The 57,051-nt window shown below is 40.3% G+C and carries 61 protein-coding genes and 1 riboswitch (2 of these 62 only partly in view); of the genes, 52 read left to right on the forward strand and 9 right to left on the reverse strand.

Annotated elements, in window-relative coordinates; all coding sequences use genetic code 11:
- On the forward strand, positions 1-233 hold the 3' portion of the coding sequence (locus tag AC0MXB_RS05060) for a 2-hydroxymuconate tautomerase (RefSeq protein ID WP_474038744.1). The gene continues 16 nt to the left of window position 1, outside the view; the window shows 233 of its 249 coding nt (coding positions 17-249); its start codon lies off the left edge, out of view; the stop codon is at positions 231-233.
- 62 nt (positions 234-295) lie between these two features.
- On the opposite strand, the gene AC0MXB_RS05065 is transcribed toward AC0MXB_RS05060, so the two are convergent.
- Positions 296-1,201, reverse strand: coding sequence for a chemotaxis protein (locus AC0MXB_RS05065; protein ID WP_474038519.1), 906 nt, complete (start codon positions 1,199-1,201; stop codon positions 296-298).
- Between the two features lie 261 nt (positions 1,202-1,462).
- Here AC0MXB_RS05065 and guaB point away from each other — a divergent pair, with 261 nt between their 5' ends.
- Positions 1,463-2,914 carry an IMP dehydrogenase gene (gene guaB / locus AC0MXB_RS05070; protein WP_474038520.1) on the forward strand — a complete coding sequence of 484 codons (1,452 nt, stop codon included), beginning with the start codon at positions 1,463-1,465 and terminating at the stop codon, positions 2,912-2,914.
- Between the two features lie 88 nt (positions 2,915-3,002).
- Here guaB and AC0MXB_RS05075 read toward each other — a convergent pair whose 3' ends face one another.
- Positions 3,003-3,908 carry a polysaccharide deacetylase family protein gene (locus AC0MXB_RS05075; protein ID WP_474038521.1) on the reverse strand — a complete coding sequence of 302 codons (906 nt, stop codon included), beginning with the start codon at positions 3,906-3,908 and terminating at the stop codon, positions 3,003-3,005.
- 122 nt (positions 3,909-4,030) lie between these two features.
- Between AC0MXB_RS05075 and AC0MXB_RS05080 the strand changes: the two genes are divergently transcribed.
- From AC0MXB_RS05080 to AC0MXB_RS05190, 23 genes are all read left to right on the forward strand, one after another.
- Positions 4,031-6,052, forward strand: a complete 2,022-nt coding sequence (locus tag AC0MXB_RS05080) for a transglycosylase domain-containing protein (protein WP_474038522.1) — start codon at positions 4,031-4,033, stop codon at positions 6,050-6,052.
- Positions 6,053-6,109: 57 nt separating this feature from the next.
- Positions 6,110-6,853: a WecB/TagA/CpsF family glycosyltransferase gene (locus AC0MXB_RS05085; protein ID WP_474038523.1), complete on the forward strand. Its 744-nt coding sequence runs from the start codon at positions 6,110-6,112 to the stop codon at positions 6,851-6,853.
- 137 nt (positions 6,854-6,990) lie between these two features.
- Positions 6,991-7,629 carry a phosphatidylserine decarboxylase family protein gene (locus AC0MXB_RS05090; protein ID WP_474038524.1) on the forward strand — a complete coding sequence of 213 codons (639 nt, stop codon included), beginning with the start codon at positions 6,991-6,993 and terminating at the stop codon, positions 7,627-7,629.
- Positions 7,626-8,306 (forward strand): CDP-diacylglycerol--serine O-phosphatidyltransferase, encoded by a 681-nt coding sequence (gene pssA, locus AC0MXB_RS05095; RefSeq protein WP_474038525.1) that lies wholly within the window; start codon positions 7,626-7,628, stop codon positions 8,304-8,306. The genes AC0MXB_RS05090 and pssA overlap by 4 nt, the downstream gene beginning before the upstream one ends.
- Positions 8,307-8,391: 85 nt before the next feature.
- The gene (locus AC0MXB_RS05100; protein WP_474038526.1) at positions 8,392-9,675 is read left to right on the forward strand and encodes a glycosyltransferase family 2 protein; all 1,284 of its coding nucleotides are present in this window, start codon (positions 8,392-8,394) and stop codon (positions 9,673-9,675) included.
- 85 nt (positions 9,676-9,760) lie between these two features.
- On the forward strand, positions 9,761-10,144 hold the full coding sequence (gene queD / locus AC0MXB_RS05105) for a 6-carboxytetrahydropterin synthase QueD (RefSeq protein ID WP_474038527.1): 384 nt from the start codon (positions 9,761-9,763) through the stop codon (positions 10,142-10,144).
- The gene (locus tag AC0MXB_RS05110; RefSeq protein ID WP_474038528.1) at positions 10,137-10,865 is read left to right on the forward strand and encodes a 7-carboxy-7-deazaguanine synthase QueE; all 729 of its coding nucleotides are present in this window, start codon (positions 10,137-10,139) and stop codon (positions 10,863-10,865) included. Before queD ends, AC0MXB_RS05110 begins: the two co-directional genes overlap by 8 nt.
- A gap of 21 nt (positions 10,866-10,886) precedes the next feature.
- Positions 10,887-11,648, forward strand: coding sequence for a 5'/3'-nucleotidase SurE (gene surE / locus AC0MXB_RS05115; protein ID WP_474038529.1), 762 nt, complete (start codon positions 10,887-10,889; stop codon positions 11,646-11,648).
- Between the two features lie 88 nt (positions 11,649-11,736).
- Positions 11,737-12,156, forward strand: a complete 420-nt coding sequence (locus AC0MXB_RS05120) for a TIGR04086 family membrane protein (protein WP_474038530.1) — start codon at positions 11,737-11,739, stop codon at positions 12,154-12,156.
- Positions 12,157-12,273: 117 nt separating this feature from the next.
- Positions 12,274-13,074 (forward strand): S-methyl-5'-thioadenosine phosphorylase, encoded by an 801-nt coding sequence (mtnP, locus tag AC0MXB_RS05125; RefSeq protein WP_474038531.1) that lies wholly within the window; start codon positions 12,274-12,276, stop codon positions 13,072-13,074.
- A 6-nt stretch (positions 13,075-13,080) separates the two neighbouring features.
- Complete coding sequence (mtnA, locus tag AC0MXB_RS05130) at positions 13,081-14,133, forward strand: S-methyl-5-thioribose-1-phosphate isomerase (RefSeq protein WP_474038532.1); 1,053 nt, start codon at positions 13,081-13,083, stop codon at positions 14,131-14,133.
- Positions 14,130-15,377, forward strand: a complete 1,248-nt coding sequence (locus AC0MXB_RS05135; protein ID WP_474038533.1) for an adenosylhomocysteinase — start codon at positions 14,130-14,132, stop codon at positions 15,375-15,377. The genes mtnA and AC0MXB_RS05135 overlap by 4 nt, the downstream gene beginning before the upstream one ends.
- Positions 15,378-15,391: 14 nt before the next feature.
- A complete protein-coding gene (locus tag AC0MXB_RS05140) occupies positions 15,392-16,060 on the forward strand; it encodes a class II aldolase/adducin family protein (protein WP_474038534.1) in 669 nt (222 codons plus the stop codon).
- The gene (locus tag AC0MXB_RS05145; protein ID WP_474038535.1) at positions 16,053-17,333 is read left to right on the forward strand and encodes an amidohydrolase; all 1,281 of its coding nucleotides are present in this window, start codon (positions 16,053-16,055) and stop codon (positions 17,331-17,333) included. Before AC0MXB_RS05140 ends, AC0MXB_RS05145 begins: the two co-directional genes overlap by 8 nt.
- A 59-nt stretch (positions 17,334-17,392) precedes the next feature.
- Positions 17,393-17,740, forward strand: a complete 348-nt coding sequence (locus AC0MXB_RS05150; RefSeq protein WP_474038536.1) for an ASCH domain-containing protein — start codon at positions 17,393-17,395, stop codon at positions 17,738-17,740.
- Positions 17,741-17,790: 50 nt separating this feature from the next.
- On the forward strand, positions 17,791-18,363 hold the full coding sequence (pduL, locus tag AC0MXB_RS05155) for a phosphate propanoyltransferase (protein WP_474038537.1): 573 nt from the start codon (positions 17,791-17,793) through the stop codon (positions 18,361-18,363).
- A gap of 202 nt (positions 18,364-18,565) precedes the next feature.
- Complete coding sequence (locus AC0MXB_RS05160; RefSeq protein ID WP_474038538.1) at positions 18,566-18,769, forward strand: 4Fe-4S binding protein; 204 nt, start codon at positions 18,566-18,568, stop codon at positions 18,767-18,769.
- An 18-nt stretch (positions 18,770-18,787) separates the two neighbouring features.
- Positions 18,788-19,855, forward strand: a complete 1,068-nt coding sequence (locus tag AC0MXB_RS05165) for a 3-methyl-2-oxobutanoate dehydrogenase subunit VorB (protein WP_474038539.1) — start codon at positions 18,788-18,790, stop codon at positions 19,853-19,855.
- A gap of 1 nt (position 19,856) precedes the next feature.
- Positions 19,857-20,600 carry a thiamine pyrophosphate-dependent enzyme gene (locus tag AC0MXB_RS05170; protein ID WP_474038540.1) on the forward strand — a complete coding sequence of 248 codons (744 nt, stop codon included), beginning with the start codon at positions 19,857-19,859 and terminating at the stop codon, positions 20,598-20,600.
- Positions 20,597-21,145 (forward strand): 2-oxoacid:acceptor oxidoreductase family protein, encoded by a 549-nt coding sequence (locus AC0MXB_RS05175; protein WP_474038541.1) that lies wholly within the window; start codon positions 20,597-20,599, stop codon positions 21,143-21,145. The genes AC0MXB_RS05170 and AC0MXB_RS05175 overlap by 4 nt, the downstream gene beginning before the upstream one ends.
- A 141-nt stretch (positions 21,146-21,286) precedes the next feature.
- Positions 21,287-22,759 carry a sensor domain-containing diguanylate cyclase gene (locus AC0MXB_RS05180; RefSeq protein WP_474038542.1) on the forward strand — a complete coding sequence of 491 codons (1,473 nt, stop codon included), beginning with the start codon at positions 21,287-21,289 and terminating at the stop codon, positions 22,757-22,759.
- An 18-nt stretch (positions 22,760-22,777) separates the two neighbouring features.
- The gene (locus AC0MXB_RS05185) at positions 22,778-23,503 is read left to right on the forward strand and encodes a class I SAM-dependent methyltransferase (RefSeq protein ID WP_474038543.1); all 726 of its coding nucleotides are present in this window, start codon (positions 22,778-22,780) and stop codon (positions 23,501-23,503) included.
- 121 nt (positions 23,504-23,624) lie between these two features.
- Positions 23,625-24,566, forward strand: a complete 942-nt coding sequence (locus AC0MXB_RS05190; RefSeq protein ID WP_474038544.1) for a patatin-like phospholipase family protein — start codon at positions 23,625-23,627, stop codon at positions 24,564-24,566.
- Here the strand turns inward: AC0MXB_RS05190 and AC0MXB_RS05195 are convergent.
- The gene (locus tag AC0MXB_RS05195; protein ID WP_474038545.1) at positions 24,563-25,210 is read right to left on the reverse strand and encodes a glucosaminidase domain-containing protein; all 648 of its coding nucleotides are present in this window, start codon (positions 25,208-25,210) and stop codon (positions 24,563-24,565) included. The genes AC0MXB_RS05190 and AC0MXB_RS05195 overlap by 4 nt on opposite strands.
- 117 nt (positions 25,211-25,327) lie before the next feature.
- On the opposite strand from AC0MXB_RS05195, the gene AC0MXB_RS05200 reads away from it, so the two are divergent.
- From AC0MXB_RS05200 to AC0MXB_RS05230, 7 genes are all read left to right on the forward strand, one after another.
- The gene (locus AC0MXB_RS05200) at positions 25,328-25,546 is read left to right on the forward strand and encodes a hypothetical protein (protein WP_474038546.1); all 219 of its coding nucleotides are present in this window, start codon (positions 25,328-25,330) and stop codon (positions 25,544-25,546) included.
- Positions 25,547-25,605: 59 nt separating this feature from the next.
- The gene (locus AC0MXB_RS05205) at positions 25,606-26,379 is read left to right on the forward strand and encodes an SDR family NAD(P)-dependent oxidoreductase (RefSeq protein ID WP_474038547.1); all 774 of its coding nucleotides are present in this window, start codon (positions 25,606-25,608) and stop codon (positions 26,377-26,379) included.
- 206 nt (positions 26,380-26,585) lie between these two features.
- Entirely contained in the window at positions 26,586-28,184 is a 1,599-nt protein-coding gene (locus AC0MXB_RS05210; RefSeq protein ID WP_474038548.1) for an ABC transporter substrate-binding protein, read from the forward strand.
- On the forward strand, positions 28,185-29,174 hold the full coding sequence (locus tag AC0MXB_RS05215; RefSeq protein WP_474038549.1) for an ABC transporter permease: 990 nt from the start codon (positions 28,185-28,187) through the stop codon (positions 29,172-29,174).
- The gene (locus tag AC0MXB_RS05220; RefSeq protein WP_474038550.1) at positions 29,167-30,078 is read left to right on the forward strand and encodes an ABC transporter permease; all 912 of its coding nucleotides are present in this window, start codon (positions 29,167-29,169) and stop codon (positions 30,076-30,078) included. Before AC0MXB_RS05215 ends, AC0MXB_RS05220 begins: the two co-directional genes overlap by 8 nt.
- On the forward strand, positions 30,050-30,886 hold the full coding sequence (locus AC0MXB_RS05225; RefSeq protein WP_474038551.1) for an ABC transporter ATP-binding protein: 837 nt from the start codon (positions 30,050-30,052) through the stop codon (positions 30,884-30,886). Before AC0MXB_RS05220 ends, AC0MXB_RS05225 begins: the two co-directional genes overlap by 29 nt.
- Positions 30,879-31,676, forward strand: a complete 798-nt coding sequence (locus AC0MXB_RS05230; RefSeq protein ID WP_474038552.1) for an ATP-binding cassette domain-containing protein — start codon at positions 30,879-30,881, stop codon at positions 31,674-31,676. The genes AC0MXB_RS05225 and AC0MXB_RS05230 overlap by 8 nt, the downstream gene beginning before the upstream one ends.
- Before the next feature lie 68 nt (positions 31,677-31,744).
- Positions 31,745-31,927: riboswitch (cobalamin riboswitch) on the forward strand.
- A 271-nt stretch (positions 31,928-32,198) separates the two neighbouring features.
- Here AC0MXB_RS05230 and AC0MXB_RS05235 read toward each other — a convergent pair.
- Positions 32,199-32,540 (reverse strand): zinc-ribbon domain-containing protein, encoded by a 342-nt coding sequence (locus AC0MXB_RS05235; protein ID WP_474038553.1) that lies wholly within the window; start codon positions 32,538-32,540, stop codon positions 32,199-32,201.
- A gap of 224 nt (positions 32,541-32,764) precedes the next feature.
- Between AC0MXB_RS05235 and AC0MXB_RS05240 the strand changes: the two genes are divergently transcribed.
- From AC0MXB_RS05240 to AC0MXB_RS05260, 5 genes are read left to right on the forward strand one after another with little or no spacing between them, the layout of a single operon-like run.
- On the forward strand, positions 32,765-33,772 hold the full coding sequence (locus AC0MXB_RS05240; RefSeq protein WP_474038554.1) for a TIM barrel protein: 1,008 nt from the start codon (positions 32,765-32,767) through the stop codon (positions 33,770-33,772).
- Between the two features lies 1 nt (position 33,773).
- Positions 33,774-34,313 carry a cob(I)yrinic acid a,c-diamide adenosyltransferase gene (gene cobO / locus AC0MXB_RS05245; protein WP_474038555.1) on the forward strand — a complete coding sequence of 180 codons (540 nt, stop codon included), beginning with the start codon at positions 33,774-33,776 and terminating at the stop codon, positions 34,311-34,313.
- Complete coding sequence (locus AC0MXB_RS05250; RefSeq protein WP_474038556.1) at positions 34,313-35,146, forward strand: sirohydrochlorin cobaltochelatase; 834 nt, start codon at positions 34,313-34,315, stop codon at positions 35,144-35,146. Before cobO ends, AC0MXB_RS05250 begins: the two co-directional genes overlap by 1 nt.
- A 13-nt stretch (positions 35,147-35,159) precedes the next feature.
- Positions 35,160-35,432, forward strand: coding sequence for a hypothetical protein (locus AC0MXB_RS05255; protein WP_474038557.1), 273 nt, complete (start codon positions 35,160-35,162; stop codon positions 35,430-35,432).
- A 12-nt stretch (positions 35,433-35,444) separates the two neighbouring features.
- Positions 35,445-36,380 (forward strand): adenosylcobinamide amidohydrolase, encoded by a 936-nt coding sequence (locus AC0MXB_RS05260; RefSeq protein ID WP_474038558.1) that lies wholly within the window; start codon positions 35,445-35,447, stop codon positions 36,378-36,380.
- A 65-nt stretch (positions 36,381-36,445) separates the two neighbouring features.
- Here AC0MXB_RS05260 and AC0MXB_RS05265 read toward each other — a convergent pair whose 3' ends face one another.
- The 4 genes from AC0MXB_RS05265 to AC0MXB_RS05280 all read right to left on the reverse strand — a co-directional run bounded on the left by AC0MXB_RS05265 (position 36,446) and on the right by AC0MXB_RS05280 (position 38,812).
- Complete coding sequence (locus tag AC0MXB_RS05265; protein WP_474038559.1) at positions 36,446-37,048, reverse strand: DsbA family oxidoreductase; 603 nt, start codon at positions 37,046-37,048, stop codon at positions 36,446-36,448.
- A gap of 21 nt (positions 37,049-37,069) precedes the next feature.
- Positions 37,070-38,038: a site-specific integrase gene (locus AC0MXB_RS05270; RefSeq protein ID WP_474038560.1), complete on the reverse strand. Its 969-nt coding sequence runs from the start codon at positions 38,036-38,038 to the stop codon at positions 37,070-37,072.
- Positions 38,039-38,107: 69 nt separating this feature from the next.
- Complete coding sequence (locus AC0MXB_RS05275) at positions 38,108-38,521, reverse strand: PIN domain-containing protein (protein WP_474038561.1); 414 nt, start codon at positions 38,519-38,521, stop codon at positions 38,108-38,110.
- A 15-nt stretch (positions 38,522-38,536) separates the two neighbouring features.
- Positions 38,537-38,812, reverse strand: a complete 276-nt coding sequence (locus tag AC0MXB_RS05280) for an AbrB/MazE/SpoVT family DNA-binding domain-containing protein (protein WP_474038562.1) — start codon at positions 38,810-38,812, stop codon at positions 38,537-38,539.
- Positions 38,813-39,178: 366 nt separating this feature from the next.
- Between AC0MXB_RS05280 and AC0MXB_RS05285 the strand changes: the two genes are divergently transcribed.
- The 15 genes from AC0MXB_RS05285 (at position 39,179) to AC0MXB_RS05355 (ending at position 55,948) form a co-directional block, all read left to right on the forward strand.
- A complete protein-coding gene (locus tag AC0MXB_RS05285) occupies positions 39,179-39,922 on the forward strand; it encodes a GDSL-type esterase/lipase family protein (RefSeq protein WP_474038563.1) in 744 nt (247 codons plus the stop codon).
- A gap of 205 nt (positions 39,923-40,127) precedes the next feature.
- A complete protein-coding gene (locus AC0MXB_RS05290) occupies positions 40,128-40,886 on the forward strand; it encodes an SDR family NAD(P)-dependent oxidoreductase (protein ID WP_474038564.1) in 759 nt (252 codons plus the stop codon).
- A gap of 177 nt (positions 40,887-41,063) precedes the next feature.
- Entirely contained in the window at positions 41,064-41,507 is a 444-nt protein-coding gene (locus AC0MXB_RS05295; RefSeq protein ID WP_474038565.1) for a MarR family winged helix-turn-helix transcriptional regulator, read from the forward strand.
- A 13-nt stretch (positions 41,508-41,520) separates the two neighbouring features.
- Complete coding sequence (locus tag AC0MXB_RS05300) at positions 41,521-42,468, forward strand: permease (RefSeq protein ID WP_474038566.1); 948 nt, start codon at positions 41,521-41,523, stop codon at positions 42,466-42,468.
- A 12-nt stretch (positions 42,469-42,480) separates the two neighbouring features.
- The gene (gene arsM, locus AC0MXB_RS05305) at positions 42,481-43,638 is read left to right on the forward strand and encodes an arsenite methyltransferase (protein WP_474038567.1); all 1,158 of its coding nucleotides are present in this window, start codon (positions 42,481-42,483) and stop codon (positions 43,636-43,638) included.
- A 31-nt stretch (positions 43,639-43,669) separates the two neighbouring features.
- The gene (locus tag AC0MXB_RS05310; RefSeq protein WP_474038568.1) at positions 43,670-44,371 is read left to right on the forward strand and encodes a 4Fe-4S binding protein; all 702 of its coding nucleotides are present in this window, start codon (positions 43,670-43,672) and stop codon (positions 44,369-44,371) included.
- A 109-nt stretch (positions 44,372-44,480) separates the two neighbouring features.
- Entirely contained in the window at positions 44,481-44,651 is a 171-nt protein-coding gene (locus tag AC0MXB_RS05315) for a hypothetical protein (protein ID WP_474038569.1), read from the forward strand.
- Positions 44,652-44,784: 133 nt separating this feature from the next.
- Positions 44,785-45,150 (forward strand): ArsR/SmtB family transcription factor, encoded by a 366-nt coding sequence (locus tag AC0MXB_RS05320; protein WP_474038570.1) that lies wholly within the window; start codon positions 44,785-44,787, stop codon positions 45,148-45,150.
- A 161-nt stretch (positions 45,151-45,311) separates the two neighbouring features.
- Positions 45,312-45,686 carry an arsenite efflux transporter metallochaperone ArsD gene (gene arsD / locus AC0MXB_RS05325; protein ID WP_474038571.1) on the forward strand — a complete coding sequence of 125 codons (375 nt, stop codon included), beginning with the start codon at positions 45,312-45,314 and terminating at the stop codon, positions 45,684-45,686.
- Positions 45,687-45,711: 25 nt separating this feature from the next.
- Positions 45,712-47,463: an arsenical pump-driving ATPase gene (arsA, locus tag AC0MXB_RS05330; RefSeq protein ID WP_474038572.1), complete on the forward strand. Its 1,752-nt coding sequence runs from the start codon at positions 45,712-45,714 to the stop codon at positions 47,461-47,463.
- 105 nt (positions 47,464-47,568) lie between these two features.
- Positions 47,569-47,805 carry a rhodanese-like domain-containing protein gene (locus AC0MXB_RS05335; protein WP_474038745.1) on the forward strand — a complete coding sequence of 79 codons (237 nt, stop codon included), beginning with the start codon at positions 47,569-47,571 and terminating at the stop codon, positions 47,803-47,805.
- Between the two features lie 708 nt (positions 47,806-48,513).
- Entirely contained in the window at positions 48,514-50,244 is a 1,731-nt protein-coding gene (locus AC0MXB_RS05340; protein ID WP_474038573.1) for a methyl-accepting chemotaxis protein, read from the forward strand.
- A 692-nt stretch (positions 50,245-50,936) separates the two neighbouring features.
- Positions 50,937-52,658, forward strand: a complete 1,722-nt coding sequence (locus AC0MXB_RS05345; protein ID WP_474038574.1) for a methyl-accepting chemotaxis protein — start codon at positions 50,937-50,939, stop codon at positions 52,656-52,658.
- Between the two features lie 152 nt (positions 52,659-52,810).
- Entirely contained in the window at positions 52,811-54,835 is a 2,025-nt protein-coding gene (locus AC0MXB_RS05350) for a PAS domain-containing sensor histidine kinase (protein WP_474038575.1), read from the forward strand.
- Positions 54,836-54,865: 30 nt separating this feature from the next.
- Positions 54,866-55,948 (forward strand): response regulator, encoded by a 1,083-nt coding sequence (locus tag AC0MXB_RS05355; protein WP_474038576.1) that lies wholly within the window; start codon positions 54,866-54,868, stop codon positions 55,946-55,948.
- A 334-nt stretch (positions 55,949-56,282) separates the two neighbouring features.
- Here AC0MXB_RS05355 and AC0MXB_RS05360 read toward each other — a convergent pair whose 3' ends face one another.
- Positions 56,283-57,051, reverse strand: partial view of a cation:proton antiporter gene (locus AC0MXB_RS05360; RefSeq protein ID WP_474038577.1) — the 3' portion only. 479 nt of this gene lie beyond the right edge of the window; only the last 769 of its 1,248 coding nucleotides appear in the window; its start codon lies beyond the right edge, outside the window — the gene reads right to left on this strand; its stop codon occupies positions 56,283-56,285.

Consider the following 57,051-nt stretch of genomic DNA (forward strand, 5'->3'; position numbering starts at 1 on the left):
TTTTTGAGCAGAATAGATACCTTATTCTATTAAGGGAGGCTATAAATATGCCGATTGTGCAAATTGATTTATTGGAAGGTCGCACCTTAGAACAAAAACGGGCATTAGCTAAAAAAGTGACGGAAGCGATTGTTGAAACAGCTGCTTGCCCGGCTGATGCGGTCAAGATTATTTTGCGTGAAATGCCAAAAGAACATTTGTCGGAAGGCGGCGTGCTTCGCTGCGATCGATAAATCAAAGACATAAAAAATCCGTGAGCGTAAAGCTTCACGGATTTTTTTATGTAACTTAAACTTTATAGAACATATTTGTCAACTAAATCAATTAGTTGTGCAATTTCAGGTTTTGATACTTGAGCAGTGGCACCGATGGTTTCACCTTTACGACGCATTTCTTCGTTGATGAGAGAAGAGAAGATAATAACAGGAAGCTTCTTTAACTTGTCATGCTGTTTAATTTTGTTCGTCAAATGATGGCCATCCATTTGCGGCATTTCAATATCGGTAATGACTAGATGGAGTTTTTCTTCGATCGGTTTATCATCTTTCGCCATGGCTTCTAACCGATTCCAAGCTTCTTGACCATTTTCGGTAAAGATAATATTTTCATAGCCAGACACATGTAGTGTTTCTACAAGCAGATCACGCAGCATCCGGGAATCTTCTGCGACCAAAATGGTTTTTTTGCGGCGTTTTGGTGCAATATCTGGAACAGCATCAGGCAGGGTCGTCATTTTTTCGTTGATTTCTGGATTGATTACGGAAATAATCCGTTCAAAGTCAAGAAGAATGACCATTTTTTCTGCCATTTTCACAATACCTACAACCATTTCTGATTCGGAGATATTCGGCGGCGGCTCCATTTCGGTCCAGGAAATACGATGAATCCGGGAAACCTCATCGACAAGAAAGCCCACAAAATAATTATTGAGTTCACTGACAATAATCTTAGGCGACGTAGATTGACCCTGAACGCCGAGAACGCGCGGCAGATTAACAAGAGGCATTACGCGGCCACGTAATGTGAAGACACCGTCCACATAGGGATGGGCATTAGGCATAATGGTAACAGGAACATGATTGATAACTTCACGGACCTTTGCAACATTAATGCCATAGTGAGTAGGGCCTACGGTAAACTCCACGATTTCAAATTCATTTGTACCGGTTTCTAATAAAATCCCTTTTTTATCATTAGCCATGTAATTCCCTTCCTTTTTCTTTAATAAATGCATTTGAAGACAATTCAACTGCTGAATTTACAAGCGACTATGTCTTATAAGAATATATTTTCCGTTGGCTGCCCTATTTCCTGCTAATCCTACATAATATTCGCTAATAATGAGTAGGAAATAAAAAGATTGTAAAATTTTATAGAATCGGTAAAAAAGGGTGGATTCCTTACTAGCATTTGTGGTATTATATTTGAAATACTTATACAGGAATCATGAGAGGAGTCGATTATGGATAATAAGTTTGCAAAAGAAGGACTAACATTTGATGATGTACTACTTGTTCCAGCTAAGTCAGAGGTTTTGCCGCGCGAAGTAAGTGTTGCAACAAATCTGACTAAAAATATTAAGCTCAATGTTCCGATTATGAGCGCCGGCATGGACACAGTTACGGAAGCTAGAATGGCGATTGCTATGGCGCGCGAGGGCGGCATTGGTGTTATTCACAAAAATATGTCTATTGAGCGTCAGGCAAATGAAATTGATAAAGTAAAGCGTTCCGAACATGGTATCATTGTAGATCCGATTTTTTTATCACCAGAAAACACACTGCAAGACGCCCAAAATTTGATGGAAAAATATCGGATTTCCGGGGTTCCTATTACCAGACAGGAAAAACTTGTCGGTATCCTGACAAACCGCGACTTGCGGTTTGAAACGAATCTTTCTTTAAAAATTTCTGAATGTATGACCCAGGAACATTTGATTACAGCTCCTGTAGGCACTTCGCCGGAAGAAGCAAAAGTGATCCTTGGTAAACATCGAATTGAAAAATTACCGCTTGTAGATGAACAGGGCAATTTAAAAGGACTTATTACAATTAAAGATATTGAAAAAGCGCAAAAATACCCTAACTCGGCAAAAGATGGCAAAGGCCGTCTGCTTGTTGCTGCTGCTGTCGGTGTTGGCGCTGATATGCTTGATCGTATCCAAGCAATTGTCGCTGCTAAAGTTGACGTAATTGTTGTTGATACGGCCCATGGTCATTCGTTGGGTGTATTAAAAGCTGTCGAAAAAATTAAATCATTGTATCCAGATCTTGATTTGATCGCTGGTAATGTCGCTACGGCAGAAGCAACGCGTGATTTGATTGCTGCTGGTGTTGACGCTGTAAAAGTGGGCATTGGACCAGGCTCAATCTGTACAACTCGTGTTATTGCTGGTATTGGTGTGCCGCAAATTACAGCTGTATATGATTGCGCTATGGCGGCGCAAGCTTCCGGCATTCCGATTATTGCTGACGGCGGTATTAAATACTCGGGCGATGTTGTAAAATCCTTAGCAGCTGGCGCAAATATTGTTATGCTTGGCAACATCTTTGCTGGGACGGAAGAAAGTCCAGGAGAAACGGAAATCTATCAAGGTCGAAGCTATAAAGTGTATCGCGGCATGGGATCGCTTTCGGCAATGGCTGCAGGCAGTAAGGATCGTTACTTCCAGGAAAATATGGACAAGCTGGTTCCAGAAGGAATTGAAGGTCGCGTTCCTTACAAAGGCGCTGTAGCTGATACGATTTTCCAACTTGTTGGCGGACTTCGCGCTGGCATGGGTTATTGCGGTACAAAAGATATTGCCGCACTTCATAAAGATAGTACTTTTATTCGTATTACTGGCGCAGGTCTCAAGGAAAGTCATCCACACGATATTAACATTACAAAAGAAGCGCCTAACTATAGTCTGTAATTCTTCTCTAAACAGCTCTAAAACATAATAAAAAACCGCCGTTTTCTTACAATAGGAAGAAAGCGGCGGTTCTTTTATTCATTTATTATTACCAAGCAGTCGGTGTACGCATATTGACTACTTTAAATTCAAAGCCTTGCGAGCGAAACAACTCGATAATATTACGCAATACTTTCATGGTTTCTTTATGACCTGTTCCATCATGCATAAGAACGATTGCATGGCTCCAGAGTGCTTGGCGCTGGATTTGTTCTGCTATATTGCCGTAAAGATCGGCCGCTTTACCGTCTGATGCATCGCCTGAACTAATATTCCAGGCAATATCACGATAGCCTTCCGTTTTTAGACGATCCCAGTACGCTTTTTGAAAATGGCCTACCGTTCCGCCTGGGGCGCGAGAAATCCGTGGACGAACTCCGATAATACCTTTAATAATTTCATCGGTTCGATGAATCTGCGCAAAATAAGCGTCAGGAGAACGATACAGATCACGATAATCATGGTTGTAGCTATGATTGCCAATCGCATGCCCTTCCGCAAAAATTCGTTTCACTAAATCAGGATGGGCTGCAGCTTGTTTTCCTACTAGAAAAAAGGTAGCGTGAATCTGATATTCTTTCAGTAAATCTAAGACATAAGGCGTATTTTCTGGATCGGGTCCATCGTCAAAGGTTAAATACACTGTCTTTGTTCCATAATAAGGAATCAGTTCAGGCAAACGAAGTGGTAAATTCTGTTGCTGTCGTTCGGTAACAAGAAAGTTATCGTATACAGGCTGGTCAGTTGTTAAATAGGCATTATCTTCTGCAATTAAGGTAAAAGCGGGGCGCGGCGGCGCTTCGGGGGCAGGTGTTACCGACACAGAAGCAGGTTCAGATGGTTCTTCTGTTGTCAGGTGCTCATAAGCGAAAGTGGCCAGAGGCGCGGCTATTAATAATAAACAAAAAAGCAGAGCGGCACGGCAAAGTATTTTAGATAGAGAGTATTGGAGCATGAATTTTAACACCTCAGGTTTCGAATAAAAGAGTGTAAATTCCAAATTCGACGTAAATCCTGCTATTCCTGCGTAAAGACAAATTGCTTTCGGGTATACTAAAAGAGTAGGGAGGTTTTTGCATGGCTGATCTTGTCAAGTATCAAGGAATTCGTTTTCTTTTTGGCCTATTTCTTACTCTGTTCCTCCTTTTATTCGGGGGACTTGCTTATGCTTTTTTTACACTGCCACAGACAGATAATCTAGAAAATATGCAATTTATGAATGCCACGCAGGTTTTTGATGTAAATGGTCGTTTAATTTCTAAATTATTTGAAGAAAACCGAGTAGTAGTGCCCATTCGTTCGATGAGCTATGAATTACAGCGCGCTGTTATTGATAATGAGGACAGCCGATTTTTTAGCCATGGCGGCGTGGATCCTATTGGGTTGGCGCGAGCACTATGGGTTGATATTCGTATGGGAACCTTGGCGGAAGGCGGTAGTACAATTACACAACAGCTTGCGAAAAACATGTTTTTGACGCAGGAAAAAACAGTCATTCGCAAACTGAAAGAAGTTTTGCTTGCTCTTATTTTAGAACAGCGGTTTTCTAAACAGGAAATTTTGCAGGCTTATCTCAATCAGGTTTATTTTGGCGAAGGCGCTTATGGCGTCGAAGCGGCGGCGCAGGTTTATTTTGGCAAGCACGCCGGAGAACTGACGCTTGGCGAAAGCGCTTTGTTGGCAGGTCTGCCACGTGGTCCCAATATTTACTCGCCTTATTCTGATTTATCGGCAGCGCTTTCACGGCGGGCTGAAATTCTAACCGGGATGGTTAAAATAGGTGATATTTCGCCGGAACAAGCGGCAGCTGCTAATGCAGAACCGCTTCAATTGATTGGGAAAAAGCGACGAGAAGTGCAAGCATCTTATTTTCTCGACTACATTGCCAATGAACTCGTAGGTCGCTACGGTGCCAATCGTGTTTACCGAGGTGGACTGAAAGTATTTACGACACTAGACATCAAAACGCAGAAAGCGGCGGAAAAAGTATTAACAAAACAACAAGGAGCTGTCTTGACGCTGGATCCGAAGACAGGGGCGATTCGAGCGATGGTCGGCGGTAAAAATTATGAAGAAAGTCAATTAAATCGGGTTATTACTGAAACAAGACAGCCAGGTTCCGCCTTTAAACCCTTTCTTTATGCGGCGGCTCTGCAGACTGGCTTGACAGCCAATGCTGTTATTCTTGACGAAGCAGTGAATTTTAATGGTTATCAACCGCAAAATTATGATAAGAAATACCGCGGTCCTGTTACTATGTCTAAAGCGCTGCGCGATTCTATTAATATTCCAGCAGTAAAAGTAGCGCAGCAGATCGGCATTGATAAGGCCTTGGCTTTGGCGAAAGCGGCAGGAATCACGACAATTCGCCCGGAAGATAATAATTTAGCTGCTGCTTTAGGTGGTTTAACCCAAGGGGTAAATTTAATTGAGCTGGCTAGCGCGTATACTATTTTTGCTAATGGTGGCGTTTATTCAAAGCCTATAGCAATCCTAAAAGTGCTTGATGAACATGATCAAGTTCTTGAGGAGACTACGCTTATGCAACAGAGTGTTTTAAGTCCCGAGATTGCTTACATTATGACCAAAATGATGACTGGTGTTTTGGAAACTGGTACAGGCACAGCTGGCAATATTGGTCGCAGTGCTGCTGGGAAGACAGGTACAACGGACCAGTATGAAGCAGCTTGGTTTATCGGCTATACTCCTGATCTGTTAACAGGTATTTATATTGGTAATGATGATCGAACTTCTGTCGGTTTATCAGGCAGTCAAGTCGCCGGTCTTTGGGGAGCTATGATGAATTCTGTATTAAAAGATCAACCGCCTGCGTTTTTTCCAGTACCGGCCAATATTACTGATAATATTCCGATTTGCGCTAATTCTGGGCGTGTACCTATTTTAGGCTGCACGGAAGTGGAAAAAAGCGCCTTTATAAAAGGAACAGAACCTTTTTTAGGAAAACTTATGCAGGAAAATCCGAGCGGAGCGGGCGCTAATGGCGATGGCGGCAATCAGGCAGACAAAGACAAGAATGATCGCGAATCGAGTAAATCTAAATGGCGAATTCCTTGGCTGCAGTTGCCGGGATTTTTATGATATGATACAATTTATAAGAATTGGAATAAAACTGAATCATAAGCAGGGTGAATATGGTTGCAAAATAAGGTTAGTATTCTTGGGATTCCCGTTGATGCTGTAACAATGGAAGAAGCTTTGACTTGCGTTGAAGCAATGGTGGCGGGGAAACCAAAAGAAACAGAAAAACTTTCGTTGATTGCTACAGCAAACGCGGAAATGGTGATGATGGCTCAGGAAGATCAGGAGCTTGCCTCAATTTTATCAACAGCTGATTTAGTCGTTCCTGACGGCGCTGGCGTTGTTTGGGCAGCCTCCTATTTGGGAAAACCGGTGCCAGAGCGAGTCGCTGGTTTTGATTTGGCGCAGCGTCTGTTTGCAATTAGCGCTAAAACGGGGTATCGCCTTTATTTTTTAGGTGGTGCACCAGGTGTAGCTGCGAAAGCTGCTGAAAAAGCTCGCGAACTTTATCCTGGTATTACGATTGTTGGAATTCAGGATGGTTACTTTAAAGAGGAAGAGACAAAATCGATCATTGATGCTGTTAACAAAAGTAAAGCCGAACTATTGTTTGTCGCTCTTGGTGTTCCTAAGCAGGAAAAATGGATCGAGAAGCATCGGAACGAACTAACTGTTCGTGTCGCTATTGGCGTAGGCGGTACTTTTGATGTTATGGCTGGCGTGATGGAGCGGGCGCCGCTTTGGATGCAAGAAGCAAGATTAGAATGGCTCTTTCGACTTTTCAAGCAACCGAGTCGATTTATGCGGATGATGGCACTGCCCAAATTTGTGCTAAAAGTACGAGCAGCCAAAAAGAACTGATTAGCTAAGGAATTCTCTTAGATAAAAGGTTGTCAAGAGACATGGGCTATATTATAATAATTTGAGACAAGATGGGGCAAGTGTTGACTTGCTTCTTGTTTTTACGTGCGTAAATAGGTGCATCAGGAGGTGGATAGATGATTAAAGCTCCTATTGTAAGAGAAGGATATATTTACATTGCTATACTCGCCTGCCTGACAGTTATTGTTGCAATGGTGATGAATATTTACTGGAGTATTATTCCTGGCGTTTTATGCTGTTTTGTTACGTTCTTTTTTCGTAATCCAAGACGGAGTATTCCCGCAGACGATACATTGATTTTGTCTCCAGCAGATGGAAAAGTCATGAGTGTAGTAGATTTTTATGATGAAGAATTTTTACATGAAGAAGCCATTCGTGTGACGATTTTCCTTTCCGTATTTGATGTGCATGTAAATCGCAGCCCGATTGCCGGTGAAATTGTTTACCAACAGTATACTTGTGGCCGCTTTCGACCTGCTTACAAAGAATCGGTAGGCTGTGAGAATGAACGTCATTCGATTGGACTCGAAAATGACTGCATGAAAGTGCTTGTTACGCAGATTGCCGGCATTTTAGCGAGAAGGATTGTTTCCTGGGTTACGCTGGGTAATAGCTTGACCAAAGGGGAACTGTACGGCATGATTAAATTCGCCTCATGTACGGAATTGGTCATGCCCAAATCGGTGGAAGTCCTCGTAAAGAAAGGCGATCGCGTCCGTGGCGGGGAAACCATCATTGGGAGGATGCAACGTTGAAAAGTATTATACCGAATGGATTAACGGCTCTTAACTTAGTCTTTGGCATGTTTGCCATTATGCAAACCTTTCATGGCTATTATTACACAGCAGCCCTATTGATTTTTGCCGCTATGATCGCCGATGGGTCAGATGGTCGGGCAGCCCGCTATTTTAAAGTCAGCAGCGAATTTGGCAAAGAACTTGATTCACTCTGTGATTTGGTGTCTTTTGGTGTAGCGCCAGCTTTTTTAGCTTATGTTTATTGCCTGCATGAATTTGGTTTTTTGGGGCAGGTTGTCGCTGTTTTTTTCGCCACTTGCGGTGCGTTGCGGTTGGCACGATTTAATGTGAATACAACAACTGTAAAAGGTTATTTTATGGGATTGCCTATTCCGGCAGGCGGCTGTGTTGTAGCGACTTTTATTATGACAGGCATTCAGCCTTCAGGATACTGGTTTCTTGGTTTTGTAGCGATTTTTGGCTATCTAATGGTTAGCACAGTTCGCTATCCTGATTTTAAAGGCAAAGGCGAAAAAATTTATCGAATTGCCATTATTTTGGCTGTGGCAACTGGCGGATATCTTTTTTATGCATTACCGCATTCTTACCTCTTTGCTCCTTTCTTCACTTATGCTGTGTTCGGTATCTTCAACAGTATTTTACGACTTTTGGATTATAAATCAGCCTTGTCGTAAACAATAAGAAGAGCCACCTTTTTAGCTTGTCCCCAAAGATAATTTGGATAGATATACGAAATCGGATTTTAAAGGAGAAAAATCCATGGAACATATTTTTGATATTATTATGATCCCATTGCAATTACTTATCGTATTTTTTTCACTCTACTATTTTATTATTGCCATGTTTGGTCTTTGGAAACGGCATGAAAACAAAATTTTGACGCCGGAAAAAACGTTTGCGATTATTGTTGCCGCCCATAATGAGGAATCGGTCATTGGACAGCTTGTCGAAAATCTAAATGTCTTGAATTATCCGAAAGACTTATATGATATTTATGTGATTGCCGACAACTGTAATGACAAAACGGCGGAAATTGCCAAAAAGGCTGGCGCCATTGTTCATGAACGGACCAATTTGACAGAGCGTGGTAAAGGTTTTGCTATGGAATGGATGTTTGCAAAACTTTACGCTATGGAAAAACAATATGATGCTGTTGTCGTATTTGATGCCGATAATTTAGTCCATCCGGCTTTCTTATTGGAAATGAATAATCGCCTTTGCAAAGGCGAGCGTGTAATCCAAGGGTATCTTGATTCTAAAAACCCCAATGATACTTGGGTTGCGGGCACCTTCGCCATTTCTTTCTGGGTAGTAAACTACATTTGGCATTTAGCAAAATACAATATTGGTCTTACGAGCGTTCTTGGTGGAACAGGTATGTGTATTAGCATGGATGTTCTCAAAAAATTCGGCTGGGGAGCTACTTGCTTAACCGAAGATATGGAATTTACTATGAAAAGTCTGCTTTGCGGTATTCGAACAACTTGGGCTCATGATGCCATCGTTTATGATGAGAAACCGCTTACCTTTAAACAATCGTGGAAGCAGCGTCAGCGTTGGGCGCAGGGACATTTCGATGTAGCTGGCCGTTTCATTCCTAAATTGCTTAAAGAAGGTTTTAAACGCGGTGACGTTCGCATGCTTGATGGTGTATTTCATTTGTTTCAGCCCTATTTTTTGCTGATGTCTACGGCTTTCGTAATATCTAGTTATCTTTATGGGTTTTTCCCATTTTACACTAATATTTTAAATCGGGTTCTTCCTGTAGAAGTATGGACAATTCTCGCTTTTGCCCAGTATGTTTTTCCGATGATTATTTTGGCACAAATCCGCGTTTCCTTAAAAATGTGGTTTTATTTGCTACTTTATCCAATTTTTATTTACAGTTGGATTCCTATTACGATCTACGGATTTATTCATCGCCATGAACGAGTATGGAGTCATACACAGCATACGCGTAGCTTAAGCTATAAAGAAGTTCTAGTGACTGATGATGCGGAATTTTCGAAAGATGCTATTTTGAGCAAGCAGGCAGCAAAATAAATTTCAGGGAAAAGATGAGTCTTTGCTCATCTTTTTCTATTTATGCTATACTAATTCTATTCTAGATGATTAGGGGAGGTTCTTTATGTTTGAGTTAACTATACAGGCAGAATTCGAAGCTGCACATAATTTGTGCAACTATCAAGGAAAATGTCATAGATTGCATGGCCATAACTGGAAAGTAGAAGTCACTGTACGGGGCTTTGAATTAGATGAATTAGGTATGGTGATTGATTTTACCGTATTAAAAGCAGAAGTCAAAACGATTATCGACCGTCTTGACCATTACTATTTGAATGAATTGCCCGCTTTTGAAACGAAAAATCCTACGGCAGAAAATATCGCTAAATATATTTATGACGAACTAGTTACTCCTTTGGAGGCCAAGCAGGTTCAAATTTACGAAGTAAAAGTATGGGAATCACCGCGCTCTGCTGTAGCATATCGCCAGGAGCGTAATCATGGATGAGCATATTGTAGAAGTTTTTTCTTCGATTCAAGGAGAAGGACCCTATGTCGGTTATCGTCAGCTTTTTATTCGATTTGCTGGCTGCAATCTGCGCTGCAATTACTGTGATACAGCAGAATCTTTTGTTACAACAGAACCAGCTAAACTTGAGCAAACACCTGGGACTGGTGACTTTCTGTTATTAAGTAATCCTATTTCACTGGATCGTCTTGTTTCTCATTCACTTCGTCTAATGGAAAAACCACATCACTCTGTTAGTTTTACCGGTGGTGAACCGTTGTGTCATGTACCAGCGCTCCTTGCTCTAAGCGAGAAGTTACCTGTTAGAAAATATTTAGAAACAAATGGCACGCTCTATGAGGAACTTGCCGAAGTACTACCTGCTATAGATTTTATTAGCATGGATATTAAACTGCCTAGTAGTACTGGTCAAGATCTCTTTATGGTTCATCAAAAATTTTTACAACAGGCAATTCATAAAGAAGTGTTTGTGAAAATTGTTCTGACAGGACAAACTACCGTTAAGGAATTTAAAGAAGCGCTAGCTGTGATTCATTCGGTCAGTCCAACAGTTCCCCTTGTTTTGCAGCCTGTTACGGCCAAACAGGCTGGCCAGGAACTGATGCAACGAGAACTTTGGACATTTTTTGATTTGGCATCAGAACAACTGGGAAATGTACGAATCATTCCCCAAACCCATAAACAGTTAGATTTACTTTAATTAGAGCGGGGGGAACAATGCTTGCGGATTTTAGTAACAAATGATGATGGTATTCAAGCGCAGGGAATTCTTACTTTAAGCCAGGCTTTATCAGAGATTGGGCAGGTCTATGTAGCGGCGCCTGATGTAGAAAAAAGTGCTACAAGTCAGGCCATTACGGTTCATGAACCGATTCGAGTCGATTCCTATGAGCTACCACAGGCTGTAAAGGCTTGGAAAATCGGTGGCACGCCAACCGATTGCGTGAAACTGGCCTTAGAGGAACTTTTATTAGACGAAATGCCCCATATTGTTGTATCAGGTATTAATCATGGTCCCAATCTGGGAACTGATGTACTCTATTCTGGCACAGTAAGCGCAGCCATTGAAGGAATTCTTCATGGTATTCCCGCCATTGCTTTTTCACTCAATGCGTGGGATCATTGTGATTTTACTGTAGCTGCGAATTTTGCCAAACGACTGGTTCCTAAAGTGGTAGCAAGCGGTCTGCCGCCACATACCTTGCTAAACGTCAATATTCCAGCCCTGCCGCCAGAACAAATTTCTGGTGTGGCAATAACAAAACTAGGAAGTCGTCAGTATGAAAATTCGTTTGAAGAACGCAAAGATCCGCGGGGGCGTAGCTATTACTGGATGGGAGGCAATGTAGTCCAGGAACCTGATGACAAAGACAGTGATGTAACGGCTGTGAAAGAGGCAAAAATTGCGGTAACACCTGTTCATATCGATTTAACTCATTATCCACTTTTGCAAGAACTCCAAACATGGAATTTTGAAAAATAACTGCCAGGAAAACCGTTACTGCAGAACTTCTGGGCTAAAAATCAAGAATGAAACATACATTTTTGGTAAAAGCCTGGAGGGATGCCTGATGTATCACCCATCCAAAAGTAAAAAATCAGCAGCTAAATTAGGAAAAATGCCTGCCTTTGCGCAGGCTTTGCTGCGTGGAATTCTTATGAGTCTTCTCGTCTCGTTTACGGCAATTTTAATCGTTTCCTTGGGACTTTTACTTACAGACAGTATGTTTGTGGAGCAGCATGTTTCAGGTGTCATGGCAGCGATTACGTTAATGAGCATTTTTTTAGGTAGTCTGTATGGTGCTTTTATTAAAAAGTCCAAGGGGTTGTTGCTAGGAATTTTCATCGGTTTTTTTTATGTATCCATTTCCTTGTCCTGCGGATTCTACTTAAGTGGCGACAACCCATCGGTGTTGCTGTTACTAAATAAATATGCTGCTGGTCTTGCCGCGGGCGCCTTAGGCGGACTCTTAGGCATTACATTATCTTAATCATAAGACAATGTTTGTATAGCAGCAGGTAAATAAAAAGACTGTACCGAATAAACATAAATTGATGTTTTACAAGTTTTTATTTTGCGTTTTATTTTAAGAAAGCTAGGTGAGCACATGAAAATTGCAATTATTGGCGGCACAGGCGTATATGATCCTAAAATTCTTGATAATGTACGGCAACAAGAAGTAGAAACGCCTTATGGACCAGTGTCAGTTACTAGCGGCTGGTATCAGGGAACTGAAATTGCTTTTATGCCAAGACATGGAAGCAAGCATTCGATTCCGCCCCATTTGATTAATTATCGTGGTAATATCTGGGCGTTGAAAAAATTAGGTGTGGAGCAGATTATCGCTACAACGGCTGTCGGCTCCCTCAATCAGAATATGAAACCAGGCGATTTTGTCTTAGTTGATCAATTTCTTGATTTTACGAAGGGGCGGACGTCTACCTTCTACGAAGGGGGAGAGCGCGGCGTTGTTCATGTTGATGTAACAGAGCCTTATTGCCCTGATCTAAGACAGGTTTTATTTGCAGCCTCTAATCAGCTAGGCATTACCACCCATAACGGCGGTACCTATGTTTGTACAGAAGGACCTCGCTTTGAATCACCAGCGGAAATTAAGATGTTTGCCATGCTTCACGGCGATTTAGTGGGAATGACAAATCTGCCAGAGTCAGTCTTAGCCAGAGAAGCGGAAATGTGTTATGCCACGGTATCAATGGTTACGAACTTTGCCGCTGGAATTTCACCGCATAGTCTGACTCATAGTGAGGTCGTAGAAACGATGCGGGCAAACGGTGAAAATTTGAGAAAGCTTATTATGGCGGCCATTGCTGTTTTGGCTTCTGGTAAACTAACAAAAACCTGTCACTGCCATGAAGCTTTACGAGAATTTGGCGGTTTTACTCTTTAGAAAGTGGTGAGACCATTGCTAGCTTTAGAATGGAAGCAAGATCGATTGATTCTACTTGATCAAACCCTGCTGCCTGAAACAATCGTCTATAAGACTTGCAGTGATTATCGCGCGGTGGCAGACGCCATAAAACGACTAGTTGTACGCGGCGCACCGGCGATTGGTGCAGCGGCGGCTTTTGCTATGGTGTTAGGAGCTTTAGAATTTCAACATTCTGGAGCAGCTTTTAAGGATCACATGGAAACTACAGCAAAAGAATTGAAAGCGACAAGACCAACCGCTGTGAACTTGGCTTGGGCTGTTGATATTATGCTAAACTGTCTGAGTGTTGCTAATTATGATCCGGCTAAAAGTGTTACTGCTTTAGAGGACCAAGCGATCGCGATTGCCAAAGAGGACAAAAAAATCAATGAGGCCATTGGACGGTTTGGCGCTGAGCTATTTACAGAGCCTGTTCATGTATTAACACACTGCAATGCTGGGGCGCTAGCAACAGTTTCTTTCGGTACCGCTTTGGGCGTGATACGTCAAGCCTATCAGGATGGAAATATTCTTGGTGTATTTGCTGATGAAACGCGGCCATTGCTGCAGGGAGCCCGTCTGACAGCGTTTGAGTTAGTAGCTGACGAGATTCCTGTAACTGTCATTACGGATAATATGGCTGGCTGGGTTATGAAACAAGAGAAGGTAAAGGCAGTGATTGTAGGGGCCGATCGCATTGCCCAAAATGGCGATGTAGCCAATAAGATTGGCACCTATAGCGTAGCCGTTCTAGCCAAAGAACACCAGATCCCTTTTTATGTAGCAGCACCACTGTCTACGTTTGATTTTTCTTTAAGTAGCGGTGAAGAAATTCCTATTGAAGAGCGCAGCGCTGAAGAAGTGGCCTGTTTTGCCGGGAAGCAGACTGTTCCTACTGGTGCAACTGTTTATAATCCCGCTTTTGATGTAACGCCAGCGGCCTATATTACGGCAATTATTACCGAGTATGGCGTAATTAACAAGCCTGATTGTAAAAAAATCATGGAAATAAAACAACGAGCTGAAATGAAAGGATGAACCACATGTCACTAATTCGTAATAAAGACCTTGCACCGCAAGGTCATGATAAGATTAACTGGGTAAAAGAACATATGCCTGTTCTCAATGTTTTAAATGAAGAACTCTCAGCAACAAAACCCTTCGCTGGTAAAAAAATCGTTATTAGCATGCATTTAGAAGCAAAAACAGCTTACTTGGCAATCGTGCTGAAAAATGCCGGAGCTCAGGTAGCAATTACCGGTAGTAATCCCTTATCGACGCAAGATGATGTAGCTGCCGCGCTGGCTGACAGCGGTGTAACCGTTTATGCGTGGTATGATTGCACAGATAAAGAATATGAGCATTTTCTCAATAAATCGCTTGATACAGAGCCAGATATTATTATTGATGACGGCGGCGATCTCGTGGCGCTGCTGCACGGCTCTCGCTCTGATTTGGCGCCGCGCATTCTTGGCGGTTGTGAGGAAACCACGACAGGCGTAATGCGTTTAAAAGCTTTAGCTGCCGAAGGACGACTGAACTTTCCCATGATGGCTGTAAATGACGCTTATTGCAAATATTTATTTGACAATCGCTATGGCACTGGCCAATCCACTTGGGATGGTATTATGCGGACAACAAATCTGACGGTAACAGGTAAAACCGTCGTCGTAGCTGGCTACGGCTGGTGCGGTAAAGGCGTGTCTATGCGAGCAAAAGGACTTGGCGCTAATGTCGTAATTACAGAAATCGATCCAATTAAGGCAGTAGAAGCTGTTTATGACGGATTCCGGGTTATGCCCATGACGGAAGCGGCAAAAATTGGCGATATTTTTGTGACGGTTACAGGCTGTAAAGACATCATTCGCCGTGAACATTTTGAAGTGATGAAGTCTGGTGCAATTTTTGCTAATGCCGGACATTTTGACGTAGAAATTAACAAAGTTGATTTGAATGATTTGGCTGTATCGGTTCGGACAGCGCGCCGTAATATTCAAGAGTTTACCATGGCTGATGGTCGGAAACTTTATTTGCTAGCTGAAGGTCGTCTGGTTAATTTAGCAGCAGGCGACGGTCATCCGGCGGAAATTATGGATTTGTCCTTTGCAATGCAAACAGTAGCCGCGTTACATATCTTAGAACATCATCAGGAACTTACAAATGATGTTCATCAAGTTTCCTATGAGTTCGATCAGAAAGTGGCTGCTTTAAAATTAAAAGCCATGGGCTTTTCGGTCGACAAGCTTACGAAAGAACAGGAAGAATATATTAACCAAGCCTGAGAGAAGGTTATAGAATGACAAAGCTTAAACAGATTCAAGAGGAAATCATTGAAATTGGTCATCGACTGGTCCAAAACGGTCTGGTTGTAGGAACTTGGGGCAATATTAGTTGTCGCGTCGAAGAAGGCGTGATTTTAGTGACTCCCTCTGGCCGCGATTACCTGTCATTAAAGCCAAAGGATCTTGTTTTAGTCAATCTTTCCGGTCGTGTTCTCGATGGGGCGTTAGCGCCTTCCTCAGAACTGCCGCTTCATTTAGCTGTTTATTTGCAACGTTCTGATGTACAAGCAGTTGTACATACTCACAGTGTGTTCGCCAGTGCTTGTGCCGTTGCCCGACGCTCAATTCCACCGATTATTGAGGATATGCTGCAGGTTATCGGCGGTTCTATTGAGGTTGCCCCTTATGCTTTACCGGGAACGGATGAACTGGCTCTAAATGCTGTAAAAATGTTAGAACGGAAAAATGCTGTACTACTGGCAAATCATGGCGTGCTTGGCTGTGGGACGAGTTTAACAGAGGCAATGCTATCTTGTGAACTCGTAGAAAAATCAGCGCAAATTTTTCTTTACGCCCAAAACCTAGGCGGTGCCGTTCCGCTAAGTCAAAATGATATTGATGCGATGCACCAGTTCTATCAGTCGAGTTATCGGTTGCGCAAAGGAGGCGTTGATCATGACTAGTATATTGATAAAAGATGCTGAAGTATTAGGAACAAATGGAGCTATTATTAAGCAGGATTTATTTATTAAAGATGGCAAAATAGCTGCATTAGGACAAAACCTTACGAATCAAGCCGACAAAGTAATAAATGGATCACATAAATTGGCAATTCCCGGGCTTGTAAATACCCATACCCATGCGGCCATGACACTGTTTCGCAGTTATGCCGATGATATGTTGCTTATGGATTGGCTACAACAAAAAATTTGGCCGGCAGAAGCCAATTTAACGCCCGAAGATGTTTATTGGGGCACGCTTTTAGCCATTGTGGAAATGATCCAAACAGGCACAACGACCTTTGCCGATATGTATTTTCATATGGATCAAGTAGCTAAGGCAGTAGAAGAGAGCGGCATGCGCGCTGTTTTAGCGCGTGGTATGGCTGGAGTTGCACCTAACGGTCAGCAGGCTCTCAAAGACAGCGAGGTTTTCTATAAGGATTGGCATAACAAAGCTGACGGACGCATTACGGTTCGTCTTGGACCACATGCCCCATATACGTGTCCACCTGACTACCTAAAACAAGTTGTGGCATTGGCGGAAAAATTAGAAGCCGGTATTCATATTCATTTGTCAGAAACCAAAGGCGAAGTGGAAGAATGCCAGAAAAAACACGGTTTATCACCGATTGCCCTAATGGAAAAAGTAGGATTGTTAAACCATCCCGTCTTAGCAGCTCACTGCGTTCATTTATCAACAGAAGACATTGCTTTGCTAAAAAAATACCATGTAACTGTAGCGCATAATCCTGGCAGCAATATGAAACTGGCAAGCGGCATTGCACCAGTACCGGAACTGTTAGCGGCAAAAATTCCTGTAGGTCTTGGTACAGATGGAACAGCAAGCAATAATAACCTTGATATGATAGAGGAAATTCGTTTAGCGGCACTGCTGCATAAGACGAATCATTTTAACCCTGAATTATTGCCAGCCAAAGAAGCTGTAGCATTGGCAACAGAACAAGGCGCTGTATGCTTAGGGCTTGATCAACAGATTGGGAAATTGGCTGTGGGCTATGATGCCGATATTACCTTAATTGATATGCATAAAGCACACTGGTATCCGCGTCATGATCGCTTATCGCTATTAACTTATAGTGCAAACGGCAGTGATATTGATACTGTCCTTGTTAAAGGAAAAATATTAATGGAAAATAGACAACTTCTTACATTAGATGTAGAACAGATTATTTTTGAAAATCAGCGCCGTGGCATGCGTTTAGTAGAAAAATAAGGATAAGGTACTTGACGTAATTTGTGTTGTGAATTATAGTGCTATAGGAGGAGTAAGATATGCGAGCTTTAAATTTTTATTCGTCTCATTATCACTCCCAGCTTGTTTCTCGCCGTAAGATTTGCACGATCCGTCTTGGCGATAAAAGTAGTAAATATCAAGAAGGCGATCTTGTTTGGATTACGGTAGGAAAACGATTTGCACCGCGTAAAAAGCTTTATCCGGCTGTGATTGACAAAGTAGATACGAAACCGCTAAACCTGCTATCCCTAGAAGAATTGCAGGGAGAAAGTCAAAATATTACTAGCGCCGATGAACTTATCACATTTTTACATTCTATTTATGAAAAAACCTTATCACCTGACGATATGGTGAGTGTGGTATACTTTTCTGAAGTCGTCGAATAACTAGTGGTAGATAAAGAAATTTAGCTTTTATAAAAAGGAGTGTTTGTATTATGTCATTGAAAGTTCCTGTTGGTATTTCTGGCCGTCATCTCCATCTTTCGCAGAAAGATTTGGATATTCTCTTTGGTGAAGGACATCAGCTCACATTAAAAAAAGAATTAGGACAACCTGGCCAATTTGCTGCTGAAGAAGTTGTTGATATTGTTAGCGAAAAAGGTTCAATCAACAAATTGCGCGTTCTCGGTCCTGTTCGTAAAGAAACGCAAATCGAAATTGCTTTGACTGACGCGATTAAATTAAAGTTGAAACCGCCTGTTAGAGAATCTGGTGATTTAGCGGGCACACCAGGCATTACGATTGTTGGCCCAAAAGGCAAAATAACTCTTGATAAAGGGGTTATTGTGGCAGCAAGACATATTCACATGACGCCAGCTGATGCTGAGAAATTCGGCGTAAAAGATAAAGACTGTGTGAAAGTTCGTTTCGGCGGCGACCGCGGCGTAATTTTCGAAAATGTTATTATTCGCGTGCGGGAAGATTTTGCACTAGAAATGCATATTGATACAGATGAAGGTAACGCCGGACAAATCGCCAATGATGATTTAGGCGAAATTATTAAATAATTTGTCTGTTTTAGAAAGACTCTGCATAAAAGTGCAGAGTCTTTCTTTTTTGTCTTTACATGTTTACAACCCGCGCGATTATTGAACATTTTCTTTGTATACATTGTAAAATGAAGAGGAATTTATTAAAATTTGTGGAAGTGTTTTGCATAGAAAGAAACTACAAAAAAATTCACAATTTTTTTTCAAGGGAGGTATAGTTATGCCAAAACCTGTATTCTATGAAGAACGGTGCAAAGGCTGTGAACTATGTACCGCCGTTTGCCCGAAAAAAATTATTCAACTTTCTGACCGAATTAACAGTAAAGGGTATCGGCCTTCTATGTGTATTGATGAAAGTAAGTGTATTGGCTGTATGCTTTGTGCAAAAACCTGTCCTGATATGGTAATTGAAATTCACAAGTAAAGATAGGAGTGAATTACATTGGCTGAAAAGGTTCTAATGAAAGGGAATGAAGCAATTGGGGAAGCAGCAATCGTGGCCGGATGTCGTCATTATTTCGGCTATCCGATTACCCCCCAGACGGAATTAACAGAATATATGTCGCGGCGTATGCCTCAGGTAGAAGGGACTTTTCTTCAGGCGGAAAGTGAAATTGCCGCCATTAATATGGTTTATGGTGCTGCTGGCGCTGGCGCCAGAGCTATGACTTCTTCTTCCAGCCCGGGAATTAGCTTGAAAATGGAAGGCATATCTTATATAGCTGGTGCACAGCTTCCTTGCGTTATTGTCAATATGATGCGCGGCGGCCCAGGACTTGGCAGTATTCAACCTTCGCAGGCTGATTATTTTCAAGCGACAAAAGGCGGCGGTCATGGGGACTATCGTTTGATCGTGCTTGCGCCAAATTCAGTACAAGAGCTTGTGGATATGACAGTACTTGCTTTTGACTTAGCCGACCAATATCGCAATCCGGTTATGCTGCTTGGTGATGGTGCTTTGGGACAGATGATGGAACCGATCATATTCCCTGAAGCTATTAAGGAAACAGTGGCAAAACCTTGGGCTGCTGTTGGCATGCATAAACGAACAACTCCCAATGTAATTAACTCGCTATTTTTAAAGCCAGAACATTTGGAAGAACATAATCATTTATTACAGAATAGTTATCAAATGATTTCTACTAACGAAGTGCGTTATGAAAGCTTATATACAGAAGATGCCGATCTAATTATCGTAGCTTACGGTATTACATCGCGTATCGCCCGCTCGGCAATAGATACAGTTCGCGCCGAAGGCTATAAAGTAGGTTTATTCCGTCCGAGAACCTTATGGCCTTTCCCCAGTGAAGCATTAGGATCATTAGCGCAAACGCCGAAAGCGTTCTTAACGCTAGAATTAAGCGCTGGACAAATGGTGGAAGACGTAAGGCTCGCTGTGAATGGAGCTCGTCCAGTCGCTTTTTACGGACGAACAGGAGGTATGATTATGTCACCGAAAGAAGTGGTGGCGGAAATCAAAAAACTTCTCAGTACTGTGGGGGGGAAATAAAATGGCTGAAGTTCTCTTTAAAAGACCGGAATCACTTCTGGATGTACCTTTTCACTATTGCCCCGGCTGCCATCATGGTATCATTCACCGTCTAGTTGGTGAGGTTATTGATGAGCTAAAAATTCGAGAAAACACGATTGGCGTAGCCCCAGTGGGATGTTCTGTGTTAGCTTACGAATATTTTAATATAGATATGCTGGAAGCAGCTCATGGTCGCGCACCTGCTGTTGCTACCGGTGTAAAACGAGTTCATCCTGATGCTGTTGTATTTACTTATCAAGGTGACGGCGATCTGGCTGCTATTGGTTGTGCTGAAATTGTTCATGCTGCAGCACGTGGTGAGAAAATCACAACTATTTTTGTTAATAACGCAATTTATGGCATGACCGGAGGACAAATGGCGCCAACCACTTTGATTGATCAGGTGACAAATACTTCGCCTTATGGCCGTTCTTTAGCTAATACAGGAAATCCTATTCGAGTATCGGAAATGCTTTCGACTCTAGATGGCGCTGTCTACATTGCCAGAGTAGCTGTCAATAATCCCGCGAATATGGCCAAAGCCAAAGCTGCAATTAAAACCGCTTTTGAACATCAGCTTAAGGGCGATGGCTTCGCTATGGTAGAAGTTCTGTCTACTTGTCCAACGAACTGGCGTATGACTCCGCTAAAGGCCTCCAAGTGGTTAGAAGAAAACATGATGAAAGTCTTTCCTTTAGGTGTTTATAAGGAGGTGAAAGAATGATGTCCCATGATATGATTATGGCTGGTTTTGGCGGACAAGGCGTCCTGTTAATGGGTCAGCTTATGACGTACGCTGGCATGATTGAAAATCGTGAAGTTTCTTGGATTCCTTCTTATGGACCGGAAATGCGCGGCGGCACTGCAAACTGTTCTGTTATTATCCGTAATGAAAAAGTCGGCTCGCCGATCGTTACTGAGCCGAATGTGCTTGTAGCCATGAATTTACCTTCTTTAGATAAATTTGAGCCGCAGCTTCAGTCAGGTGGTATTTTAATCATAAACAGTTCTTTAATTGAAAAAGAAGCTTCCCGTCAGGATATTAAGGTTTATAAAATTCCGGCGAATGAGCTTGCGCAGGAAATTGGGAATCCAAAAGTAGCAAATATGATCGTTTTGGGTGCAATTGTAAAAGCTTCCGGAGCCGTTGCTCCTGAATCAGTTCTAGGTGCTTTTGCCAAAATGTTTGCTAAAAAACCGGAGCTTTTAGAAATTAACAAAATTGCTTTAGAAAAAGGTGCCGAATATATTGGCAAGCAAATGGTATAATTAATAAATTTTTATAAAGCTATTTCAATGATTCTATTTTACTAGACATTGAAATAGCTTTAATTTTTGGCAGGGATTTTAAAACTCTTCAGCGAAACTATAGCAAGATATAATATTGCCTAAAGTAAAGGTGGAGAACGTTTGAGCAACGATATGTTAAAACAAATGATTGAATTAATTATTGCCCAGACTCCTTCTGTTATTTTGGCCGTTGAATCTGACGGTAAAATTGGTGAAATTTTTTTGTCCAATATAGAAGGATGGCGTAAAAAACGCTTTTTGGGCCAACCCTTTGAAAAAATGCTTCATGTTATTTTTCCTGATGCTGTTACCGAGATTCTCCCGATGTATCATGAGGCCAAAAAGCAGCGAACAGAGCAGATGGTCTGTCGCCATGAGCATACAACAGCTCATGAATTACCCGAATATTACTGTTGGAATTTTTATCCTTGGGAAGATAAAATACTTGTTTATATTCGCAATATCACGGAATCGGTTCTTATGGAAACTGAATTTACTTCTATTACTGCACAATATCAGAATGTAAATGAAGAGCTCTACACAGCAATGTCAAATCAAGATTTGTTTTTAATGGATCTTGAGCAAACAAAAAAACAATTAGTCGCTCTCTATCGTATTACCTCTATTGTACAAAAGACAGTAGATGAAGAAGAAGTTTTAGAGGAAATTTTAAAAAACGTCACAAAAGAATTCGCCTTAGATAATGTGGCAATACTACTTTTGGATAAAGAGAACCAGGAGCTTGTTGTACGCGCCCATACTGGCTATTTTCAGACCTTTTGCAAATTTTTGCGAATTCCATTAGGGCAAGGAATTGCTGGTCATGCCGCAAAATACAGAGAAGTTGTTTTTTCTCCTGATGTGAGTCAAGACCACCGTTATATCAGTGGGGGAATTGACTGTGTCAGTGAACTGGCGATTCCGCTGATTGTCAATGATCAGGTGATCGGTGTTTTTGATATTGAAACAACTTGTAAGCGTGATTTTAGTGAGTTGGAATTAGAGATGTTCGGTTCCTTAGCGAATCAAATTGCTATGACGATTGCTCATGCGAACCATGTAGCATCAGTTGAAGTGCAGGCGATTACGGATGGGATGACTGGTCTTTTTAATTATCGCTATTTTAGAACATTGCTTACGCAAGAGTTTAAACGATCTAAGCGCTATCACCGACCATTATCTCTCCTGATGATGGACATTGATAACTTTAAGAGCTATAATGATAGACATGGTCATCAACAAGGCGATTATTTATTGCGCACGATTGCCGAACTAATTAGACATATCGTAAGAGACGTTGATTTTGTTGTTCGTTACGGTGGAGAGGAATTTGCCGTTATTTTGCCGGAAACTCCGCTTCACGATGCCGTAATTATTGCAGAGCGAATTCGGCAAAGCATTGCAGAATATCCTTTTGATAATCGAGAAACACAGCCTAATGGAATTATATCTGTCAGTACCGGACTCGCAAGTTTCCCGCGTGATGCTGACAGCGATGTTGAATTAATTCAGCATGCTGATGCTGCCATGTATGCAGCGAAGCAAAACGATAAAAACTGTGTGCGTGTTTTTCATGAAATTGCAGCAGGCTGACAGATAAGAGGTGAAAGTATGAAGCAGGACACGCTAGGGGATTTTAAAGAATATTCTTTAGCAGGAACCGACCAGGAAATTCAGTTTATTACGAGTGCCCTGCAGCTTCCAATAAAAAATTCAACGATTCTTGATTTATATTGCGGTTATGGACGTCATACTTTAGAACTGGCGAAGCTTGGCTATGAAGTGATTGGCCTTGATAGTAACCGTGATTTTCTAGCGATTGCCAAACAGAAAGCAGAGGAGCTAGAAATTGCTGTGCGCTTTGTAGAGTGTGATATGCGCGAGCTTTCCTATCAGGAAACTTTTGATGCGGTAATTAATATGTTCGCTGCTTTTGGTTTTTTCTCAGATGAAGAAAATGCGGCGGTAATTACTTCGATTGCCAGAGCCTTAAAACCAAAGGGACTTTTCTTGATTGATTTGTTTAATCGTGATTGGATGCTGAAAAACAATTTAAATCGCTATTGGCGTCATCCTAGTGGTGAAGCTGTTCTTTCTTATAAAGTAGAGATTGAAGAAGGTATTGCCGTAATGAAGCGGCAACTCTTAAATCAAGTTACCGGTAAAAAAACAGAAGCTGATTTTCAGCTTAGAACTTATACGCTAGCTGAAATGACAGATATGCTTACAGAAGCCGGTTTAAGAATTAAACAAGTTTTCGGTGCTTTTGATGGTCGTCCCTATGACAAAGATACACCGCGCCTAATTATTTTGGCGCAGAAAGAATCACATGACTAAATAGTTTATTGCTTATATTACCCAAAAAGGTCTGCCAAATATTTCATATTTGGCAGACCTTTTTCACTTGTTATCAGTTTATTACATAGATTATACCAGATGGCCGAAAGGTGGTGGCAAAGTGCTTATCCGAGTGAACGGGCGATCCGAGCTGACCATTCCGCGCATTGGCGTAGCCTTGAGCGGCGGCGGGCTGCGCGGGTTAGCTCATATTGGCGTACTCGCCGAACTAGAACGAGCCGGAATTCCCATTCATTTTATTGCCGGAACAAGCGCTGGAGCTGTAGTAGCGGCTTTGCATGCCACTGGCCATGGTTCACAAGAAATGACAGAACTTGCCCATGAACTGAATCTGCATGATTTGATTGACGCAAAGTTTTCTTTAAATCAACTTGTCAAGTACGGTATGAAGTGGCTATTTACGGGAAAATTTCGTCTCTTATCAGTTATTCCGGCTGGAATGATTAAAGGTGAAAGAGTGGAACAGTATTTTCGTTCGCTTTGGGGAAATCGGACAGTAAAAGAAACAAAACTACCTTTGGCTATTACAGCTGTTGATCTCAATACAGCTGAAACGGTGTTTTTCACAACGTTGCTTCGACAAAAACCTGATATATTACATGCAAAATATGATCATTCTATTTCACTGATTGAAGCAGTGCGAGCAAGCATTTCTATCCCGGGAATTTTTCAACCAAAAGTTTATCAGGGAATGACGCTCGTTGATGGAGCTGTAAAAAACAATCTGCCTGCTGATATTTTACGTTCCATGGGGGCGGAAGTGGTGTTAGGCGTCGATTTGGGGTATGATGGGCAACCTAATTTCGGTATTCAGTCTGTCGGAGAAGTACTATTGCAGTGTATTGAAATTATGTCGCGGGAAGTAACCTTGTTGAAAGGTCGGCAATTATCAGATTTGGTGATTCGACCTCAGACTTTTGATCTAGCCTTTCGTAGTGTAAATGACATTGATCGTTGTATTGAACGAGGTAGAGCAGCAGCCAAAAGCGATTTGCCTGATATTATTACATTACTGAACGATAAGATCAAACAAAAACTCTAATTACGAGGCATTTTTAAAATTTCCTGATGAATTCTTAAAATGGTTTGCCCGTAGTTTCTACCAGGAACAGCCCATTTGCCGTTTAAAGCTTGCCAAGTTTTTTGTTTACCAAAAAAAGGAGTCTTTTTGAGCAGGTCATAGCGCGGGTCCACGAGAATGCCTTGTGGTGCAACTGGCGTAGCATAGCCTTTGAGATGCTGAATTTGGGCGCGAATTCCCTGACGAGGACTTTTAAACCAGGCGCCTTTTACGCCATTGCCTGTTGTTCCAAGCCCTGCATAATTGTTTTGTGGTGGTAATACATCACCGCCATAACGAAAAAAGCCTGTTTCATGGAGGGATTGGGCAAAAGCTACGTCAGGACGGATCCCTTCATGTCGCGCTTCTTCATAAAAAATCCGTACAAGCTCTTTTGCCGAAACTGCCGTTTCCGGCAGCGGGTTTTTTTGACGTAGATAGGCGACGCATTGCTGTTCAGAAGCCAAGGGACTTCCCATAATCGATAAGTCCAACTGATAGCGATCTTGTAGCGCAAAAGAACCAGCTGGCAATGATTTTAGCGGAATGGATGAGGCTGTAGCCGGAGCCATCATCACGAAAGGAAACAGCAGCAATAAGGAAAAAGCGGTAAGTTGTTTAGACATAGTGTATCTCCTTATTATAAATTCTTTAATAATTTCGCGCCTCATCATTAAAAATCCTTGTCTCATGGACACCAGATGGTTGGTGTTGTCATAGAAATAGATGAAGGAGGAGTAAAAATGTTTGACTTGAAAAGCGTATTAAAATCCTATCGGATTCATGAACTTGCTATGTTTATCTTAGAGCAACAGCATGAGGAATGGGGACAACGAGAGGTCCCGGCACTAACGAATGCTGTCGTAAGTCGTTATGAGGAAATTGTGCGTTCTCTTATGGTACAAATGAAAAATAGCGAAAGAGTTCTTGAAGCCGAAGAAGAGCAAGTAGATACTTTGTAAATAATTGTGGTATGCTTATAGTGATATAATCTATTTTGCAATGAATTGGAGCGTTGGATGTGGAAAATTGCGAGTCGTCTTTTCTTGGCAAAGTAATACTGATTACGGGCGGAACTTCCGGTATTGGCTTAGCATCTGCACAGAAGTTTTTAGCGAAAGGAGCTATGGTTGTTCTGGTTGGCCGTAATGAGCAGAAAGGACGTGAAGCAATACAGATTTTACAAAACCAGCCTGAGGTAATTTACCTAAAAGGCGATGTAAGCAATTATGACGCTTGTCAGCAGATCGTAGCAGAAATAGTACGCCGCTTTGGCCGTCTTGATGTGCTAATCAACAGTGCTGGTCTTTATTTGGAGAAGCTGATCGATGAAATGAGTGAACAAGATTTTGCCGATGTAATGGACTGTAATATAAAAGGCGTTTACTTTATGGCAAAATTTGCAGCAAGACAAATGCGAAGAAACGGTGGCGGCGTTATTTTGAATGTTTCCTCTGATGCGGGCGTACAGGGGAATTTACAGTGCAGCGCCTATTGCGCTTCCAAAGGAGCTGTCAATATTTTTACGAAAGCCTTGGCATTAGAGTTAGCGCCTTATAAAATTCGTGTCAATGCCGTCTGTCCTGGCGATATTGCCACGCCGTTATTGGAAAAGCAATTATCTGAAAAGATCGATCCAGCAGCTGCCAAAGCGGAAATGGCGCTTTATTACCCGCTAGGACGAATTGGCACAGCAGAAGAAGTAGCTAACGTCATTTGTTTTTTGGCTTCTTCAGAAGCTGCTTTTGTTACGGGGGCGCTTTGGAGTGTAGATGGCGGAATTACTGCTTGTTAAAAATTACTGAATTTTTATTATAAAGCAGGAAAATTTGTTTTGATGTCAAATATAGTTCTAATAAAGTATGATGAATTGTACTTTATTAGAGGCATGAAGCTTCTTACGCATTCTGGGTAAATTTTCAATTGAAACCAGGTAGCCTACTTTTCTTGAAAGAAAGGGCTTACTTGGTTTTTATTTTTAAGGGAGGCTTTTGGCGTAAGATGAGTAAATTTTTTAGCAAAAAGAAGTTATTCGCAAAACAAAGTGTTTTTTTTATTACTGCCTTATTTGTAGTACTGACATTTCTGGTAAGCGGCTGTGGCGGTAAAGCCGATCAAACAGGTGCTAAAACGGATTCGAAGTCAATTATTCTTGGTGTCGAAAATGAGTCAGACAAAGTTAATCCAATTTTTGCCGATGAGCATGATGATGCCATTTCACTTATTTTTAGCGGGTTAGTCCGTTACGATGATAAAAATGAGCCCATTCCTGACATGGCGGAAAGCTGGGATATATCAAGTGATAAACTGACTTATACGTTTCATTTAAAGAAAAATATTAAATGGCATGATGGTCAGCCGTTTACAGCGGATGATGTAAAATTTACGATTGAAGCCGCGTTAAATCCTAAAAATAATTCAATGATTCGAGAACGGTTTGAGGAAATTAAAGCTGTGCAAATTATGGATCCCTATACCGTAAAAATTGTTCTAAAAACACCGTTTCCTTTGCTAGTGAATGTAATGTCTACCGGAATTTTGCCGAAACATCTCTTGGAAGGTAAAGATATCAATAACAATGCTTTCAATGCTGCGCCTATTGGTACCGGCCCATTTAAGTTTGTGGAATGGAAAAAGGGACAATATATGAAGCTTGCCGCCAATCAAGATTTTTACCGTCAGTCGCCCAAGTCAGAGCAAGTCATTTTAAAATATCTGCCTGACCAAAATGTTCGGGCGTTGCAACTAGAAACAGGTGAAATTGATGTAGCTTTAGTCGATCCAATGGAAGTTGAGCGAATGAAACAAAAAGAAAATTTGACGGTTCATCGCATTGTTACTGCCGACTATCGGGTGCTAATGTATAACAGACTGAATCCGCTATGGGAGGATGCCCGAGTACGGCAGGCGCTCAACTATGCAGTAGACCGTAATGCCATAGTAAATGGCGTTTTACTGGGGTGGGGCAAACCGGCTTATGGACCGTTACAGTTGAGCTGGGCCAATAATCCTGATGTCAATCCTTACACATTCAATCTGGAAAAAGCAAAGGCTTTACTGACTGAAGCTGGCTGGACACCTGGTCCCGATGGAGTTTTGCAAAAAGATGGAAAACGTTTTTCCTTTAAGTTGACGACTTTTGTTACTGATCCTGTAAGAGTCGCTTTAGTCAATGCTTTAAGTACCCAGTTTAAACAAATCGGCGTGGAAGCAATTCCTGATCCGAAGGAAAAAGGTTCCTTTAAAATTGGCCAAACTGATACTTTCTTGCTGGGCTGGGGTAGTCCGTTTGACCCTGATGATGATACGTATCGCATATTCCATAGTTCTCAAATGGAAATTGCCAATTATGAACACTATAAAAACACGAAAGTTGACTCATTGCTTTTAGCAGCCAGACAAGCTAGTGATCGTAATGAGAGAATCGCACTTTATAAAGAATTCCAAAATGAGCTTGCTAAAGACCCTGCGTTTAATTTTTTAGCATATCTTGATGTTGCTTTAGTTACCAAGAAAAACCTAACTGGTATTAAAGAAAAAACACTAGGACATCACGGCGCAGGTTATATGTGGAATTTGGAGGAATGGAGCAAACAGTAAATGTTAGGTTTTATTTTTCGTCGCATTTTATCGAGTCTGCCTGTTCTTTTAGTAATTAGCTTATGTGCTTTTTTTCTGATTCACATGGCTCACGGCGATCCTGCCGTAGCCATGTACGGCAGTCATTTAGAAAAAATGCGGCCGCAAGACCAAATGCGGATTCGGACAAATCTCGGACTGGATCAACCATTGCCTGTTCAGTATGGTAAATGGATGTCAGGGATTTTGCAGGGCGATCTAGGAACATCATATATGACAGGACAACCGGTTAGCCAGATTCTCGCAGAGCGTTTACCCAACACGTTGCTATTAACCGCTAGTGCTACAGCAATCATGCTTGTATTAGCAACGTCTATCGGCATTCTTGCAGCAGTCAAGCAATATTCTTTATTCGACTATTTTTCTACCTTTATTGCTTTTTTGTTTTTTTCTATTCCTAGCTTTTGGTTAGCGCTCCTAGCTATCTTGGTGTTTTCTGTTTATCTTGGCTGGCTGCCGTCTTCTGGTCTTGCGGCTATTGGGCGTGAGCAGGATGTAAGCAATCGTTTGTTGCATCTTATATTACCAGCTCTTGTTCTTGCTGTTAGCCATATTGGCGCCTATATTCGTTTAATTCGCTCTAGCATGCTAGAAGTTCTGAACCAAGAATATATTTTAACAGCTTATGCGAAAGGTCTTATGCCTAACTATATTTATTATGTGCATGCCTTTCGCAATGCCCTAATTCCCTTAATCACTTATACAGGAATGTCATTTTCCTCATTAATTGGCGGCGGTTATCTCGTCGAAACCGTCTTCGCTTATCCAGGAATCGGCCAGCTTACAATCTACTCGGCGGCAACACGGGACTATCCGTTGCTTATGGGAACCATTCTTCTCACTGGTTTATTTGTAGTGATTGGTAATTTACTTGCTGATATTTTGTGCGCTTGGCTTGATCCCAGATTGCAGGGCGAGGGAGCAAAACGGGGGCTTGGCGCACATGGATAATGAGAATAATAAACGGTTTTGGCATCGTCTTTACGGCCATAGAATCGGGCGTTGGGGGATAGCAATTCTATTACTCTATTCTTTTTTTGCCCTAGCTGCACCGCTTTTAAGTCACTATAATCCAGTTGATACAGATCTTCTCAGTATTCGCCAACCGCCCTCTTTACAGCACTGGTTCGGTACTGACGAATTAGGTCGTGATATTTACAGCAGACTGCTTTATGGCGGACGTGTTTCTTTATTAGTTGGTTTTGCTTCCGTTTTTTTAGCAACGACAATAGGCTTATGCTACGGCTTAATGAGCGGCTATGCCGGCGGTTTGTTAGATAACCTTTGTATGCGTTTGGTTGATGGTTTGTTATCACTGCCGACGTTAGTTATGGTTATTGCCCTGCAATCCTTAGGAAATCAAGGACTTTGGAGCGTTGTTTTAGTAATTGCCTTCACCACTTGGATGCAAACAGCGCGCCTGATACGAACAGAGTTTTTAGTCATAAAACAAAAGCCCTTTGTGAAAGCAGCGCTCGCTAGCGGCTCTACTCAGAAAAATGTGGTTCGCCGCCATATTTTACCGAACTGTCTGCCATCACTTGTCGTATTAGCTACACTAAATATGGGCCATGCCATTATTACTGAGGCTGCTTTAAGTTTTTTAGGCCTAGGTATTCCGCCTTATCAACCGTCCTGGGGAAATATGCTTATGGGTGGTCAGCGCAGTATTTTAGCTGGGTGTTGGTGGATTACGCTTTTTCCCGGTCTTGCCATTGTTTCCACGGTGCTTGCCGTGAATTTTGTCGGCGATGCCATTCGCGATGCCTTAGATCCACTGAATCAGCAACAAAAACGGAATAGAACAAAGACAGGAAGTGATTCCCTTGACAGCAGCAAGTTGCTTGGAAATTAGAAATCTTTGGATTAATATTATGACGCAACGAGGTATAACGACATCAGTAGCTGACATTTCGCTTCATGTGGCGCCAGGCAAAGTCTTAGGAATTGTCGGCGAAAGCGGCAGTGGTAAATCGCTCACAGCTCGAGCGATTTTACGCCTACTAGAAGAACAAACCGATCAATTTTGCTGCCAGGGAGAGGTTTTATTCCAAGGAAAAGATTTGCTGAAAATGTCACTTGATTCAGTCCGATCATTGCGGGGACAAAAAATCAGTATGATTTTTCAAAATCCAACAGCAGCACTAAATCCTGTTCTACCAGTCGGCTGGCAAATATCGGAGGTTTTTCGTTCTCATACTGGCTGTACTCGTCAGGAAGCCAAAGAACAAAGCTTATTGTTATTAGCAAAAATGGGTTTCACAGAACCGGCAAAAATTTATCGCCGTTTTCCCTTTCAATTGAGTGGCGGCATGAGCCAGCGTGTAATGATTGCTATGGCCATGGCGTTAAAACCTTCTCTGATTATTGCTGATGAACCAACTACAGCGCTTGATGTAACACTTCAGGCTCAGGTACTTAAAGAGTTAAAACGGCTGCAACAGGAAGAAGGAGTCTCCATTATTTTAATTTCCCATGATATGAGCGTTATTGCCGAAATGGCTGATGATGTTATTGTTATGCAAGCAGGGAAAATAGTAGAGTGCAATAACTGTATGGCTTTGTTTGATACACCGCGTTCGGAATATACGAAACGCCTGTTAGCAGCGAGTCGCTTTGAGTGCGATGATTCTTTTTTGCCGGAGTGGTCAGCTCATGCTTAAAATTGACCACCTGTCTAAAGAATATCGACTTCATAAAAGTTGGCTTTTGGGCCATGAAAAGGTTCAGGCTGTTTCCGATGTATCATTAGAAATTGCGGCAGGCGAAACCCTTGGACTCGTTGGCGAGAGTGGTTGCGGCAAAAGCACGTTGGCAAAAATAATTGCTATGCTAGAGGCGCCTTCAGCAGGAAAAGTTGTTTTTAATGGTAAAGATCTATTTGCTTTGCCAGTAACAAAGCAACGCTATATTCGTAAAGACTTGCAAATCGTTTTTCAAGATACATTAGGCGCATTAAACCCGCGTCAGTCGATCTATATTGCGTTAGAGGAACCATTGCAAAATTTTTCTTTGGCTGATGGCGCAAATATAGAAAAAGCAATCGAACAGGCCCTTGCAGCCGTTCGATTGCCTCGTTCTATCTTATCGCGATATCCGGGAGAGTTAAGCGGTGGTGAACGGCAACGCGTTTGTTTAGCGAAAGCGCTTATTGTGAAACCTCGCTTTCTGATTTTAGATGAAGCAACTTCCGGTCTCGATGTAATTATTCAAAATCAGATCCTCCAACTATTACGAGAGTTAAAGCAAGAGCTTAACCTAACCTATCTTTTTATTACCCATAATCTGAAGCTGGCAGCTGCTTTAACCGATCGAATTGCGGTGATGTACCAAGGGAAAATTGTTGAGATTCTTCCAGCGGCTCAGTTATCAAAAGCGACTGAACCTTATACGCAGAAGCTGCTTGCAGCCGTTTTAATTGAGCATCCGCGTGAACGTGGTAAAAAGCACTGAATTTTTAGTTAATTTTTCTTGACTTATTTTGCAAAAAGATTTATACTAGCTATGTAAACTTTTTAAAACTACATAGTTTTGAGATAGGTGCCTGAAAAGGCTTAATAGGGAAGTTCGGTGTAATACCGACGCGGTCCCGCCACTGTAATGAGGAGCTCCTCTAAAATATACCACTGGAATAGAGTATTCTGGGAAGGTTTAGAGCAGCTATGATCCAGAGCCAGGAGAACTGCCTGTCTAGCAATCACCATTTTGACCCACGAGTGATGGGGAGGGGATTTATCTGCGAAATTTTATTTCGTTGTATTTTCGCAAATGCGCCTTCCTAAGCAATTAGGAAGGCTTTTTTAATGCCAAACCTTTTCCTTGGATTCCAAGGAGTCATTGATAGTTCCAATCCTTTTACTCTATTTTTGTTGTTCTTTTCCATCGTTGCGACTAGGCACCGCAACCGTCCCCGTTTACGGGGACTTTTTTCTTAAAAAAGAAGCTGTCTCAAATTTGAGACAGCTGTTTATTGGATCAAAAGGAAGTAAGACGATGATGGGGGATATTCGAATAGGCAGAATCTGATAGTTTATACCCGCAATGCGAACAAAAATTGGGGTTATCACTAAAGGGAGTGCCGCATTGCGAACAGAGTGAGCGCCGTTTCGGCTTGATTGCTTCATCTTCCAGAGGGAGACTTTGCTCAATTCTTACAGGCTTTTTGGGACGCATAATAAGATAGAGCGGTAAAAAAATAATCAGACCGATAAAAACTCCAAGAGCCCACCCATAGGGTATAGTGCAATTTCGCTCTTTCGCATCACTATAAACCCAGGCAGCAACAATAGCAGCAATTCCTAAACCTAAGAATTCCAAACTCATCATCCTTTCATAGTAAATTTTAGTCCGTCTTACTATAAGATTTCTTCTTATTATATTTATTATAGTAATATACGAAAAATCCTTTTAAATTATACTATTTTTCTGAAAAAAATATATTATTTTGACAAAATTCGCAAGTCTCCTTTCCGTTTGACAATTTCAAAATAAGATGATACTGTCAGTATAAAGTTGGCTTATTTTATATAGGAGATGTCAGTATGTTGCAACTCGTCAATCTATCAAACTATGAGTGTGATTTAGAGTTGATTGCCCATGATCCTGACAAGTTACGGTTGTTTTTAGAATCACAGCAGCTTGATGGAATTGAAATGATGTTTCACCAAAACTGGGACAGTCAGCTTCACCCTAAACAATATATTTACGGCGCTCATTTACATTTTTGGCCTTGTTGGCTTGACTTTTGGCAGAATAATCAAGAAAATTTGCTGGCTGACTTTGGCAGCTCAGCAAATATTTCGGCTTGCTACGGTGCTGCTACGCCTGAGCTGTGGCTTGAAAATTATCGTAAAAATCTTCAGCTTGCGCTAACGGCAGGCGTTAAATATGTTGTCTTTCATGTCGGACATGTTCGACCGAAAGAGCTCTTTTCTTGGGATTTTCAAGTATCGAATCAAAGTGTAGTTGATGCCGCCTGTGAGGTTGCCAATTTGCTTTGTACTGATCTGCCAGAAGATGTAATGCTCTGTTTTGAAAATTTATGGTGGCCAGGTCTTACTTTACTTGATCCTAAGTTAGCGGAGCGTTTGCTAACTCAGATTCATCATAAAAATAGCGGTTTTCTGCTCGATACAGGGCATTTAATGAATACAAATCAAGCTTTACGGACAGAAGAGGAGGGAATTGCCTACGTCCTCAATGTTTTGAAAAAAATGGGTTCCTTATCGAATCACATTCGTGTGATCCATTTGCATAAATCTTTATCAGGTCTTTATGTAGAAAAAACACAACATCAATCGGCAAAACGACATGAACTGGCAGACGTTATGGCGCATGTGCTCCAAATTGATCAGCATCTGCCATTTACGAGTTCGTCAGTCTGTAAAATTGTTGAGGCTGCTCAACCAGACTATCTTGTGCATGAATTTATGCAAAGTTCCTGGGAAGATTGGCAGCAAAAGGTATCCCAGCAACAACAAGCATTGCAGCCACTACTGGCGATCAAAAATTGTCATAATAGAGAAATTCTACGTTACAAGGAGGCTTAGTATGATCGAACAACAAGGACTTATCATTGTACATACAGGAAATGGTAAAGGAAAGACAACAGCCGCGTTAGGGTTGGCGTTGCGTGCTTGGGGGCAAGGGCTCCGAATCCTTGTATTACAATTCATTAAAGGAAGCTGGAAATATGGCGAACTAAAGGCGGCAGAGGCGTTAGGATCGCGTTTTGTTATGAAGCCATTAGGCGATGGATTTGTAAGTAAGGATAAAGAAAACAATGAAGCGATGGCACAGCATCGTCAGGCGGCAGCAGAAACGATTGCTGCTGCAAAAGCAGCAATAACTTCAGGCGATTGGGATATGATTATTTTAGATGAAATTAATTATGCTCTGAAATTTGAGCTAATCGCGTTAGAAGATATTTTAGGATTACTAAATGAAAAGCCGGAAATGCTTCATATAGTATTAACAGGCCGTGATGCTCATCCGGCAGTGATTGAAAAAGCCAACTTGGTGACAGAAATGCGAGAAATCAAGCATCCTTATAAAGAAGGAATTAAAGCGCAAAAAGGGATTGAATTTTAATGGACAAAAAAGCGATTCTAGTTGTAAGTTTTGGCACTACCTATGCACAAGGCCGCAAGGAAAATATTGAAAGTGTCGAAAATAAAATCAAACAATCCTTTCCTGATTATGAAGTGCGGCGAGCTTTTACTTCACGTTTTGTTATAAAAAAGTTAGCAGAACGTGACCAAATTTATGTTGATACAGAAGAAGCGGCTTTAGAAAAATTAGCGGCAGAAAATTATCAAGAAGTACTAGTACAGCCGCTTCACATCGTGGGCGGCGAAGAATATGAAAAAATCAAACAACTTATTTGGCGTTATCGTCACAGTGAGCAACAAGTTTTTCCTATTTTGCGCCTAGGACGTCCTTTACTTCACTATACAGGTCTTAATAATATGCCTGATGATTATGGCAAAATTATTGCTGATTGGCGTGCCCAGTTAGAACCGAAAGACGCCAGCGAAGCTGTAGTAATTATGGGTCATGGCGGCGTACATCCAGGAAATACAGCCTACGCAGCCTTCCAGATGAAATTAGCGGAAGCAGGCCTAGATCGAACCTTTATTTATACAGTAGAAGGCTTTCCTTCGCTTGCGTATGTTATCAAAAAGCTTCAGGCAGCAAAGATACAAAAAGTCAGCTTAAAGCCCTTCCTGCTAACGTCAGGCGATCATGTTCATGAAGACATGGCAGGGGAAGACGAAAGCTCTACGAAAAATCAATTAATGAACGCTGGCTTTTCTGTATCAGTTTCCTTTGCCGGTCTAGGCAGCTATGAAACAATACAGCAGCTTTATGTTGAGCATGTACAAGATATGATTGATTGCGCCGCGCACTGTCGGCTGCGTTAAGGAGGATAGGTCTATGTCGGTATATCGCGAAGTACTTACACCACTTACCCAGCGAATGGCCACGGAAAACCCGGATTTACTACCGGCGTTGGCCAGCTTAAAAGAGGCCATGGGGGAAAGTGATTTTGAAAAATATATTGAACGACTTTCTGCTCTGAAAGTAAATGGCGACATGCTGTGGATTACAGCAAGAACACAGATGGATCGCTCGATTTTAGAACGAAATCATCGTGATGCTTTGAAAACAGCTTTTCAGGTAAAACGCTTTCAAATTCTATGTATATAATGAGTAGAGACCATGGACAATCAGTTATTAAAAACAGGCGGTTTCATCCTTACTAAAGAAAATAGAGTGCTATTTCATTTTCCCAATAAAAGATTTGTGTTAAGTACAGCCCAAGACCAGGGCGGTTACCGCTCAGTTCATTCGGTGACGTATGAGCAGAGTAATTTACAGTCGACCTGCCTTTTAGGAACACGAAAAAATTCTTCAGCCGTCAACCTTCTACTACAGGGAAGCGCCTCTATAGATAATCAAGGCTATAGTTGTTTGTCTTGGCATTCTCAGTCAATCGAAGTTATTATTATTGCTGATGTCGGCGAAAATGCGATTCGCGCTGGTGAAACCTATCATAAGAAACAAGCCAATTTATCTGGCGGCATTTTCATTTTTGCCTTTATTCCTGCCAAAGTTTCCAAAGGCGATATGGCCAAACTATTATTAACGGTTACAGAAGCAAAAACTGCAGTATTGCAAGAACTTGCGATAATAAGCCCTTATGAAGGGATGCCCGCCACAGGAACCTATGACGATGAAGTCGTTTTAGTGACAAATCTACAAAATGATGATTTAGATGCCGTCTCTTTTGCTGCAGCAAAGAGCGTTGTTGCACAAGCGGTAAAACAAGCACTGAAAGACTCTTTAGCATTGGGAAGTAGAATGTCTCCTTGGCGGCAAAGCATGATAGAAGAACGACTATGGCGTTTAGGATTTGAAAATATTTGCAGTGCTGATTTGCCCAACGAAACAACGAAGACACAAGTATTGCTAAGTTTTTGTCAGTCCGTATGGTTAGAATATTGCTGGGGACTTATTGGAATTGATGGGTTGTACCAATTTTTCTCATTTTTAGAAAGCCCTTTATTTGCACCGAATGGTCTTTCTTTAAGCCGGGCTTTTCGACAGAAAATTTCGGCTCAAATGGAAGACGGGAATCAAAGCAAAACTGAATAAAAAAGTGGCACCTTTTAAAGACGAAATAGTACAAAGTCTTTAGAGTAAGGTGCCACTTTTTGCTATTATTTTTTAGCTAACATGCGAATCTTGTCTTGCACCATGTCAAAAGTTAAAACCCCTTCGAGCAGTATTTTGTCGCCACTATAGATAGTCGGAACAAACTCCAGTCTTTGTTCCATACAATACTGATCATTTCGTAATAGAACGCGATAATAAACATGATTTTCCAAAGCAGAACGAAGTTTATCTGTATCAAGTTCTAGACTTTTAGCAATGTCCAACAAAGTATGTAAATCACCAATGTCTTGTCGTTGGACAAAGCTGCTTTGATATACAGCATCAACCCATTCCTGCTCTTTATGATACTCTTTGGCAAATTCCAGGGCCTCCAGAGCCCAACGTGTATTCGAAGAAAATGTTTTATCACCAGGCCTTAATGCTACTGGTTCACCTAACTCATTGAGACTATTTTGCGTCTCTACCAAGCTTTCGGGCGATAAAAAGTCAGATAAACGGATTCCTGTTGGCGGCATATTCGGTTGAATTTCCCAACTCATCCACTCTACTTCAAAAGAATAGTCTTGTTGCAATTTGCGAAGATAGCCCCAAGCTAAATAGCAGTAAGGACAGGTGAAATCAAACACTATTTTTATTTTTGGATTCATAGTAAATTCCTCCCAATCTAGTTATTCTAAACGTTCCCAGCCGTTTCGTTCGAAAATCGTGCCTTCAGCAATATAACGATTTGCCATTTTTTCGCTGCGATGGCGAGTTTGCTTCATAATTTCTTTCGTTGAAGCGCCGCTAATTGCCGCTGATGTAGCAAAACCGCGACGGAGGCTATGTCCTGAGTAAATATCTGGGTCAAGGCCATTAATCAAAGCCCATTCTTTAACAATGTTGGCAACAGATCGATCTGTCAGTCGCCGTTCGCTAATTGTGCCAGCTTTACTGATCGGGCGAAATAAAGGACCGCTTTTTAGACCACCTGCTTTTAGCCAAGCCCTAACAGCAGCTACTGGACAATAAGCGCTGGTGCGTAGGGCGTTGATACCAAGGTAAGATCCTTTGCCCTCGGCATCACTCTTACTACGAGCTAAAAAGATCTGAAGGCCTTGTGACATAAAAGTTAAATGTTCTACATTCAGTGAGACTAGCTCTGAACGACGAAAGGCTCCAGAAAAACCTAAAAGAATTAAAGCGCGATTCCTTAATCCAGTTAAATTATCAGGAAAAGAAAATTGAATATCCTGGAGATCATCAAATAAAATGGCTGCTTTGCCTTGTTGATGAGTTCCTTTCGTTTTGCGAATCCCCGTCATAACGGCTCGCACATCGGGATGCAGAATAGGCGGCATCTGTTTTGCCAGTCGATGTGCTTCCGAGATCGCCGTTAAACGGCGAGAGATGGTATTGGCACACAAGTAGCCTTCGGCTAATTCAGATAAATAATTAACAACTGTTTTTGGCGAGGCTGGTAGGGGAGACTCCTTGTGATCTTTACACCAATGGACAAAATCGCTCCAGTCCGATTTATAAGCTTTTACGGTATTTGGTGACTTAGAGCGCTCCAAATACTTGATAGCCGCCTCCGAGTAGGGTTCGCTAAAGGTTTCCGACACAGGAAACCCATAGGGATTTTGCAATATCGACATGATTCCTGTATCCTTTCTCTCTCGAAATCAATGCACTTTATTTACTAATCTAATCTAAATTTGCCTGACCTAAGAATTTGGTACTGAAAAAACAAATAATTCACCTAAAGCACTATTGGCGCTATAACGAGAGACGAACTCTGGCAGAGTAACTAAGGTATACCCTTCATAGATAGCCGTTGCTGCAGCGAATGTTTGTTCTGTTGATAAAATTGTATCATGTTGTTCACCATTTTGTAAGGCCTTTTCGATTTGATTGGCTTTTTTTGCTATTGGCGCTGTTACCGGAACAATATCAAAAAGCTCTAATAGAGAATTTATTTCTTTTTCACAGTCTTCTTCGATTTCTAACGATCCCAATACCATGACTGATAAAGCCGGACTGCGGCCGCTAAGCAAAAGTTTTTGTAAAAATTGGCGACAAGCGCTATTTCCTAGTAAGTGACCTGTCAAAACAGAGCTATCAAGCAATATTTTATCCACGATGCAATACCATCCTTAGTTTGATTTTCGATTACGCAAAATACCAAAGGTTTTATCTAAGGTAAAGATAATTTTACTTTCTTGATTTTTATTGGGGATGTTTTTAGTAGAATCATGATTTTGCAATAGCTTTTGGTCAAAATCATTTTTGGAAATTTGCATCGAACGCTCAGAATTAATTTCAATAGTCAAAATTTCATTCGGTTTAATGTCTAATGCGTTACGAATATCATTGGGTAGAGTTAATTGAAACTTAGAAGAAAGCTTAATTATTTTTTTAAAAGTTTGCATTACGCCACTCCTTATGTGCAAATGTAAAAATATCAAAAAATATAACACTATGTAAAAATTATACCACATAATAATTAATTTCAAAATATACAACATATCATTATTTCTAGAAGAATAGAACCTTCTATATTTATCGATCATATAAATAATTTCCAAAACAAGCAACATTATGCAGGAATGAGTTGTTTGTTTAACGAAAAAATGTAGTATTGAAAATTCCCTTTATATTACGAACTAGCAATTGCCATTTTTTTGTGCAGGCGAGGGGAGGGGGCGGAGATATAGCAGAACTACAAGCAATATTAGTGGCAGTACTATTTAAAATCATGATTTATCAGAATCAGAAGGAAGGGTTTTAGTTTTATTATGAAAAGAAAAGCTTTTTTTATTGTAATAGCTGTATTTATCTTGGGAATAGTTGCCTATAATCATTCTGTCCAAGAACTCGCTAAAAAAGATGGTCAAAAGGTTTACCTACTGGCAAACGATTTGAGTCGCAACCCTAATGATCCTGCTTATTTAAGTCTTTACTATCGATTTCGTAAAACTTATTTTTCTTTAAAGCCTCATAAAGAGCATCCTGTTGTCTTTTTAGGTGATAGCATTACTGATGAAGGGGATTGGTCAAAGCTTTTTCCTAAACAAAATGTGGAAAATAGAGGAATTGGCGGTGACACAACAGCAGGCGTTCTCAATCGAATTGATCAAGTCATTGCTTTACAGCCCTCACGTATTTTCTTGATGATTGGCACGAATGACCTCTGCTTTAATCGATCGATTGACGATACAGCAGCAAATTACCAAAAAATTATTAATACATTACAAACGGCACTGCCGAATACGCCGATTTATGTTGAAAGTGTTTTGCCATTTAATGAAAACATCTTTCCTTCAAACAATTTGAGATCAAATTCTAATATTAAGTTGCTTGATCGTAAAATTAGAAGAATAGCAATGCAAACGCATTGTAAATATATTGATTTAACGCCAGAGTTTACTGATCAAAATGGTATGCTTTTTGCAAAATATACGGAAGATGGATTGCATTTAAATGATGAAGCTTATAAAATTTGGCGTGATGAAATTAAAGAGTTAGTCTTAGCATCTTAGTATTTACATGTAAGAATTCATATTGTAAAACATTTTATCCAATAAGTTAACTTAATTTAAGGCTAAGGCATACGTAATGTCTTAGCTTTAAATTTTTTAAGTAATTTTTTTAGTGAGAATGTAAAACTAAAAGCACCAAATTTTTGAAAGGAAGTATGTACGTAACAACGAAGAAGTACCTAATTAGATGTTTGGAGGGAATAGAATGCAGGGAACAACTCAAAAAGTAGCTATCGTAACGGGTGCTGCCACTGGTATGGGGAAAGCAATTGCGGCAAATCTAATAAATAATAATTACTGTGTGTTTTTGTTTGATAAAAATGAAAAAGAACTTGTACGGGTTGCTCAGCGTGAAATGCCAACTGAATACGTAGATTATTTTTGTGGAGATGTAACGAAGAAAAAGGATGTAGAGGAGGCTCTAAAGCAGTGTATTACTAAATTTAAGCGCGTAGATGCTTTGGTTTCCAATGTTGGTATAATTGAAAAAATGGATTTTCTTGAAATGACGGAAGAACAATGGGATAGCTCTATTGATGTTAATTTAAAAGGCGCATTCTTGTGGGGACAGGCGGTAAGTAAATGGATGGTTAACAATAGTTGCAATGGTAGTATCGTAAATATTGGTTGCATGAGAGCAAGCCTGGTTGGGAAAGGAATGTTGCCCTATTCTACTGCGAAGGCGGGAATTCGAATGCTTACAAAAGCGATGGCTGTGGAATTAGCCCCTTACAATATTAATGTAAATGCTATAGAGCCAGGACGAACCCTTACAGATGGGTTAAAGCGACATATGATAAATACGGCGGCGGTATCAAAGAGAATAAGGTTAATTCCGCTTGGTAGGTTTGCAGAAGTAAAGGATATAGCAGATGCGGTAGTATTCTTATTATCTGAATCAGCTAAGTATATTACTGGTGCAGCTATTCCTGTCGATGGAGGATATAGTATTGCAAAAGAATAGCATAAGGCTTATGTAATGTGTAGGTAAGATCGGAAAAGTCGAATATACGATTGATGTAGTGAAATAAAACGATTGAAATGCTTTGAGGCAAATTGTGTTATTAAATTATTAGTTTCATAAACAAATAGTTGCATTATGCATCTATATATAGTAAGATGTTACCAGGAGGTGCTTTTTATGCAAAATCTTAAGGATAGTCAGAGACTGCGCGAAACGACGCGTATCTTAATTCGTAAACTAGGTGTCTTAGAAAGAAGTGGCGCTACTTGCTGCAGTATTACGATGACACAATGCCACGTTATTGTTGAAACAGGTAGGCGACAACAGATTTCTGTAAATGATCTGGCGCAACTGCTTAATCTCGATAAAAGCACCGTAAGCCGAACCGTGGATCAACTTGTCAATCAGGGACTTTTACTGAGAGAACCAGATCCGAACGATCGGCGCTATGTGTCGCTGGGGTTGACCGAACAAGGCCGCGAGTTATTTTTAAGTATTGAGTCCCGTATGGAAAATTATTTTGGTGAAATTTTAGCGGCCATTCCCGAAGAAAAACAATCTCAAATTATAGAGAGTTTGCAGATTTTAACGGAAGCCTTAAAAGGCACACGCTGCTGCTAAAGGAGGAATTTTTATGTTTGAGGCTTTTGCGGATCTGATTGTTTATCAGTGGCTGGGACTTTCACCAAAAGAACATTTGGGGGCAGCGCTGCACTTTTTTGCAGCTGATACGCCGCAAATTCTTGTATTGCTTTCTGTGGCTATTTTCATTATTTCGATTATCCGCTCCTATTTCCCGCCGGAAAAGACCAAAGAATTCTTAAGTCGAAAGCGCAGTTTTCTAGGAAACATTCTGGCGGCTATGATTGGCATTATTACGCCTTTTTGTTCCTGTTCAGCAGTTCCCTTATTCATTGGGTTTATTGAAGCCGGAGTACCGCTTGGCGTCACATTTTCCTTTCTAATCGCTTCGCCGATGGTCAATGAAGTAGCGCTGATCTTGCTCTTTGGTCTCTTTGGCTGGAAGATCGCGTTGCTTTATATGGTAAGTGGTGTAATCATTGCTATTGTGGCAGGTATTATTATTGGCAAGTTACACTTAGAGCATTTACTAGAAGATTTTTCAACGTATGAAGCCTGCCAAAGCAGTCGGCCCGCTCCGGTTACTTTCGCTGAACGCTGTCACAATGCTAAGGTGTTTACGCTGGATCTTTTGCGTTATATTACACCCTATATCATAGTAGCTATTGCAATTGGCGGATTAATTCACGGCTATGTTCCTGATGATTTCATTTCTCAATATGCTGGATCAGATAATATTTTTGCTGTGCCTCTTGTGGTTGTTCTCGGCGTTCCGCTTTATAATAGCGCCAGCGGGATGGTGCCGATCATATATTCGCTCATGGAAAAAGGGTTGCCGCTAGGGACGGCGCTGGCGTTCATGATGGCTGTTTCAGCCATTAGTTTTCCCGAAATGATTATTTTGCGTCGGGTATTAAAGAAACGCCTAATTGGTATATTTGCTGGAATTCTTACAGTGGCAATCATCTTTACGGGCTATTTATTTAATTTTATTAGCTAAGGAGGAAAGGGAATGTCCGAAGAGTTTGCGGGAGCGATACAGGCAAAGTATGCGAAGCTCATAGAGCAAAAGGTTTCTAACAGTGAAAAAAATACAAACTGCTGTGGCAATCCGACCGCGCTAGGCTCATTGTACGCCGGAGAAACTGTTCTTGATTTAGGCAGCGGCGCTGGCCTTGATGTGTTACTCTCGGCGAAGCGCGTTGGTCCAACAGGCAAGGCTTACGGACTTGATATGACAGAAGAAATGCTATCTATAGCCAGAGAAAATCAAAAAAAGTCTGGCTTGTCAAATGTAGAATTCTTAAAGGGGAGAATCGAGGCGATTCCTTTAGAGGATGAGAGTATTGATGTAATCATATCGAACTGTGTTATTAATTTGTCAGGAAACAAAGCAAAGGTTATGGAAGAAATGGCGCGAGTTTTAAAACCTGGCGGACGGATTGCTGTTTCTGATATTGTGATTAAGAAAAGCATTCCGCCGGAAATTCAAGAAAAGACTTTGGCTTGGGCGGGTTGTTTAGCCGGGGCTTTACGTGAAGATGAGTATCGCACAAAATTAGCCTCAGTAGGAATGGAAGACGTGGAAATTGTAGTAACGAAAGAATACGATTTTGCTGATTTGAATAAAGGAAAAGAAAAAATAGTTTTATCTTCTCAGGAGCTTGAAATTGCCAAGGGGTCTTTAGTGAGTGCCTTCATCCGTGCGAAAAAACCGGCAAGATTATTGCGGGAAGAGGGAGATTTTAAAATTCGACAGGCCAACGAGAATGATTATTCTGCTATAGAGGCCTTGTTGACTGCTAATGATTTGCCGGTTGTTGGCGTAGAAAAACATATTAAAAATTTTCTTGTGGCTGAACAAGATCGGATTATTGGAGTCATGGGATTTTTACAAGACGGGAAAAAAAGCTTGATTCGTTCTTTCGCTGTAGCCGCCCCAATTCGCAAAGCCGGAATTGGCAGGACCTTGCTCACAGCGATGCTAACCAAATTAAAACAGCAAGAGATTGCTGAAGTGTATTTGCTGACTGAAACCGCCAAGGATTACTTTAACCGGGCTGGTTTTAGTGACATCGTCCGTGAAGAGATGCCTATTGACTTACTGCAGGAATCGGGATTGGATAAAGCTTGCCCAGGCAGTAGTTCTTGTTTAAAGAAGCGCTTATAGTGAGGAAAATACTAAGAAAGAAGGAAATAAAATGCAGGAAAAGGTTAGAGAGTATGCAATGCAGGTCGGCGCTGACCTAGTCGGGTTTGCCAGAGTGGAAGATTTTAATGAAGCGCCGGAAGGGTTTCACCCCAATGATATTATGCCAAGTGCGCAAAGTGTGATTGTCATTGGCAAAGCCCTTTCCGCTGGAACGGTTTATTCTGAGAATAAAGTAGTCTATACAGCGCAGGGAGAAGTCGTTGTCAGAGAACTCGACACACTGGCGACTAAGCTCGCATCTTACATCGAGGCCAAGGGGGCTACTGCTGTACCCATTCCAACAGATGCCCCTTATTTTTACTGGGATGAAGCGCGGCAGCACGGGATGGGAATTTTATCGCATCGCCATGCCGCGGAAAAGGCTGGCCTAGGGGTAATAGGCAAGGGGGCATTACTCATTACGTCTGAATATGGCAGTCGGATTACGCTTGTTACGATTCTTTCCGATATGGAAGTATCGGCGCCAGCATCTAAACCAAGACTGCTTTGTCCGCCGTCTTGCCGTAAATGTCTTGATGCTTGTCCGTCACAGGCTTTATCTGGCAATGGATCAGTCATTCAAATGAGATGCAGGAGTCATGTGGCAACGGTATCGGATCGCGGGCATGCGCTAACGAATTGCTGGAATTGCCGTCTCGTGTGTCCCATGTCGCAGCCTCGTAAACAACTGAGCTGCTTTAGGAGCGATTGATAAAGTAAAATGAAGGTTTATCAATCGCTTTTTATCTTTGTAATAGTTGTAAAATTAAACAGTTTATTTTAGCAACTTTATGTAGATTGCTAATTAAGGAGGCTTTTGTATGGTTCAAAGAGGGGATTACTTTACTCATAAGCCGAAATACAGCTGGCAAGGAAGTGTTGCGATTGGGTTTTGTATCTTATTAACACTTATCATCGGGAGTATCTTCTGCATTATTTTCAAGTATGATATTCCTCTGTCGGCAGTAATATCGTTAGCGGCGCCTCTTTAAAGACGATAGTGATACATCGCTTGTAATAAAGTTATAGGGAAAAAGTCAAACTTGACTTTTTCCAATTCATAGAATATGATTATATTTGCATATAAGAATTAATTGTTAAGACTTGTGAAAGGCGGCTTGCAGCATGGATCTAGTAAGAATTTTAAAAGCCTTAGGCGATGAAACGCGGCTACGGATGATGAATTTGCTGCGCCAGGAAATGCTATGTGTCTGTGAAGTAGAAGCTTTATTAGAAAGTAGTCAGTCCAATGCATCCCGCCATTTAGCCAAATTACGCGATGCTGATTTGATTCGAAGCGAGAAAAAAGCGCAATGGGTCTATTATGGCATTAATGAGCAACTGTTAACAGAATGCTTGTTTATCAAGGTGCTTCTAGACGAAGATTTAGCGCAGCATCCTGAGTATGCGAAAGATATTGAAAAGCTTAGAGAAGTGCGTAGTACCTTGCATTGCGGTATATTAAGTTTAGAGCGAGATGCAGAAACCTGATACCGCGCTAACTGGTTGGACGGAAGCGCGATTTCGTTCCTCTGGTTTTCTTGTTTATGTAAATATGCATATATGTATATATTTGTATATTAGCACATAGGATTATAAGATCCATAGGATATAGTAAGATAAAAATATATATCAAAGAAAAGGGAGCGATTATGATGAGTAAAATTGAAATTTTTGATCCTGCCATGTGCTGCGAAACTGGGATTTGCGGTCCCAGTATTGACAAAGAGCTGCTGCGAGTGGCAACTACCATTAAAAATTTAACAGCCAAGGGAGCCGATATTACTCGATTTGGCCTAGCCAATCAACCGCAAGCCTTCATTTCTTATCAGAAAGTCAATGAGTTATTGCTAAAAGAAGAAGCTGAGGTTTTACCAATCACTCTCGTAGATGGTGAAGTGAAAAAAACACGTCTTTATCCGACTGATGCTGAATTTGTCGCATGGTCAGGCATTGAATTAGATGCCCCGTCTGAGTCACAAGAAAAAGATGATGGCGGTTGCTGCTGCAACGGTGGATGTTGTTAAGTTTCAATCTGAGGAGGCGCTCATTATGTATCCGTCTTTTTGCGTAGAAGCGATTAAGTTGACTAAATATTTATTCTTTACCGGAAAGGGCGGCGTGGGGAAAACTTCTGCCGCCTGTGCTACGGCTGTTACTTTAGCGGATCAAGGGAAAAAAGTATTGCTTATTAGTACTGATCCAGCTTCGAATTTGCAAGATGTTTTTGGCATGGACTTAAATGGAAAGGGAACAGAGATTCCTGAAGTCCCTAATCTTATCGTAGCAAATTTGAATCCGGAAGAAGCGGCGCGGGAATATCGCGAATCCGTGATTGCTCCTTATAAGGGAAAACTGCCAGCGAGCGTAATTAAGAATATGGAAGAACAGTTATCCGGGTCCTGCACGGTGGAAATTGCCGCGTTTAATGAGTTCTCGCATTTTATTACGGATACTAAGACACAAGCTCTTTATGATTACATTCTCTTCGATACGGCGCCGACAGGTCATACCCTCAGAATGCTGCAATTGCCCTCAGCCTGGAGCAATTTTATTAGCGAAAATACGCATGGCGCGTCCTGTTTAGGTCAACTATCGGGTCTGGAAAGTAAAAAAGAAGTCTATAAGCAGGCTGTAAAGACTTTGGCCGATGGTAATTTGACAACGCTGGTGCTTGTTGCCAGACCGGAAAATTCTCCGCTGGCTGAAGCCGCACGTGCGTCAAAGGAATTAAAAGAGTTAGGTGTAGAAAATCAACTATTGATCATTAATGGCGTTCTGGAGCAAGAGAGTGCCGATGATGAAATCGCCTGCCAACTGCAGCGCAAACAACAGGCGGCTCTAGATTCAATTCCTGTTGCTTTACAAAATATTGCTACCTATCAAATTCCGCTCCGCTCTTATAATCTTACCGGAATTGATAATATTCGTTTGCTGCTTCAGGAGGATCATCAGGAAACGAAGCCTTACACACTGAACCAATCTAAGCTTGCCACAGTAAAAGTTTTAGTAGAGGATCTTTATCAAAGCGGTAAGCGTGTGATTTTCACTATGGGCAAAGGCGGGGTCGGCAAAACTACGTTAGCAGCTATAATTGCGTTAGGCTTGGCGCAAAAAGGCGCGAAGGTGCATCTAACGACAACAGATCCGGCAAACCATCTCGACTTTGTTATGACAGAGCAGCTAGGCGTTACGATCAGTCATATCGATGAGCAAGAAGAATTACGAAAATATACGGAAGAAGTACTTGCTGCAGCCCGGCAAACAATGAAAGAAGAAGACATTGCTTATATAGAAGAGGATCTGCGTTCTCCTTGCACCCAGGAGATTGCCGTATTTCGCGCCTTTGCCGAGCTTGTTGATAAAGCAGATGATCAGATTGTCGTTATTGATACAGCGCCAACAGGTCACACCTTATTGCTCCTTGATGCAACGCAGAGCTATCATAAAGAGGTAGAACGAACTCATGGCGATGTACCAGAGTCGGTAAAAAAACTTCTGCCGCGTTTACGCGATGAGCAAGAGACTGAAGTGGTGATTGTTACATTGCCGGAAGCTACGCCGGTTTATGAAGCCATGCGTCTTCGCGATGATTTAGTGCGGGCCGGAATTCATAACAAATGGTGGGTGATGAATGCGAGTCTGCTCATGACTCACACACAAAGTTCCTTGCTAAAAACAAAAGCGCAAAATGAGATTCCTTGGCTGAATAAGGTGGATGAGATTTCTGCCGGTTCTATGGCTGTGATTCCATGGCAAGGGGAAGACATAAAAAAAGAGAAATTATCGGCTTTTTTGCAATAAAATCTGAATCAATAAAAATCTAGTTCCCTAGTTTGTTGCTCAAGATGATGTACTTTCTATATAGCTTACTAATTTATAGCAAGGTGCGCAGATTAAGAGGAAATCATTGATGCTCGAATAGGCCCAGAATATGAGGATTCTCATATTCTGGGAGCACGGAGTATTCCTCAAGACGAACTTCGCAATACATTGCATTCTTTAGATAAAGACAAACCGACGGTAACCTATTTCAATAAAGGTGTGACTGGGAATACAACGCAAAATATTTTGATTAATTCTGGTTTTAAAGAAGCATACAAACCAACACATACACAATGTTATTCAGCAACAACCTTACGCTAAACAAATAATTTCAGATTGAATTAAATATTTTATTTTTACTATTTAACGAATTTAGTAAAATTAATTTTACTAAAAGAATACGAAAGTAAGATTAGCAAGAATATCCACTTAATTTTGCTAGAAATAGGTTATTTGTCCAGCGACACAAAAGTGCATACTTTAGGATATAGGAATATGCATACTTTCTAGGCGAATTTTCGTGGGAAAGCAAGTGTCTCATTTGTATAAAAATACATCTGTTTTTTATTTACATAAAACGAGGGCTGATTATATAGAAATAGCTGTTAGATTATTATAAAATGAGTATATAAAAAAGCGCCTCAAACAATAATGGATAATTCAGAAAACTTATTTAATTTAGTACTTACAGAGCTAGTTATCATGACATTGGGCAGAATAATAACAGAGATGAGCAATAGTGGTGTGAGAAATAATCAAAATACTAATACAAAGTAATTCTAAGCGAAGGCCAGGGGTATTCCTGGTCTTTTTGCTTCTCTATCTAAGGTTAGGACTTACATAGCTTCGTTCGTAAGAAGTTGCATATTTTCTACAAATATTTAAGTGAATTTCAATAAAACGATAATTTTCACAGTATTTCTCTTTTATTAAAATGTTTTTACAAAAATCGCGCTTTAAAGGGATTTTGGAATATCATATTGAAAACACTATAAGTAGATTATTGTAGAAAAACAGAAAAATAAGGAGATGACTGATTTGAACTGGGTAAATAATTTAAAAGTTTCCAGTAAATTATTTCTTTTAGTTTCAGTGCTGCTCTTTGCTATGATCTGTGTGGGCGGCACTGGTTACTATTTTTTGAGCAAGACTAATGATGCTATGAGTCGCATATATAACGAGAAACTAGTTGCGATTGAACTGATAAATGAAAATCGAGTTCATGCCCGCAAAATAGAGGCAAATATATTTGCCTTAATGCTCACCACAGATGATAACGAGAATAAATCTTTGCTTGATGAAATAAATAGAAGAGCAAAACTATTTGATGAAAACTTGACACAGTTTGAACAACTACCTATGGGAGAGAATGAGAAAAAAGAGCTAGGAGAAATTAGAGAATCTTTAAGTCAATACAGAGATGCTAGAATTAAAGTTATTGAACTTGGAATGCAAAATAAAAATGACGAGGCCTATGCATTATATAATTTGCGGGGAAAAGCTTTATCGGAAGACTTTAACAAGCGGCTTATTGGACTAGCAGAAGAAATGAAAAAATCTGCAGAAATAATGAATGTGCAAAACAAGAAAGATATTTCTTTAGCGAATACTATCTTTATTGGTATTATACTGGTCTCTATTATTTTAGGTGCTTTACTTGGAATATTAATCACGAGGCGCATTATTAAACGTTTAAATGATATCGTTGTTTTCTTGCAAATAGTTTCAGATGGTGACTTTACTAGAGAGGTTTCAGAAGAAAATCTAAGAGATAAAAGTGAATTTGGAATTGTTTCAAACGCTGTTAACACAATGAGTAAAAATCTTAGACTTTTAATTAAGCAATTAGCCCATACTTCGGATCAGCTAGCCGCATCATCGGAAGAATTAACGGCAAGTGCGGAGCAGTCGGCGCAAGCCTCGAATCAAGTAGCTGGATCTGTAACAGAAGTTGCACATGGAACACAAAACCAAGTAGAATTAGCGAGTAATGCTAATATTGTAGTAACTCAAATTTCAGAAGCGATACAGCAAGTAGCGGGAAATACAGAAATTGTTTCGGCCTCAGCAGAAAAAACTGCGACAACAGCAAATCAAGGAGAAAAAGCGATTCAGCAAGCTGTAAGTCAAATGAAAATTATTGAAGAAAGAACGAATGCCACGACTGTTGTAATTAGCGAGCTAGAAGAAAAATCAAAACAGATCGGACAAATAGTAGAAGCCATTTCAAATATTGCAGGACAGACCAATTTATTGGCATTAAATGCGGCGATTGAGGCAGCGCGAGCAGGCGAAGCGGGCAAAGGATTTGCTGTGGTAGCAGAAGAAGTCAGAAAACTGGCCGAGCAATCTCAAGAAGCGGCGAAGCAGATTACGGATCTAATTGGTGAGGTTCAGGCAAAAACGGACAGAGCTGTATCCTTTATGAATGATGGAAAGAAAGAAGTAGATACTGGTGCGCAGGTTGTGTTTACGGCAGGCCAAAGCTTTGGTGAGATATTGAATATGGTGCGAGATATGACACGACAAATTCACGAAATATCTGCAGCAATCGAAGAAATTACGAGTGGAACTCAAAATGTAGTTCAGGCTGTAGAGAAAATTGACAATGAGAGCAAGAAAACGTCAGAAGAAGCGCAAACAATTTCGGCAGCTACAGAGGAACAATCTGCGTCGGTAGAAGAGATTGCTTCCGCCAGTCAACATTTATCTAAAATGGCAGAAGAATTGCAACAGGCCATACAAAAATTTAAAGTATGATCGTTACAAGAACCTTTGTTGGCTGAAATACTGATTAAAGAGAGTCTCCTATTTTTATAAATAGGAGACTCTCTTTTAGTCGTGATAGGCCGTGTCCTTTTTATATTTATTGGCACGAAGTGAAAGTCGCGAAGCGGATTATTCTAAATAAAAGATTACACGCCCATAACGTTAAATTTGAAAATTTCTTTATATATCATTGAAATGAACCGGAATTAAAGAACTAAGGTATGGTGTCTTCTTTGTATACATAATTTTTATAATCAGGACTTGTATATGAGGAGAGGACTCCTATACTTAATGTAGAATGGAAAAAACTATTATGAAGGGACTAAGAATATGATTTGTAAGAATTGTTCCTATTCCATGTATGAATCCTCTAACCGTAAAATCATAGGGTGGGGAAATCCTGAAGACCCAGGTTATTATGAAACTATATATACTTACTATTATTGCAAACAATGCGCTGTTTTGGGAGTTAAGAAAGAAGAGTTAAATCAAACTGTATTCATACAAGGTGAAATCAATAAGCAACAAATTAATGTGGAGAAGAAATAATATAAGATACTTTTCATATTTGCAATTAATGATAGGAATAAATTGGCAAGTGGGAAATGGAAGGAGTTTGGAAAATAATATCGAAAAATGGTTTGAGTATACATAATATCTACTAGAAAACGGAGGAGAACTTTTTGAATTGGTTAAATAATTTAAGAGTTGCGCGTAAGTTGGCTTTATTAATTTCAGTGCTGCTTGTTGCCCTGATTTGTGTTGGGGGGACAGGCTATTATTTTCTTAGCAAGACAAATGATGCATTGAATAAAATGTATAATGAAAAAATGACCGCGATAGAATTAATCAATGAAAATCGCATTAGCGCTAGACGAATTGAAACAAATACGTTTGCCTTAATGCTTACAACTAATGAAAATGAAAATAAGAAGCTATCTGATGAAATTACAGTGAGAGCAAAACAATTTGACGATAACTTAATGCGGTTTGAACAAATATCTGCAGATGATAAGACTAGAGCAGAAATAGCGGAAATAAGAAGTGTTCTACAAAAGTTTCGCGCCGTTAGAGTTAAGGCGATTGAACTAGCTGTGCAGAATAAAAATAGTGAAGCCTATAATTTATATAGTCAGCAAGCGAAGCCCTTGTCAGAAGAGTTTACAAAGAAACTAATTGCACTAGCGCAAGAAACTAAAAAGTCATCGGAAGAAATGAACAAACAAAATCAAAAAGACTTTGCTTTTGCCAATATGATATTTTTGATAGTGATCATAGCCTCTGTAATTCTAGGAATTCTACTTGGCTTCTTAATAACGAAGAGAATTTCTAAGAGATTAAATGATATTGTTGTTTTCTTAAATGTAGTAGCAAAAGGTGATTTTACTAGAGAGGTTCCAGCAGCAAATTTAAGAGATCAAAGTGAATTCGGGATGGTTTCAAATGCTGTTGATACAATGAATAAAAATCTTAGAAAATTAATTACGCAATTAGCTCATACATCAGAGCAGTTAGCTGCCTCTTCAGAAGAATTAACGGCAAGTGCGGAACAGTCGGCGCAAGCGTCAAATCAAGTAGCTGGTTCGGTAACGGAAGTTGCACATGGAACACAAAAACAAGTAGAATTAGCGAATAACACTAATATTGTAGTGACTCAAATTTCAGAAGCGATACAGCAAGTAGCGGGAAATACAGAAATTGTATCGGCCTCAGCAGAAAAAACTGCGGCAACAGCGAATCAAGGGGAAAAAGCAATTCAGCAGGCTGTAAGTCAAATGAAAATTATTGAAGAAAGAACGAATGCCACGACTGTTGTGATTAGCGAGTTGGAGGAAAAATCAAACCAGATCGGGCAAATAGTAGAAGCCATTTCAAATATTGCAGGACAGACCAATTTATTGGCATTAAATGCGGCGATTGAGGCAGCGCGAGCAGGCGAAGCGGGCAAAGGATTTGCTGTGGTAGCAGAAGAAGTGAGAAAACTAGCCGAACAATCCCAAGAGGCAGCAAAGCAGATTACGGATCTCATTAGTGATGTTCAGACAAAAACGGACAGAGCTGTATCCTTTATGAATGATGGAAAAAAAGAAGTAGATACTGGTGCGCAGATTGTGTTTACGGCAGGCCAGAGTTTTGGGGAGATATTGAATATGGTGCGAGATATGACGCGACAAATTCATGAAATCTCTGCAGCAATCCAAGAAATCACGAGCGGCACGCAAAATGTAGTTCATGCCGTACAGCAAATTGATAATGAGAGCAAAAAAGCTTCAGAAGAAACACAAACGATTTCGGCAGCTACGGAGGAGCAGTCTGCGTCGGTAGAAGAGATTGCTTCCGCCAGTCAGCATTTGTCTAAAATGGCAGAAGAACTACAACAAGCCATACAAAAATTTAGGATATAACTATTAAGGATATACTTGGATAATTCGACATTATATTAAAAAAAGTTCCATGTTTTTTATAAATATGAAACTTTTTTAAGATAAATCCGTAGGACTTAGGTAACCAGAAATAGAATTTATATGTTAAATTCAGAAAATGAGGAGTGAGCACATTGGAATTAGATCTGAGGTCCATAAAAATCAACGAATTGATCGCTTGTAAAGATTTAGATTTTTGGATCATGTTTGATTTAGTTCCTGTACCCATTTTTGTAAAAGATTATTGTGGAACTTATACAGGCTGTAATAAAGCATATGAGAAATTTATTGGTCTAAGTAAAGAAGCTGTTATTGGAAAATCAGCGTATGACTTACTTCCCAAGGAGTATGCCGATCTATATCACTTTAAAGACCAAGAGTTATTTGAAAAAGAAGAAGTGCAAGTCTATGAGAATTCCTTCAGTGTCGATGGTAACGTTCGGCATGTTGTTTTTCATAAAATGTTATATCGAGATATGTTTGGTGTAGTACAGGGATTAGTTGGCGCTGTAATTGATGTAACCGAGCAAAAAGAAGCAGAAAAGGCTCTAAGAATTAGTGAAGAGAAAAATAAAGTGCTTGTTCAAACGATACCAGACATTATGTTAGTAGTAACGCCAGAGCTCACTATAATTGAATTTAAACAGGCTTCAGAGTTTAGTCATATTGGCGACAAAACAATTCTTGGAAAACAAATTCAAGATGTTTTACCTGCGCAAGTAGCTCATGTTTTTAAAGAAAATGTTAAACTTTCCTTTCAACAGAAGAAAGTTAGACCATTTGAATATCAAATTGAATATGAAGACGGAATCAAATATCGCGAAGCACGTGCGGTGGTCATTTCAGGAGAACAGGCGCTTATTATGATTCGTGATATTACGGAACAGAAGTTAGCCCAAGAAGAAATTCTTAAATTATCACAGGCCGTGGAAGCAAACCCTGGGTCGATTATTATTATCAACAAAGAAGAAACGATTATTTATGTAAATGCAGAATATAGTAGAATATCTGGTTACTCTAAAGAAGAAATTGTAGGGCAAAATGTCAGCTTTTTTAGATCGGAAGCGCATCCTGAAAGCCTTTATAAAGAAATTAAAGAAACTGTAACTAACGGACATCAGTGGCAAGGGGAGATTTGCAATAAAAGAAAAAACGGTAATTTATATTGGGTTTTAGTGTCCATATCACCTGTAAAAAATGCTGATGGGGAAATTAGTTATTATTTAAGTATGGAGCTTGATATAACAGAGAAGAAAGTTATGGAAGACTCTTTATATAGACATAATGAGCAATTAACAGCAGCCTATAAAGCGTTAGAAAGTACTCAATTGCAAATGGTTCAGCAAGAGAAGCTAGCGAGTATTGGTCAATTGGCTGCTGGCGTTGGACACGAAATTAATAATCCGGTCGGCTTTGTTTCTAGCAATTTTAATACATTGCAGAAATATTTTTCTCGAATTGCAGAAGTTACATGTAAGTATAAAGAATTGAAATCCATTGAGGGAATTCAAAGTTGCTTAGGTGTATCTGAGTTTATTGATCAAATCAATCAGCTGGAAAAGCGAAAAAAGTTAGAATTTATATTAGAAGATATTCCAACTCTATTTAATGAGTGTGAAGAGGGACTGCAAAGAATTCAGGATATTGCTAAAGCTTTGAAGTTATTTGTTCGCAGTGACAGGCAGAATGAATTTGATGCTTATGATCTAAATGAAGGCATCAAAAATACATTGATTATCGCGAAAAATGAAGTGAAATATGTGGCTGAAGTAGAGGCTGATTTAAAAGAAGTTCCTGCATTTTCTGCATCCTCTGGACAGATCAATCAAGTTTTACTGAATCTCATTGTAAATGCCGCTCATGCCATCGCAGCAAAGCAGCTTGATGCGATGGGGAAAATCAAAATTTCAACGCATCATGACGAAAGTTTCGCTTATTGTTTGATTCAAGATAATGGAGTCGGTATGAGTAATGATATAAAAGAGAAGATTTTCAATGCTTTTTTCACAACGAAACCAGTTGGCAAGGGAACGGGTTTAGGTCTTAGTATTTCCTATGATATTATTGTGAATAAACATGAAGGAGTTTTAGAGGTGGAAAGTCAGGAAGGCGTCGGAACAACCTTTATCATTAAATTGCCCTTAAAAGAATGTTTGTAGGAAAGCGTATAGAAAGAATGGGTGTTAAATATGGCTAAAGACACAGTTTTATTTATAGATGATGAAGTACCTGTGTTGAATTCTATTAAACGAGCGGTTATAGATGAAGAATACGCTTCTTTATTTGCGACAAGTGCAGCAGAGGCGCTTGGATTCATGCAAAGGCACAAAGTAAATGTTATAGTCACTGATTTACGCATGCCGGGTATGGACGGACTCACATTGCTAAAACAAGTAAAAGAAGAGTATCCCGATACGATTCGTATAGTTCTTTCTGGATATGCACTTTTATCCTTAGATCAAGTACTGACCGCAATAAACCACGGGGATATCTTTCGTTTTATTACGAAGCCTTGGAACATGGAAGAAGACTTACTAGTGGTGATTCGTCAAGCGCTTGACTATTATAACTTGCAAAAAGATAGAAAAGATCTTGCTGTTTGCTTATATCAACGAAATAAAGCCTATAAAAATGTACTGTATGCTATGGCGACAAAGGCCTCTACACAAAAAGATGACATGGAAAGTTTTCAAAAATTTCTTGTTTCTATGTTATTAGATCTTGAAAAGGAACATAAAAAAGAAGCTGTTGACAGTAAAAAAATATTAGCGAAATTGCACATCGCAAGAATGATAGCAGATGATTATTTTAAAATCTTGCCTATAGGCTGGAATGAATTCTTACTAACAGATCTTGCTAGTGATTTTGAACAGCGTGTTTTAAAATCCTATGATAATCTAAAATACAGTCAAAAGATTGAACAAAGAAAGGTAAAATGTGTAGGAAATTCGCAGCTAATTCTCATGATTTTAAGCACTATTGCTAGATTAATATCTTATTCGGGACAGAACCGAGCTATAAATTATTTAATGACCTCCCAACGTTACGAAGAAAAGTCTATAGTTCAAATGCGTAATGTCATAGAGCTTGGCTATGTAGATGGTGCTGTAGTATTAATTGATAAAACAGAATTACTAACCCATGAAATGCTGAGTTATTTTATTTCTCTGTTAGGTAAAATTGGTCAACCTTTCGGAATCAATGTAACATTTACCTATGTGAATCAGAATATATCTCTGATTTCGGTAGAAGCTAATTTGTTGAGTGCATAAGAGCAATAAAGATATTGTTGTGGATATTTTTACTAGCGTAAAATTGGTTTGATTTTAATTGACAATTATTTATAAAGATAAAAACAAATAATTTTTACATTTTATAAATATTTTATTTCAAATGATAATAATAAAATTCAAAATTATTTTATTTATAAAATATATATTAGGATAGTATTAAAGTATGTATTTAAGTGTCGCTAGACAGGTTGTTGCAGTTTCATAAAAATTATCAAAAATTGGCCAAAATATTACTTCCGATAATTTATAGTTATCGGAAGTAATAAATAAAAAGAAAAATATGGTATTTTGGTTTACGTAATATTAATTATGGTTACTTGCCTGTTTCTTCTTGTTGAATCAGCAAATTCAATCTCTTTGCTAAAAGTTTCGTAGTAGCTGGTTGTAAGATTAACGTAATCAAAATGGTCAATATTACGACTGAAGAAATCGTTTCTAACGATTCTAAATGATAACTTGTGAGCATCCCGATTAGCGCCGCTGGAATAACACCGGTTTCGCGGGTCCACATCATAAAGATCATCTCATTCTTTTGCCAGTTCGCTTTTTGATCTGCTAATGCAAACGCCAGTACCGCTATTGGCCGTGCAACAAACATAAAGATTCCCACAATAGCTAATCCTGAAAATAAATGCTTAGTTAGTAAGGAAAATTCAATGTGACTCCCTAACAAAACAAATATAGCAATTGTAAATATTGTCGAAATAATATGGATAAATGAAGCAACTTCTTTTCTGTGAATTTCTTTAATTGCCCACCCTAGTTCTTCGTTATTTCCCCAAAGAAGTCCCGCGACGAACACAGCCATAAAGCCACTCGCACCAAAATGTTCCGCTGAAAAATAAGTACCAATGATTACAGGCAGTACTAAAAGCTTGCTAAAATTTGCGAACATATTATTTGATCGATCGCTTATAAGGTAAAGACTTGTTAGCCCCCAAAACGCACCACACAAGATACCGCCACCAGCCATTCGTAAAAATTGACTTAAGGTAGAAATTAGCGAAAATTCACCGGTAGTTACAACAGTTAAAATCGTAAATGTCATAATGGCAGCTGTAGCGTCATTAAAAGCAGATTCA

The organism is Pelorhabdus sp. sgz311001, from assembly GCF_055901755.1.

What these genes read in the sequence shown, in the direction of transcription:
- AC0MXB_RS05340 (WP_474038573.1), top strand. Translation starts at nt 48,514, where the DNA reads ATGACTGATTTGAACTGGGTAAATAATTTAAAAGTTTCCAGTAAATTA.
- AC0MXB_RS05220 (WP_474038550.1), top strand. Translation starts at nt 29,167, where the DNA reads ATGGATAATGAGAATAATAAACGGTTTTGGCATCGTCTTTACGGCCAT.
- AC0MXB_RS05315 (WP_474038569.1), top strand. Translation starts at nt 44,481, where the DNA reads ATGGTTCAAAGAGGGGATTACTTTACTCATAAGCCGAAATACAGCTGG.
- AC0MXB_RS05065 (WP_474038519.1), bottom strand. Translation starts at nt 1,201, where the DNA reads ATGGCTAATGATAAAAAAGGGATTTTATTAGAAACCGGTACAAATGAA.
- AC0MXB_RS05270 (WP_474038560.1), bottom strand. Translation starts at nt 38,038, where the DNA reads ATGTCGATATTGCAAAATCCCTATGGGTTTCCTGTGTCGGAAACCTTT.
- cobO (WP_474038555.1), top strand. Translation starts at nt 33,774, where the DNA reads ATGATCGAACAACAAGGACTTATCATTGTACATACAGGAAATGGTAAA.
- AC0MXB_RS05285 (WP_474038563.1), top strand. Translation starts at nt 39,179, where the DNA reads ATGAAAAGAAAAGCTTTTTTTATTGTAATAGCTGTATTTATCTTGGGA.
- AC0MXB_RS05150 (WP_474038536.1), top strand. Translation starts at nt 17,393, where the DNA reads ATGCGAGCTTTAAATTTTTATTCGTCTCATTATCACTCCCAGCTTGTT.
- AC0MXB_RS05295 (WP_474038565.1), top strand. Translation starts at nt 41,064, where the DNA reads ATGCAAAATCTTAAGGATAGTCAGAGACTGCGCGAAACGACGCGTATC.
- AC0MXB_RS05080 (WP_474038522.1), top strand. Translation starts at nt 4,031, where the DNA reads ATGGCTGATCTTGTCAAGTATCAAGGAATTCGTTTTCTTTTTGGCCTA.
- arsM (WP_474038567.1), top strand. Translation starts at nt 42,481, where the DNA reads ATGTCCGAAGAGTTTGCGGGAGCGATACAGGCAAAGTATGCGAAGCTC.
- AC0MXB_RS05215 (WP_474038549.1), top strand. Translation starts at nt 28,185, where the DNA reads ATGTTAGGTTTTATTTTTCGTCGCATTTTATCGAGTCTGCCTGTTCTT.
- AC0MXB_RS05290 (WP_474038564.1), top strand. Translation starts at nt 40,128, where the DNA reads ATGCAGGGAACAACTCAAAAAGTAGCTATCGTAACGGGTGCTGCCACT.
- AC0MXB_RS05120 (WP_474038530.1), top strand. Translation starts at nt 11,737, where the DNA reads ATGTATCACCCATCCAAAAGTAAAAAATCAGCAGCTAAATTAGGAAAA.
- AC0MXB_RS05160 (WP_474038538.1), top strand. Translation starts at nt 18,566, where the DNA reads ATGCCAAAACCTGTATTCTATGAAGAACGGTGCAAAGGCTGTGAACTA.
- AC0MXB_RS05195 (WP_474038545.1), bottom strand. Translation starts at nt 25,210, where the DNA reads ATGTCTAAACAACTTACCGCTTTTTCCTTATTGCTGCTGTTTCCTTTC.
- AC0MXB_RS05175 (WP_474038541.1), top strand. Translation starts at nt 20,597, where the DNA reads ATGATGTCCCATGATATGATTATGGCTGGTTTTGGCGGACAAGGCGTC.
- AC0MXB_RS05090 (WP_474038524.1), top strand. Translation starts at nt 6,991, where the DNA reads ATGATTAAAGCTCCTATTGTAAGAGAAGGATATATTTACATTGCTATA.
- guaB (WP_474038520.1), top strand. Translation starts at nt 1,463, where the DNA reads ATGGATAATAAGTTTGCAAAAGAAGGACTAACATTTGATGATGTACTA.
- AC0MXB_RS05240 (WP_474038554.1), top strand. Translation starts at nt 32,765, where the DNA reads ATGTTGCAACTCGTCAATCTATCAAACTATGAGTGTGATTTAGAGTTG.
- AC0MXB_RS05185 (WP_474038543.1), top strand. Translation starts at nt 22,778, where the DNA reads ATGAAGCAGGACACGCTAGGGGATTTTAAAGAATATTCTTTAGCAGGA.
- arsD (WP_474038571.1), top strand. Translation starts at nt 45,312, where the DNA reads ATGATGAGTAAAATTGAAATTTTTGATCCTGCCATGTGCTGCGAAACT.
- AC0MXB_RS05260 (WP_474038558.1), top strand. Translation starts at nt 35,445, where the DNA reads ATGGACAATCAGTTATTAAAAACAGGCGGTTTCATCCTTACTAAAGAA.
- AC0MXB_RS05210 (WP_474038548.1), top strand. Translation starts at nt 26,586, where the DNA reads ATGAGTAAATTTTTTAGCAAAAAGAAGTTATTCGCAAAACAAAGTGTT.
- AC0MXB_RS05170 (WP_474038540.1), top strand. Translation starts at nt 19,857, where the DNA reads ATGGCTGAAGTTCTCTTTAAAAGACCGGAATCACTTCTGGATGTACCT.
- mtnP (WP_474038531.1), top strand. Translation starts at nt 12,274, where the DNA reads ATGAAAATTGCAATTATTGGCGGCACAGGCGTATATGATCCTAAAATT.
- AC0MXB_RS05310 (WP_474038568.1), top strand. Translation starts at nt 43,670, where the DNA reads ATGCAGGAAAAGGTTAGAGAGTATGCAATGCAGGTCGGCGCTGACCTA.
- AC0MXB_RS05250 (WP_474038556.1), top strand. Translation starts at nt 34,313, where the DNA reads ATGGACAAAAAAGCGATTCTAGTTGTAAGTTTTGGCACTACCTATGCA.
- AC0MXB_RS05255 (WP_474038557.1), top strand. Translation starts at nt 35,160, where the DNA reads ATGTCGGTATATCGCGAAGTACTTACACCACTTACCCAGCGAATGGCC.
- AC0MXB_RS05355 (WP_474038576.1), top strand. Translation starts at nt 54,866, where the DNA reads ATGGCTAAAGACACAGTTTTATTTATAGATGATGAAGTACCTGTGTTG.
- AC0MXB_RS05100 (WP_474038526.1), top strand. Translation starts at nt 8,392, where the DNA reads ATGGAACATATTTTTGATATTATTATGATCCCATTGCAATTACTTATC.
- AC0MXB_RS05300 (WP_474038566.1), top strand. Translation starts at nt 41,521, where the DNA reads ATGTTTGAGGCTTTTGCGGATCTGATTGTTTATCAGTGGCTGGGACTT.
- AC0MXB_RS05265 (WP_474038559.1), bottom strand. Translation starts at nt 37,048, where the DNA reads ATGAATCCAAAAATAAAAATAGTGTTTGATTTCACCTGTCCTTACTGC.
- AC0MXB_RS05110 (WP_474038528.1), top strand. Translation starts at nt 10,137, where the DNA reads ATGGATGAGCATATTGTAGAAGTTTTTTCTTCGATTCAAGGAGAAGGA.
- AC0MXB_RS05230 (WP_474038552.1), top strand. Translation starts at nt 30,879, where the DNA reads ATGCTTAAAATTGACCACCTGTCTAAAGAATATCGACTTCATAAAAGT.
- pduL (WP_474038537.1), top strand. Translation starts at nt 17,791, where the DNA reads ATGTCATTGAAAGTTCCTGTTGGTATTTCTGGCCGTCATCTCCATCTT.
- queD (WP_474038527.1), top strand. Translation starts at nt 9,761, where the DNA reads ATGTTTGAGTTAACTATACAGGCAGAATTCGAAGCTGCACATAATTTG.
- AC0MXB_RS05075 (WP_474038521.1), bottom strand. Translation starts at nt 3,908, where the DNA reads ATGCTCCAATACTCTCTATCTAAAATACTTTGCCGTGCCGCTCTGCTT.
- AC0MXB_RS05135 (WP_474038533.1), top strand. Translation starts at nt 14,130, where the DNA reads ATGAACCACATGTCACTAATTCGTAATAAAGACCTTGCACCGCAAGGT.
- AC0MXB_RS05140 (WP_474038534.1), top strand. Translation starts at nt 15,392, where the DNA reads ATGACAAAGCTTAAACAGATTCAAGAGGAAATCATTGAAATTGGTCAT.
- AC0MXB_RS05320 (WP_474038570.1), top strand. Translation starts at nt 44,785, where the DNA reads ATGGATCTAGTAAGAATTTTAAAAGCCTTAGGCGATGAAACGCGGCTA.
- AC0MXB_RS05280 (WP_474038562.1), bottom strand. Translation starts at nt 38,812, where the DNA reads ATGCAAACTTTTAAAAAAATAATTAAGCTTTCTTCTAAGTTTCAATTA.
- AC0MXB_RS05145 (WP_474038535.1), top strand. Translation starts at nt 16,053, where the DNA reads ATGACTAGTATATTGATAAAAGATGCTGAAGTATTAGGAACAAATGGA.
- arsA (WP_474038572.1), top strand. Translation starts at nt 45,712, where the DNA reads ATGTATCCGTCTTTTTGCGTAGAAGCGATTAAGTTGACTAAATATTTA.
- AC0MXB_RS05200 (WP_474038546.1), top strand. Translation starts at nt 25,328, where the DNA reads ATGTTTGACTTGAAAAGCGTATTAAAATCCTATCGGATTCATGAACTT.